Annotated in this window: 50 protein-coding genes and 1 pseudogene (1 of these 51 cut by a window edge); 35 read left to right on the forward strand and 16 right to left on the reverse strand. The window is 69.1% G+C overall.

Annotated features, from left to right (window positions below; all coding sequences use genetic code 11):
- Positions 1–571 precede the first annotated feature (571 nt).
- The 5 genes from proB to rplU all read right to left on the reverse strand — a co-directional run bounded on the left by proB (position 572) and on the right by rplU (position 4,527).
- Positions 572–1,753: a glutamate 5-kinase gene (proB, locus tag MWN33_RS01040; protein WP_247198220.1), complete on the reverse strand. Its 1,182-nt coding sequence runs from the start codon at positions 1,751–1,753 to the stop codon at positions 572–574.
- Positions 1,754–1,974: 221 nt separating this feature from the next.
- On the reverse strand, positions 1,975–3,009 hold the full coding sequence (gene obgE, locus MWN33_RS01045; protein WP_247198221.1) for a GTPase ObgE: 1,035 nt from the start codon (positions 3,007–3,009) through the stop codon (positions 1,975–1,977).
- A 69-nt stretch (positions 3,010–3,078) separates the two neighbouring features.
- On the reverse strand, positions 3,079–3,771 hold the full coding sequence (locus MWN33_RS01050; RefSeq protein WP_247198222.1) for a GNAT family N-acetyltransferase: 693 nt from the start codon (positions 3,769–3,771) through the stop codon (positions 3,079–3,081).
- Between the two features lie 145 nt (positions 3,772–3,916).
- A complete protein-coding gene (gene rpmA / locus MWN33_RS01055; RefSeq protein ID WP_247198223.1) occupies positions 3,917–4,186 on the reverse strand; it encodes a 50S ribosomal protein L27 in 270 nt (89 codons plus the stop codon).
- Between the two features lie 32 nt (positions 4,187–4,218).
- Positions 4,219–4,527: a 50S ribosomal protein L21 gene (rplU, locus tag MWN33_RS01060; protein ID WP_247198224.1), complete on the reverse strand. Its 309-nt coding sequence runs from the start codon at positions 4,525–4,527 to the stop codon at positions 4,219–4,221.
- A 251-nt stretch (positions 4,528–4,778) separates the two neighbouring features.
- Here rplU and MWN33_RS01065 point away from each other — a divergent pair, with 251 nt between their 5' ends.
- The gene (locus tag MWN33_RS01065; RefSeq protein WP_247198225.1) at positions 4,779–5,117 is read left to right on the forward strand and encodes a hypothetical protein; all 339 of its coding nucleotides are present in this window, start codon (positions 4,779–4,781) and stop codon (positions 5,115–5,117) included.
- 18 nt (positions 5,118–5,135) lie between these two features.
- Here the strand turns inward: MWN33_RS01065 and nikR are convergent, their stop codons facing one another.
- A complete protein-coding gene (nikR, locus tag MWN33_RS01070) occupies positions 5,136–5,609 on the reverse strand; it encodes a nickel-responsive transcriptional regulator NikR (protein ID WP_247198226.1) in 474 nt (157 codons plus the stop codon).
- A gap of 228 nt (positions 5,610–5,837) precedes the next feature.
- Here nikR and MWN33_RS01075 point away from each other — a divergent pair, with 228 nt between their 5' ends.
- From MWN33_RS01075 to MWN33_RS01095, 5 genes are read left to right on the forward strand one after another with little or no spacing between them, the layout of a single operon-like run.
- The gene (locus tag MWN33_RS01075) at positions 5,838–6,608 is read left to right on the forward strand and encodes a DUF4198 domain-containing protein (RefSeq protein ID WP_247199750.1); all 771 of its coding nucleotides are present in this window, start codon (positions 5,838–5,840) and stop codon (positions 6,606–6,608) included.
- Positions 6,609–6,626: 18 nt separating this feature from the next.
- A complete protein-coding gene (cbiM, locus tag MWN33_RS01080; RefSeq protein WP_247198227.1) occupies positions 6,627–7,241 on the forward strand; it encodes a cobalt transporter CbiM in 615 nt (204 codons plus the stop codon).
- On the forward strand, positions 7,238–7,789 hold the full coding sequence (locus tag MWN33_RS01085) for a cobalamin biosynthesis protein CbiL (protein ID WP_247198228.1): 552 nt from the start codon (positions 7,238–7,240) through the stop codon (positions 7,787–7,789). Before cbiM ends, MWN33_RS01085 begins: the two co-directional genes overlap by 4 nt.
- Positions 7,790–7,800: 11 nt before the next feature.
- On the forward strand, positions 7,801–8,514 hold the full coding sequence (gene cbiQ / locus MWN33_RS01090; RefSeq protein ID WP_247198229.1) for a cobalt ECF transporter T component CbiQ: 714 nt from the start codon (positions 7,801–7,803) through the stop codon (positions 8,512–8,514).
- Between the two features lie 24 nt (positions 8,515–8,538).
- A complete protein-coding gene (locus tag MWN33_RS01095; RefSeq protein ID WP_247198230.1) occupies positions 8,539–9,246 on the forward strand; it encodes an energy-coupling factor ABC transporter ATP-binding protein in 708 nt (235 codons plus the stop codon).
- Positions 9,247–9,255: 9 nt separating this feature from the next.
- Here MWN33_RS01095 and MWN33_RS01100 read toward each other — a convergent pair whose 3' ends face one another.
- The 3 genes from MWN33_RS01100 to bcoG all read right to left on the reverse strand — a co-directional run bounded on the left by MWN33_RS01100 (position 9,256) and on the right by bcoG (position 12,857).
- On the reverse strand, positions 9,256–10,350 hold the full coding sequence (locus MWN33_RS01100; protein WP_247198231.1) for an aldose epimerase family protein: 1,095 nt from the start codon (positions 10,348–10,350) through the stop codon (positions 9,256–9,258).
- A gap of 77 nt (positions 10,351–10,427) precedes the next feature.
- A complete protein-coding gene (locus MWN33_RS01105) occupies positions 10,428–11,942 on the reverse strand; it encodes a carnitine 3-dehydrogenase (RefSeq protein ID WP_247198232.1) in 1,515 nt (504 codons plus the stop codon).
- Between the two features lie 12 nt (positions 11,943–11,954).
- On the reverse strand, positions 11,955–12,857 hold the full coding sequence (gene bcoG, locus MWN33_RS01110) for a 3-dehydrocarnitine:acetyl-CoA trimethylamine transferase BcoG (protein ID WP_247198233.1): 903 nt from the start codon (positions 12,855–12,857) through the stop codon (positions 11,955–11,957).
- 90 nt (positions 12,858–12,947) lie between these two features.
- Between bcoG and MWN33_RS01115 the strand changes: the two genes are divergently transcribed.
- Positions 12,948–13,913: a GlxA family transcriptional regulator gene (locus MWN33_RS01115; protein WP_247198234.1), complete on the forward strand. Its 966-nt coding sequence runs from the start codon at positions 12,948–12,950 to the stop codon at positions 13,911–13,913.
- Positions 13,914–13,952: 39 nt separating this feature from the next.
- Here MWN33_RS01115 and choX read toward each other — a convergent pair whose 3' ends face one another.
- Both choX and MWN33_RS01125 read right to left on the reverse strand, forming a co-directional pair.
- Positions 13,953–14,900, reverse strand: a complete 948-nt coding sequence (choX, locus tag MWN33_RS01120) for a choline ABC transporter substrate-binding protein (RefSeq protein WP_247198235.1) — start codon at positions 14,898–14,900, stop codon at positions 13,953–13,955.
- 188 nt (positions 14,901–15,088) lie between these two features.
- Positions 15,089–16,711, reverse strand: coding sequence for an ABC-F family ATP-binding cassette domain-containing protein (locus tag MWN33_RS01125; protein WP_247198236.1), 1,623 nt, complete (start codon positions 16,709–16,711; stop codon positions 15,089–15,091).
- 244 nt (positions 16,712–16,955) lie between these two features.
- On the opposite strand from MWN33_RS01125, the gene MWN33_RS01130 reads away from it, so the two are divergent.
- The 6 genes from MWN33_RS01130 (at position 16,956) to pdxR (ending at position 23,703) form a co-directional block, all read left to right on the forward strand.
- A complete protein-coding gene (locus tag MWN33_RS01130) occupies positions 16,956–17,897 on the forward strand; it encodes an aminotransferase class IV (RefSeq protein WP_247198237.1) in 942 nt (313 codons plus the stop codon).
- Positions 17,898–18,020: 123 nt separating this feature from the next.
- Positions 18,021–19,226, forward strand: coding sequence for an ABC transporter substrate-binding protein (locus tag MWN33_RS01135; protein ID WP_247198238.1), 1,206 nt, complete (start codon positions 18,021–18,023; stop codon positions 19,224–19,226).
- A 78-nt stretch (positions 19,227–19,304) separates the two neighbouring features.
- Positions 19,305–20,375 carry an ABC transporter ATP-binding protein gene (locus tag MWN33_RS01140; protein ID WP_247198239.1) on the forward strand — a complete coding sequence of 357 codons (1,071 nt, stop codon included), beginning with the start codon at positions 19,305–19,307 and terminating at the stop codon, positions 20,373–20,375.
- Positions 20,372–21,232, forward strand: a complete 861-nt coding sequence (locus MWN33_RS01145) for an ABC transporter permease (protein WP_247198240.1) — start codon at positions 20,372–20,374, stop codon at positions 21,230–21,232. The genes MWN33_RS01140 and MWN33_RS01145 overlap by 4 nt, the downstream gene beginning before the upstream one ends.
- A complete protein-coding gene (locus MWN33_RS01150) occupies positions 21,232–22,062 on the forward strand; it encodes an ABC transporter permease (protein ID WP_247198241.1) in 831 nt (276 codons plus the stop codon). Before MWN33_RS01145 ends, MWN33_RS01150 begins: the two co-directional genes overlap by 1 nt.
- 81 nt (positions 22,063–22,143) lie before the next feature.
- Positions 22,144–23,703: a MocR-like pyridoxine biosynthesis transcription factor PdxR gene (gene pdxR, locus MWN33_RS01155; protein ID WP_247198242.1), complete on the forward strand. Its 1,560-nt coding sequence runs from the start codon at positions 22,144–22,146 to the stop codon at positions 23,701–23,703.
- On the opposite strand, the gene MWN33_RS01160 is transcribed toward pdxR, so the two are convergent.
- Positions 23,700–26,057 (reverse strand): Tex family protein, encoded by a 2,358-nt coding sequence (locus tag MWN33_RS01160; protein ID WP_247198243.1) that lies wholly within the window; start codon positions 26,055–26,057, stop codon positions 23,700–23,702. The two genes, pdxR and MWN33_RS01160, sit on opposite strands and share 4 nt — an antisense overlap.
- A 215-nt stretch (positions 26,058–26,272) precedes the next feature.
- Between MWN33_RS01160 and MWN33_RS01165 the strand changes: the two genes are divergently transcribed.
- The 18 genes from MWN33_RS01165 (at position 26,273) to MWN33_RS01250 (ending at position 46,567) form a co-directional block, all read left to right on the forward strand.
- On the forward strand, positions 26,273–26,989 hold the full coding sequence (locus tag MWN33_RS01165; RefSeq protein WP_247198244.1) for an FCD domain-containing protein: 717 nt from the start codon (positions 26,273–26,275) through the stop codon (positions 26,987–26,989).
- A gap of 108 nt (positions 26,990–27,097) precedes the next feature.
- A complete protein-coding gene (locus tag MWN33_RS01170; RefSeq protein WP_247198245.1) occupies positions 27,098–28,057 on the forward strand; it encodes a Bug family tripartite tricarboxylate transporter substrate binding protein in 960 nt (319 codons plus the stop codon).
- Between the two features lie 111 nt (positions 28,058–28,168).
- Entirely contained in the window at positions 28,169–28,663 is a 495-nt protein-coding gene (locus MWN33_RS01175) for a tripartite tricarboxylate transporter TctB family protein (protein WP_247198246.1), read from the forward strand.
- Positions 28,660–30,156, forward strand: coding sequence for a tripartite tricarboxylate transporter permease (locus MWN33_RS01180; RefSeq protein ID WP_247198247.1), 1,497 nt, complete (start codon positions 28,660–28,662; stop codon positions 30,154–30,156). Before MWN33_RS01175 ends, MWN33_RS01180 begins: the two co-directional genes overlap by 4 nt.
- The gene (locus MWN33_RS01185) at positions 30,153–31,520 is read left to right on the forward strand and encodes an MmgE/PrpD family protein (protein WP_247198248.1); all 1,368 of its coding nucleotides are present in this window, start codon (positions 30,153–30,155) and stop codon (positions 31,518–31,520) included. The genes MWN33_RS01180 and MWN33_RS01185 overlap by 4 nt, the downstream gene beginning before the upstream one ends.
- Before the next feature lie 2 nt (positions 31,521–31,522).
- The gene (locus MWN33_RS01190) at positions 31,523–32,278 is read left to right on the forward strand and encodes an SDR family oxidoreductase (protein ID WP_247198249.1); all 756 of its coding nucleotides are present in this window, start codon (positions 31,523–31,525) and stop codon (positions 32,276–32,278) included.
- Between the two features lie 33 nt (positions 32,279–32,311).
- A complete protein-coding gene (locus MWN33_RS01195; protein ID WP_247198250.1) occupies positions 32,312–33,064 on the forward strand; it encodes a sulfite exporter TauE/SafE family protein in 753 nt (250 codons plus the stop codon).
- 242 nt (positions 33,065–33,306) lie between these two features.
- A complete protein-coding gene (locus MWN33_RS01200; RefSeq protein ID WP_343312666.1) occupies positions 33,307–34,407 on the forward strand; it encodes a transporter substrate-binding domain-containing protein in 1,101 nt (366 codons plus the stop codon).
- Between the two features lie 42 nt (positions 34,408–34,449).
- On the forward strand, positions 34,450–35,061 hold the full coding sequence (locus tag MWN33_RS01205) for an ANTAR domain-containing response regulator (RefSeq protein WP_247198251.1): 612 nt from the start codon (positions 34,450–34,452) through the stop codon (positions 35,059–35,061).
- Positions 35,062–35,344: 283 nt separating this feature from the next.
- Complete coding sequence (locus MWN33_RS01210; protein ID WP_247199752.1) at positions 35,345–36,175, forward strand: nitrilase family protein; 831 nt, start codon at positions 35,345–35,347, stop codon at positions 36,173–36,175.
- Between the two features lie 60 nt (positions 36,176–36,235).
- Positions 36,236–37,396 (forward strand): substrate-binding protein, encoded by a 1,161-nt coding sequence (locus MWN33_RS01215; protein WP_425531962.1) that lies wholly within the window; start codon positions 36,236–36,238, stop codon positions 37,394–37,396.
- Positions 37,397–37,498: 102 nt separating this feature from the next.
- On the forward strand, positions 37,499–38,335 hold the full coding sequence (locus MWN33_RS01220) for a branched-chain amino acid ABC transporter permease (protein WP_247198253.1): 837 nt from the start codon (positions 37,499–37,501) through the stop codon (positions 38,333–38,335).
- Positions 38,328–40,160 (forward strand): branched-chain amino acid ABC transporter ATP-binding protein/permease, encoded by a 1,833-nt coding sequence (locus tag MWN33_RS01225; protein WP_247198254.1) that lies wholly within the window; start codon positions 38,328–38,330, stop codon positions 40,158–40,160. Before MWN33_RS01220 ends, MWN33_RS01225 begins: the two co-directional genes overlap by 8 nt.
- A complete protein-coding gene (locus MWN33_RS01230; protein WP_247198255.1) occupies positions 40,157–40,855 on the forward strand; it encodes an ABC transporter ATP-binding protein in 699 nt (232 codons plus the stop codon). Before MWN33_RS01225 ends, MWN33_RS01230 begins: the two co-directional genes overlap by 4 nt.
- 10 nt (positions 40,856–40,865) lie before the next feature.
- Positions 40,866–41,597 (forward strand): DUF1028 domain-containing protein, encoded by a 732-nt coding sequence (locus MWN33_RS01235; RefSeq protein WP_247198256.1) that lies wholly within the window; start codon positions 40,866–40,868, stop codon positions 41,595–41,597.
- A 62-nt stretch (positions 41,598–41,659) separates the two neighbouring features.
- On the forward strand, positions 41,660–42,112 hold the full coding sequence (locus MWN33_RS01240; protein ID WP_247198257.1) for a MarR family winged helix-turn-helix transcriptional regulator: 453 nt from the start codon (positions 41,660–41,662) through the stop codon (positions 42,110–42,112).
- Between the two features lie 217 nt (positions 42,113–42,329).
- Positions 42,330–43,460 carry an efflux RND transporter periplasmic adaptor subunit gene (locus tag MWN33_RS01245; protein ID WP_247198258.1) on the forward strand — a complete coding sequence of 377 codons (1,131 nt, stop codon included), beginning with the start codon at positions 42,330–42,332 and terminating at the stop codon, positions 43,458–43,460.
- Positions 43,457–46,567: an efflux RND transporter permease subunit gene (locus tag MWN33_RS01250; protein ID WP_247198259.1), complete on the forward strand. Its 3,111-nt coding sequence runs from the start codon at positions 43,457–43,459 to the stop codon at positions 46,565–46,567. The genes MWN33_RS01245 and MWN33_RS01250 overlap by 4 nt, the downstream gene beginning before the upstream one ends.
- Before the next feature lie 12 nt (positions 46,568–46,579).
- On the opposite strand, the gene MWN33_RS01255 is transcribed toward MWN33_RS01250, so the two are convergent.
- Positions 46,580–47,476: a LysR family transcriptional regulator ArgP gene (locus MWN33_RS01255; RefSeq protein WP_247198260.1), complete on the reverse strand. Its 897-nt coding sequence runs from the start codon at positions 47,474–47,476 to the stop codon at positions 46,580–46,582.
- Between the two features lie 73 nt (positions 47,477–47,549).
- On the opposite strand from MWN33_RS01255, the gene MWN33_RS01260 reads away from it, so the two are divergent.
- Complete coding sequence (locus MWN33_RS01260; protein WP_247198261.1) at positions 47,550–48,182, forward strand: LysE/ArgO family amino acid transporter; 633 nt, start codon at positions 47,550–47,552, stop codon at positions 48,180–48,182.
- Between the two features lie 213 nt (positions 48,183–48,395).
- On the opposite strand, the gene MWN33_RS01265 is transcribed toward MWN33_RS01260, so the two are convergent.
- Positions 48,396–50,603, reverse strand: coding sequence for an autotransporter outer membrane beta-barrel domain-containing protein (locus MWN33_RS01265; protein WP_247198262.1), 2,208 nt, complete (start codon positions 50,601–50,603; stop codon positions 48,396–48,398).
- A 383-nt stretch (positions 50,604–50,986) separates the two neighbouring features.
- Positions 50,987–52,102 carry a DUF4097 family beta strand repeat-containing protein gene (locus MWN33_RS01270; protein WP_247198263.1) on the reverse strand — a complete coding sequence of 372 codons (1,116 nt, stop codon included), beginning with the start codon at positions 52,100–52,102 and terminating at the stop codon, positions 50,987–50,989.
- A gap of 127 nt (positions 52,103–52,229) precedes the next feature.
- On the opposite strand from MWN33_RS01270, the gene MWN33_RS01275 reads away from it, so the two are divergent.
- Complete coding sequence (locus MWN33_RS01275; RefSeq protein WP_247198264.1) at positions 52,230–53,771, forward strand: class I SAM-dependent methyltransferase; 1,542 nt, start codon at positions 52,230–52,232, stop codon at positions 53,769–53,771.
- Between the two features lie 355 nt (positions 53,772–54,126).
- On the opposite strand, the pseudogene MWN33_RS01280 reads toward MWN33_RS01275, so the two are convergent.
- Positions 54,127–54,516, reverse strand: a pseudogene (locus MWN33_RS01280) (integrase core domain-containing protein); the annotation flags it as partial.
- Positions 54,517–54,623: 107 nt separating this feature from the next.
- Here MWN33_RS01280 and MWN33_RS01285 point away from each other — a divergent pair.
- Positions 54,624–55,391, forward strand: coding sequence for a helix-turn-helix transcriptional regulator (locus MWN33_RS01285; RefSeq protein ID WP_247198265.1), 768 nt, complete (start codon positions 54,624–54,626; stop codon positions 55,389–55,391).
- A 182-nt stretch (positions 55,392–55,573) separates the two neighbouring features.
- A protein-coding gene (locus tag MWN33_RS01290) for an autotransporter domain-containing protein (RefSeq protein WP_247198266.1) crosses the window boundary here: on the forward strand, positions 55,574–56,901 show its 5' end (the start). The gene runs 3,565 nt beyond the window's last position; only the first 1,328 of its 4,893 coding nucleotides appear in the window; it begins with the start codon at positions 55,574–55,576; its stop codon lies off the right edge, out of view.

Raw genomic sequence — 56,901 nt, forward strand, 5'->3', positions numbered from 1 at the left:
CGGTTTGCTAGTCCAAAATTAGTGAAGGAATCTCCGGCTGAACCCAAACTTGAATCATCTACTAAGCTGGGACCTCAACGGCCAAGTGGCATCCCAACGAATTTTGAGATGGCGCAGATAACAATTCGTGACGCAGTAATGCGCGGGAAGCCTGGTTTAACAGCCAGTGAAATTGTTGACGAGATTGCGAAGCGCTGGTGGCCAGGTCTTCAAGGCCCCCAAATACTTCCAATTATCTATCAACTCGCAAAGCGCGGTCGACTGAATAAAGGGGAGGATGGACACTTTCGTCTCCCCAACATGAATGAGGCCCCTGCTTCCGCAGGAGCCCCACACAGTCCCTCTCCACGAGGCGATCAGACTGGCACTGGGTAGTCGTTGCCAGAGAAAGGAGAAGAATGATGTTAGAGTACCCGAGCTTCGGCGTTATCCGCACCGGCGATCCCGCGCCGGGAACGGTTCCGAAGCTCTTGCAACCTTAGCATCAAGCTGGGGCGGCTCACCGCCCCAGCTTTGTTCTGTTTAACCAGAAGCCAGAGGACATTCAAGATTCCTAGGGCCAAATGGTTACTCACCCACCCCCAAGCACCAGATCGTCCCGGTGCACCATCGCCGCGCGGCCCTCGAACCCCGTGATGGTGGCGATCTCGTCGGATGACTTGCCGCGGATGCGCTCGGCGTAGTCGGCGTCGTAGGCCACCAGGCCACGGCCGATCTCGGCGCCGTCGGGGCCGCGCAGCACCACCGCCTCGCCGCGCGTGAAATCGCCTTCCACGCGCTTCACCCCCGCCGGCAGCAGCGAGGAGCCGCGGCGCAGCGCCGCCACCGCGCCGGCATCCAGATGCAGCACGCCGCGCGGCTCCAGCGAGCCGGCGATCCAGCGTTTTCGCGAAGCGACCGGGTTGGCGGGGGCGAGGAACCAGGTGCAGCGCGCGCCCTCGGCAATGGCGCGCAGCGGGTTCTTCACCTTGCCGGAGGCGATGACCATATGCGCGCCCGCCGTGGTGGCGATCTTGCCGGCCTCGATCTTGGTCTTCATGCCGCCGCGCGAAAGCTCGGTGCCCGCCCCGCCCGCCATCGCCTCGACCTCGGCGGTGATGCGCGGCACCAGCGGCAGGAACTGCGCGTTCGGGTCGTCGTTCGGCGGGGCGGTGTAGAGCCCGTCAATGTCGGAAAGCAGCACGAGAAGGTCGGCGCTGGCCATGCCGGCGACGCGGGCGGCGAGCCGGTCATTGTCGCCGTAGCGGATTTCCGAGGTCGCCACCGTGTCGTTCTCGTTGATGACGGGCACGACCTTCAGCTCGATCAGCTTGGCCAGCGTCGAGCGGGCGTTGAGGTAGCGCCGGCGCTCCTCGGTGTCGCCCAGCGTGATGAGCACCTGCCCGGCGGCGACGCCCTCATGCGCCAGCGCCTCCGACCACGCCCGCGCCAGCGCGATCTGCCCGACGGCGGCGGCGGCCTGGCTTTCCTCCAGCTTCAGCGGGCGCTTGGGCAGCTTCAGCACATTGCGGCCGAGCGCGATGGCGCCGGAGGAGACGACGAGCACCTCCTTGCCCTCGCGGTGGAGATGGGCGACGTCCTCGGCCAGCGCCGCCAGCCACGCATGGCGGAGCGCCCCGCGCGCGGAATCGACCAGCAGCGCCGAGCCGACCTTCACCACGATGCGGCGGAAGGAGGAGAGCTGCGGCACCGGAGTGACGGCGGTCTCGGGGACGGCAGGAGCGTTGTCGGCGGCGTCGGTCGAAAGGGTCATCGCGGCGGGCTTCGATCAGAGGGAAGACGGCGCGCTACATACGCCGTTTTCGCCGCCAAGGCGCGGGATTTGTGGCGTACACTCCGCTCCCGCCGTCATGCCCGGGCTTGACCCGGGCATCCACGTCCTAGGCCGGGAGACGCGGAGAAGTCGTGGATGGCCGGGTCAAGCCCGGCCATGACGGCCGAGGGAGGAACCTCGCGGCCGAGGGAGAGAGCTCCTCACGGTCGCCAGGGTTCGGCCACTTCCTTGGCGACCTCTTCCTCGCGCCCTTCGTCGATCACCGCGATGAGCGCGCGCAGCGCCTCGCGCACGCCCTCGCCGGTGGCGGCGGAGAGCAGCAGCGGCTTGCGCTTGGCGGCCCGCTGGAGCCGGGCGAGCTGGGTCTTCAGCGTCTCCGGGTCGAGCGCGTCGACCTTGGAGAGCGCGACGATCTCCGCCTTGTCCTCCAGCCCCTGACCGTAGGCCTCCAGCTCGGCGCGCACGGTCTTGTAGGTCTTGCCGGCGTGCTCGCTGGTGCCGTCGACGAGGTGCAGCAGCACGCGGCAGCGCTCGATATGGGCGAGGAAGCGGTCGCCGAGCCCGATGCCCTCATGCGCGCCCTCGATCAGGCCGGGAATGTCGGCGAGCACAAATTCGCGGCCGTCCACCTTCACCACGCCGAGCCCAGGATGCAGCGTGGTGAAGGGGTAGTCCGCGACCTTCGGCTTGGCCGCCGTGGTGGCGGCGAGGAAGGTCGACTTGCCGGCATTGGGCAGCCCGACCAGCCCGGCATCGGCGATCAGCTTGAGGCGGAGGATGATCCAGCGTTCCTCGCCCTCCTGCCCCGGATTGACGCGGCGCGGAGCCTGGTTGGTCGAGGTCTGGAAATGGGCGTTGCCGAAGCCGCCATTGCCGCCCTTGATGAGGCGGATGCGCTCGCCGACATGGGTGAAGTCGGCCAGCACGGTCTCGCCGTCCTCGTCGAGCACCTCGGTGCCGGCCGGCACTTTCAGCACCACGTCGTCGCCCTTGGCGCCGGCGCGGTTCTTGCCCATGCCGTAGCCGCCCTTCTTGGCCTTGAAGTGCTGCTGGAAGCGGTAGTCGATGAGCGTGTTCAGCCCGTCGACGCACTCGATCCACACATCGCCGCCGCGCCCGCCGTCGCCGCCGTCCGGCCCGCCGAACTCGATGAATTTCTCGCGCCGGAACGAGAGGCAGCCCGCGCCGCCGTCGCCGGCACGGACATAGATCTTGGCCTGGTCGAGAAACTTCATCGGTTGAGGCTCAGCGTTGCGAGGCCCCCGCACCGGCGGGGACCCGTTCAGGATAGCAGAGACGCCGGCTCAATGCCGGGTCGAGTCGTGCAGCCGCGGCGGCTTGGTGGCGCCCCACGCCCGCAGCGAGGTCCACAGCCGGCGTTCTAGCCGGAAGCGGTCGACCGGAACCGAGGCGCCGATGGCCCGGACGCGGGCGAGCCCGACGCCGGTCCACTGGAAGCCGCACTTCTCGATCACCTGCCGCGAGGCCGGGTTGACGACGCGGGCGGAAGCGATCAGCGCGTCCAGCTTGCGGTCGCCGAAAGCGTGGTCGATCAGCGCGCGCGCGGCCTCGGTGGCAATGCCGTGGCCCCAATAGGGCTCGCCGAGCCAGTAGCCGATCTCCGGCGCATCCTCGTCGCGCCGCACGAAGCCGCACATGCCGACCGGGATGGGCGGGCCGAAGCCGGGCGCGCCGAAGCCGGGCGCGCCGAAGCCGGGCGCGCCTTGCCGCAGCACCGCCTCGTCCTTGAGGAAGATGGCGAAGGTCGCCGCCTCCGGGCCGCCCGGCAGGTTGGCGATGAAGGCCGCCGCATCCGCCATGCCGTAGGGATGGGGGATGTTCGCCGTCATCTCCGCCACCTTGCGGTTGTCGGCGAGCTCGGCGATCCACGTCATGTCCTCGATCCGGGGCACGCGCAGGATCAGGCGGCCGGTTTCGAGGACGGCGATACTGCTCTCGGCAAGGGTCGACCCGGGGGTCGCTTCGACGATGGTCATTGAGGGTCTCCTGGGGGCCTGAACGACGAAGGGGAGGCGGTCTTCTCGCCTCCCCTGTCGGGAACCCCGGAAAGTCCTCAAGGACATCAGGGAAATCCTACCGGTCGGGCGAGACCGGCGGGATTTCCAAGAACCCTCACCGGCTTTATTCGGCGGCCTCGGCGGCCGGAATGACGGATACGTACGTGCGGGAATTCGCTTTGGCTCGGAACTCGACTCGGCCGTCGATAAGCGCAAAGAGGGTATGATCCTTGCCCATGCCGACATTCGCGCCGGGATGCCAGGTCGTACCGCGCTGACGCACGATGATGTTGCCGGCGATGACCTTCTCGCTGCCGAACTTCTTCACGCCGAGACGGCGACCGTCGGAGTCGCGACCGTTGCGGGAGGAACCGCCTGCCTTCTTGTGAGCCATGATGCTCTCCTGTTCTTACCTAGCTGGCGGTCTCAGGCGCCGGTGATCGAGGTCACGCGCACGACGGTGAAGTCCTGCCGGTGACCGATCTTGCGACGCGAATTCTGACGACGACGCTTCTTGAACGCAATGACCTTGTCGCCACGCGTGTGCTTGACGACCTCGATGGTGACGGCGGCGCCGTCCACCAGCGGAGCGCCGACCTTCGGGCTGTCGCCGCCGAGCATGAGCACCGGCAGGGTCACGGAGGTGCCGGCCTCGGCGTCGATCTTGCCGACGGTGACGACTTCGTCGGGGGCGACCCGGTACTGCTTGCCGCCCGTCTTGATGACCGCGAACATGTTCTGTCCTTTCGTTCGAGCCCGATCTCCGGCGTTTCCGCCTGGACCGGCTTCTTTCGGTCGTGGGTTTCAGTGCGCGCGAGGACACGGATTGCCCATCACGCAGCGCCGGGCTCATAGCCGCCGGGGCGCCTCCTGTCAAGGAAAGCGCCGCGCCAAAAGCCGCGCGGGCGATGAACCTTCCCGCCCGCCCGGCGTTCCTCTCCCACAGGCGCGGCGCCCCCGCCGCGCGACAGAACCGGAGTTCGGCAATGGACACTCAGCGTATCACGGGCACTGCCCGTCATGTCGGCGGCAAGCTGCGGCGCGTGGCGGGCGACGCCGGCCGCGACGCCTACGACACCGCCGCCACCCGCGCCGAGGAGGCCTATGAGGAGGCGTTCGACCTCGGCTCGCGGGCGCTGCGCCGTGCGCGCGGCGGCGCCCTGCGGCTCGCCGACGACGCGCTGGAGAACGGGCAGGCGCTCTATGGGCGGGGCGTGGGCGCGCTGTCGCGCCAGGCCGGCAATCATCCGCTGCTGCTGGTCGCCGCCGCCGCCTTCACCGGCGCCGCCATCGCGTGGCTGGCGGTCGGCTCCCAGCGCCGCTGACGCGCGAAGAAGACAGGATCAGAAGCCGCTCTTCACCCGCAGATGGGTGTGCTCATGGGCGGCGCCCTGATTGTGCACGTGCCGGTCGGCCCCCGCGTCGACCGGCACGAGCGCGAGCGAACCGTGCATGACGCCGCGTTCGAGGAACAGCGCCTCGGCATAGGCGGAGACGTCGCCGACATGCCCGCGCATCAGCGTCACCTCCAGCGAGGTGGTGTGGTCGAGCGGCACCGAGAGCGCCGCCACCGTCTGGTCGTGGCGCTCCAGCCGGCCCTGCGGCACCCGTGCCGCCAGATTACGCACCGACTGGTCGATGGTGCAGCTGATCACCCCCAGGCAGTGCGCCGAGGGCGGCCCCTCCGGCCGCGCCGACAGCCCGCGCCGCACCAGGTCGCGGATGACCTCCGAGCGGCTCGTCGCCCCGCTCGCCTCCATATGCGCATCGAGCCGCGCGGCGAAATCATCGTCTATGGCGATGGTGATGCGTTGCATGGCGCCTCGCGTGGTGGCTGGACCCGACTGTAAGGCGCGAGCCTAGCACCCCACCCGCAGCGGTGAAAATCGCCGGTATTGGCGGCACGGCCTGCCGCTTTTCTCGCCTTGCGCGAGGTGTCGGCGGGTGCGTATGATTTTTATCAGATTATTTCATACGCACCGATCGAGGTTTCGCGCGTGCTTGCTTTCCGTTCCCGCTTTTCGCGCACCGATGTCCTGCGCCGCATCCTGCTGAGCCTGCCGTTTGTAACGCTCGCGCTGCCGGCGCCAGCCTCCGCGCATTTCCAGGAGATCGTGCCGTCCGCCGACGTGCTGCCCGACGGGGGCACGGTGACGCTCGATCTCGTCTTCACCCATCCGGTGGAAGGCGGCCCGGTCATGGACATGGCCAGGCCCGCACGCGTGGGCGTGCTGGCCGGCGGCAGGCAGACCGATCTGACCGACGCGCTCGCCGCGCGGCCGGTCGAGGGCAAGGGCGCCTGGACGCTGAGCCACACGCTTGCCGAGCCCGGCGCCGCCATCTTCTTCGTCGAGCCGCAGCCCTATTGGGAGCCGGCCGAGGGTAAGTTCATCGTTCATTACGCCAAGGTGGTGGTGGACGGCTTCGCCTCGGGCGAGGGCTGGGACGCGCGGGTCGGCCTGCCGGTCGAGATCCAGCCGCTCACCCGCCCCACCGGCCTGTGGACCGGCAACCTGTTCACCGGCGTGGTGTTGAAGGACGGCAAGCCGGTGCCCTTCGCCGAGATCGAGATCGAGTTCATCAACGACGGCACGGTGACGCCGCCGAACGACGCCTTCGTCACGCAGGTAATCAAGGCCGATGCAAACGGCACCTTCAGCTACGCCATGCCGCGCGCCGGCTGGTGGGGCTTCGCCGCGCTGGTAGAGGCCGACAAGGAGGTCACCTCGCCGGAAGGCAAGCCGGTGCCGGTGGAACTCGGCGGCCTCATCTGGGTCAAGGCCACCGACATGAGCACGGCGACGAGCGGGAAATAGGCGGGCAGGTAACCATCCATGGCGCATATCCCCGACGGCATCCTTTCCGCCCCGGTGCTGATCGGCGGCGGGCTTCTCGCGGCGGGCGGCGTGGCGCTGGCGGTGCGCGGGCTGGACGACCGGGCCATTCCGCGCACGGCGATCCTCTCCGCCGCCTTCTTCGCCGGCTCGCTGATCGCCGTGCCGATGGGGCCGACCAGCATCCACCTTCTGCTGTCCGGGCTTATGGGCATCATGCTGGGCGCCGGGGCGTTCGCCGCCGTGCTGGTGGCGCTGGCGCTGCAGGTGCTGCTGTTCGGCTTCGGCGGCCTCACCACGCTCGGCGTCAACACGGTGAACATCGCGCTGCCGGGCGTGCTGTTCGGCATGGCGCTCGGCCCGGCCATATGCGAAGCGCGCGCCCCGGCCTTGCGGGCGCTGCTGGCCGGCGCGGTCGGCGCGCTGTCGGTGCTCGGCACGGGCGCGCTGGTGGCGCTGTCGCTGGCGCTCTCCGGTTCGGAATACACGCCGGTCGCCAGCGTGCTCGTCGCCACCTATCTGCCGCTGGCGCTGGGCGAGGCCTTCGTCACCGCCACCATCGTCGCCTTCCTCGCCCGCGTGCAGCCGGACGCGCTGCGTCCTGCCCTGCCATGAGGCGGCGGGCGGCGGCACTGCTGTTCCTGATCTTCGGCCTCGCCGTGCCGGCGCAGGCGCACAAGCTGAAGGTCTTCGCCACGGTCGAGGGTACATCCGTCGCCGGCTACGCCTTCTTCATCGGCGGCGGGCGCCCGCATGGCACGCCCTGGACGGCGAAGGACTCCAGCGGTGAAATCGCCGGCGGGACGACCGACGCGGAGGGCCGCTTCGCCTTCACCCTGCCGCCCGCCGGTGCGGCGGGCGACGTCACCGTCACCGTCGACACCCGCGAGGGCCACATCGCCTCCGCCACCCTGTCCGCCGCCCGGCTTGGGGGAAGCGCGGCGCCGGCCACCGCCATGGCGGTCAGAACCGCCGCGCCGACTCCGGCGACAACAGACATCACAGCCGCCGTCGAGGCGGCGGTGCAGCGTCAGGTCGAGCCGTTGCTGGAGCGCATCGAGGAGCTCGATGCGCGGTTGCGCGTCACAGATATCGTCTCGGGAATCTTCCTCATCCTCGGCCTCGGCGGCATGGCGCTGTGGGCGCGCGGACGGCGGCGATGAGGCGAGTGACGATGATTCTCGCCCCCACCGATCTCCGGCTGCGCCTCGCCGCCACCTCCATCGCGGTCGCCTGCCTTTCGCAGTTGCGCAGCCCCGCCATCGCCGCCGCTGCGCTCGCCGTCGCGCTGGCGCTGTGGCTGGCGAGCCCGGCGCGCCGCCACGGACATCGCCTGCTGCATGTGGAAGGCTTCGTGCTGCTGCTGTTCCTCACCCTGCCCTTCACCGTGAAGGGCGCGCCGGTCTTCACGATCGGCCCGCTCGCCGCCAGCGCGGAAGGCTTCGCCCGCGCGGCGCTGGTGGCGCTGAAAATGTCCGCCGCGCTGCTGCTCGTCGCCGCCCTCCTCGGCGATCTCGAACCCGCACGTCTCGGCGGCGCGCTGCGCGGCCTGCGGGTGCCCGAGCCCGTCGTGCGGCTCTTCGTACTGACCGCCCGCTATGTCGGGCTGATCCGCGATGAGGCGCGCCGCCTGCGCGAGGCGATGCGGGTGCGCGCGTTCCGCCCACGCACCGACCGCCACACATGGCGCAGCTATGGCAACCTCATCGGCATGCTGCTGGTGCGCGCGCTCGACCGCGCCCGCCGCGTCGAGGAGGCGATGGCGTGCCGTGGCTATGACGGACGCTTCCCCTATGCCCCCCTGCCCGCACCGTTGCTCCGCGACTGGGCCGGCTTCGCGCTGCTCGCGGGCGGCGGCATCCTCGCTCTGGCGATGGATATCGCGTGAAGGGCTTCGCATGATGGACGCCGCATGACCGCGTTGCTCTCGCTTCAGGAGGTCGTCGTGTTGCGCGACGGCGCGGCGGTGCTGCGCGGCGCCAGCCTCTCGCTGGCGGCCGGCGAACGCCTCGCCATCGTCGGCCCGAACGGGGCGGGAAAGACCACGCTGCTGCGCACGCTGGTCGGGCTGGAGCGCGCCAGCGCCGGCGAGGTTCGGCTGTTCGGTACGCTCTGCCGCAGCGAGCGCGACTTCCGCCCCCAGCGCCCGCGCATCGGCTATCTCTTCCAGGACAGCGACGACCAGCTCTTCTGCCCGACCGTGATCGAGGACGTCGCCTTCGGCCCGCTCAACACCGGCTGCACGGCCGAGGAGGCGCAGGCCCGCGCGCAGGCGGCGCTGGAGGGGCTGGGCATCGGCGCCCTCGCCGGACGTGTGAGCCACCGGCTGTCCGGCGGCGAAAAGCGGCTCGTCTGCCTCGCCGGCCTGCTCGCCATGCGCCCGGACGTGCTGATGCTCGACGAGCCGACCAATGGCGTCGACGCGGCCAATCGCGAGCGGCTGCGCGACGCCCTGCGGCGCTTCCCCGGCGCCCTGCTGCTGGTCTCGCACGATGACGGCTTCGTCGCCGAGCTGGCCACGCGGGCGATGCTCATGGACCAAGGCCGGCTGGCGCCCGCCGAGATCCACAACCACCCCCACCTGCACAGCCATCCGCATGTGCACGCCGCGCACGACTGACGGACGGCCTCAGGCGACCGGGAAGCGGTAGATCGAGACGTGGCGGTAGGTCTCGCCCGGATCGAGCCGTGCGGGGGGATAGTCCGGCCGGTTCGGCGTGTCGGGCCACGCCTGCGGCTCCAGGCAGAAACCCTCGGACTGGCGATGCAGCCGGCCATATTTGCCCGCCGCGCTCCCGTCGAGAAAATTGCCGGAATAGAATTGCAGGCCCGGCTGGTCGGTCAGCAGTTCCATCACCCGCCCGGAGGCGGGGTGATGCACCCGCGCGGCAAGGCGCGGCCGGGCGGTGAAGCCGCCGTCGAGACAGTAATTGTGGTCATAGCCACGGCCGCGCCGCAGCTGCTCGTCGGCCTGCCGGATACGCGCGCCGATGGGGCGCGGCGTGCAGAAGTCGAAGGGCGTGCCGTCGACGCTCTGCGGCCCGCCGAGCGGGATCGCCTCCTCGTCGATGGGCAGATAGTCGTCGGCATGGATAGTGAGCAGGTGGTCGAGCACGTCGCCACCCTCCTCCACCCCGGCGAGGTTGAAATAGCCGTGATGGGTGAGGTTCACCACGGTGGGACGGTCGGTCGAGGCGGAGAAGGCGATGGTCAGCGCGTCGGCCCCGCTTAGAGTATAGGTGACGCTCACTTCCAGCCGGCCGGGAAAGCCCTGATCGCCATCGGGGCTGACCAGCGAGAGCCGCACCGACGGCGCCGCGCCCTCGCGCGTCTCCTCGATCGTCCACAGCCGGCGGTCGAAGCCCTCCGGGCCGCCATGCAGCGCGTTGGGGCCGTCATTGGCCGGGACGCGGAACGTCTCGCCGTCCAGCGCGAAGCTCCCGTCGGCGATGCGGTTGGCGTAGCGCCCGACCGCGACCCCGAAGAAGCGCGGCGTCGCGAGATAAGGCCCCGGCGCGTCATGGCCGAGCACGATGTCGGCGAGCCGCCCGTAGCGGTCCGGCACGTGAAGCGCCTGCACCGTAGCGCCGAGCGTGAGGATCGCCACCTCGAAGCCATCGTCGCCGATGAGGCGGAGGCGCTCGACGAGGCGCCCGTCCGGCAGCGTGCCGAAGGGTTCGCGCAGCAGGCGCGAGGCGGAGGAGGTCGCGACGGTGGACGTCATGGCGAAGCCCGGAAATGGCGCGCGGTGGTAGCGGCCCTCCTATAGCCGTTTCCCGCGCGCCCGTCTCCGCCCCCGCCTTACACGGCCTCGGCCAGCTTCTTCGCGCCGACCGAGCGGCCGGCACCCTCGGGCACGGCGAGCCGGGCATGCGCCTGTGCGATGGGCGACAGCTTGGCAAGCACCGCCTCCGGCGCCGGCACGGCGCGCCCCGCTTTGGTGTCGACATGCAGCAGCATCTGCTCGGCGGTGGCGATCTCGCGGCCCTCGCCGGCGAACAGGCGGTGGAACAGGTGTAGCCGCTTGCCGTCGACCGCGAGAAGCTGCGTCGTCACCTTGAGCGCCTCGCCGAGCCGCGCCTCGTCGAGATGGCGGATATGGGTCTCCACCGTGTAGTAGCTGCGCCCCGCCTCGACATAGGCGAGGTCGACGCCGATCAGGCGCAGCAGCGCGTCGGTGGCGTCGCCGAACACCTGCAAGTAACGGTGCTCGGTCATGTGGCCGTTATAGTCGATCCAGGCCGGGGAGACGCGCGCCTCGTGCAGCGCGAGCGGCGCGCCGATCTCGGGGGCACTCTCCCTCTCACCGCCCGCCGCCGCCCAGAGCCGCCGCTCGAAATCGCCCAGCAGCGCGCCCGCACCCCAACCCCGCCCGCCTTGGCCGGCCTTGAGCGCCTGCACGATGCCGACGAGGTTCTCGTCGCGGATGCGCTCCAGCTCGCGGATCGAAAGCCCCGCGGCCTGCGCGTCCGACTGCGCGCCGATCTTCTCGACCAGCGCCTCGTCGAGGTCGACGACATCGGTAAGCTTGGTCCACGGCCAGTGCAGGCAGGGGCCGAACTGGGCGAGGAAATGGCGCATGCCGGCCTCGCCGCCGGCGATGCGGTAGGTCTGGAACAGGCCCATCTGCGCCCAGCGCAGGCCGAAGGAATAGCGGATCACATCGTCGAGCGTCTCGACGTCGCAGATGTCGTCCTTGATCAGCCAGAGCGCCTCGCGCCACAGCGCCTCCAGCAGCCGGTCGCCGACAAAGGCCTCGATCTCGCGGGCGATGACGACGCCCTTCATGCCGATGGCGTCCAGCACCTCCCTCGCCCGCGCGACAGTGGCGGGCGTCGTCGCCGTGCCGCCGACGATCTCGACGAGCGGCAACAGGTAGACCGGGTTGTAGGGATGGGCGACGAACAGCCGCTCGGGATGGGACAGCCCTTCCTGCAGCTCGGTCGGCTTCAGGCCGGAGGTCGAGGAGCCGATCAGCGCGTCCGGCGCCGCCGCCGCGTCGATCTCGGCGAGCACGCGGCGCTTGAGGTCCAGCCGCTCGGGCACGCTTTCCTGCACCCATTGCGCGTCCTTGACCGCCTCGGCGACGCTGGCGGCGAAGGTGAGCCGACCGCGCTGGGGCAGCGGCGCGCCGGTGAGCAGCCCATAGGCGCGCTCGGCATTGGCGATCACCTCGGCCACGATGCGCTGTGCCTCGGGGTGCGGGTCGAACACCGCCACGTCGATGCCGGCGAGCAGGAAGCGGGCGATCCAGCCGCCGCCGATGACCCCGCCGCCGATGGCCGCCGCGCGGGAAATGGGGGAAAGGGACGTCATCGCCATCGCTCCTCAGCGCTTCACCAGCTTCAGCTTCTCGCGCACCTCGGCCGGGCCGATGATGCGCGCGCCCATATTCGTCACCACCGTCGCGGCCTTCTCGACCAACTGGGCGTTGGTGGCGAGCTTGCCCTTGCCGGCATAGAGGTTGTCCTCCAGCCCGACGCGCACATTGCCGCCCGCCAGCACGGCGGCGGCGGGATAGGCGAGCGCGTTGCGCCCGATGGAGAAGGCCGAGAAGGTCCAGCCGGCCGGCACATTGTTGACCATCGCCAGATACGTATTGAGGTCGTCCGGCGCGCCCCAGGGAATGCCCATGCAAAGCTGGATCAGCACGGGGGCCTCGATCAGCCCCTCCTCGACAAGCTGTTTCGCGAACCACAGATGCCCGGTGTCGAAGGCCTCGATCTCCGGCCGTACGCCGAGCGCCGTCATCTGCCGCGCCATCTCGCGCAACGTCGCCGGCGTGTTGGTCATCACATAGTCGCCGAGGTTGAAATTCATCGTGCCGCAGTCGAGCGTGCAGATCTCCGGCAGGCAGGCGGCGACATGCGCCACGCGCTCGGTGGCGCCGACGAGGTCGGTGCCCTTCGCGTTGAGGGGAAAAGGCGTCTCCACCCCGCCGAAGACGAGGTCGCCGCCCATGCCGGCGGTCAGGTTCAGCACCACGTCGACCTCGGCCGCGCGGATGCGGTCCGTCACCTCGCGGTAGAGTTCGAGCCGGCGCGCCGCCGTCCCGGTCTCCGGGTCGCGCACATGGCAGTGCACCACCGCCGCGCCGGCCCTGGCCGCGTCGATGGCCGATTCCGCGATCTGCTTCGGCGTCACCGGCACATGCGGCGAGCGGCCCGTGGTGTCGCCCGCGCCGGTGACGGCGCAGGTGATGAAGACGTCGCGGTTCATCGAAAGCGGCATGGAAACCTCCGGTGTGATGCGCCGAGCTTGACGGCAAAGCCGGCGTGTGACGCAACTTGATCCGCAATCCATTTTTCATTTTGCGAAGCGATGATCTTTGCCCATTCCAACGATCCGCTCGACGTCACGCTGGTGCTGTTCTCCGGCCTGTCGCTGCTCTCACTCGCCGCCACGCTGGACCCGATGCGCGGCGCCAACCGCGTGCTGGGGCGCACCGCCTATCGCTGGCGGCTGACCTCGATGGACGGCGCCATGCCGGTGTCGAGCTGCGGCCTGCCGATCCCGGTCGAAGGCGCCTTCGATCCCGCCGCCCGGCAGGACGCGCTGATCGCGGTGGCGGCCTTCGACGTCGCCAGCCATGCGACGCCCCCGGTGCTCAAGGCGCTGCGCGCCGGGGCGAAGCGCTCCTCCATCGTCGGCGGCATCGAATCCGGCTCCTGGCTGCTCGGCTATGCCGGGCTGCTCGACGGGCGCCGCGCCACCACGCACTGGGAGGATCTGGAGGATTTCGCCGCCCGCTTTCCCCACGCCGACGTGCAGCCGGACCGCTGGGTGGTGGACGAGCCGGTGTTCACGACAGGTGGGGCGACACCGGCGCTCGACTGCATGCTGGCGCTGATCCGCGCCCGGCAGGGCTATTCGGCGGCGCTCGATGTCGCGAGCCTCTACATCTACGAGGAAGTGCGCACCGGCTCGGACGTGCAGCCCATCGTCTCGCTCGGGCGCATCCGCCAGCACGAGCCGCGCGTCGCCGAGGCGATCCGCATCATGGAAACCCATATCGACCGCCCGCTCACCATCGCCGCCATCGCGCGCCGGGTGGGCGTGTCGACCCGCAGCCTGGAGACGCTGTTCCTGCGCACGGTCGACGTGGCGCCCGGCGCCTATTACGTGGCGCTCCGCCTCAGCGCGGCGCGGCGGCTCGTGCTCGACACCAACCTGCCCATCGCCGATATCGCCGAGCGCACCGGCTTTTCGGCCATCGCCTCGCTGTCGCGCGCCTTCCGCCGCCAGTTCGGCCAGCCGCCCTCGGCAGCACGAAGGGCCCGGCTGTAGCCGGGCCCTCGTTCCGTCAGTCGCAAGCCTACCGGAAACTCAGGACTTCACGCCGAGGGCGCCCTTCACGGCCGCCGCGCCGGGCTTGCCGTCGAACGTGGTCACCCCGTCGAGCCAGCGGTCGATGGCGGCGGGGTTCTCCTTCAGCCAGGCGCGCACGGCGGCGTCCGGCTGCATGCCCTTGTCGAGGATGTCGCTCATCAGCCGGTCCTCGGTGGCGACGTCGAAGGTCAGGTTGGTCAGCAGCTTGCCGACATTCGGGCACTGCTTGACGTAACCCGGCCGGGACAGCGTCACCACGGTGGCGCCGCCGTCATTGGGGCCGAACACGTCATTGCCGTTGGTGAGATAGGTGATCGGCATGTTGATGTTCATCGGGTGCGGCTGCCAGCCGAAGAACACCACCGGCTCGCCCTGCTTGATGCGGTGGCCGGCCTGCGAGAGCATCGCCTGCTCGCTCGATTCCACCAGCGTGAAGCCGCCGAGCCCGAAGGTGTTGTCGGCGATCATCTTGGAGATGGTGCTGTTGGCGCTGCTGCCGGCCTCGATGCCGTAGATCTTGCCGTCGAGCTTGTCCCTAAACTTGGCGATGTCGGCATAGGTCTTGAGCCCGGCATCATAGGCGGCCTTGGAGGTCGCGAAGCCGACGCGGGCGTCCTTGAGGTTGGTCGCCACGATCTCGATCTTGCCGTCCTTGACGAGCGGCACCTGCGTCGGCTCCTGCAGGGGCATCCAGTTGCCGAGGAAGACGTCGCGGTCACCGTTCTCCAGCGCCTTGAAGGTGATGGCGACGGAGAGGATGGCGACGTCCGGCTTGTAGCCGAGGCCGGTCAGGAGCTGGCGGGCGATCTCGGTGGTGGCGGTGATGTCGGTCCAGCCGACATCGGAGAAGGTCGGCTTGGCGCAGGACGCCGGATCGCCGGCGAAGGCGGGCGGCGCGACCGAGGCGGACAAGGCGACGCAGGCAACGAGAAGGCGCTTGATCATTGCTGTTCCCTCATATTGGCGATCATGCCGCTGTATCGGCACCGCAGGGAAAGCCTATTGCCTGCACGACAGGCTGCTTGACCGTATTCGAAGCTGAGATGACCGAATGCGCAGCCCGCCCGGTGCCGCGCACGCAACGTCAGATCGCGGCCGCGCCTTGGGGCGGCGAACGGGCGGGAGCTGGCGCGTCAGCTCCGCAGCCCCGGCGCCTCCTGCCCGGTGCGCGCGACATATTCGGTATAGCCGCCGCCATACTGGTGCACGCCCTCCGGGGTGAGCTCCAGCACCCGGTTCGACAGCGCGGCGAGGAAGTGCCGGTCGTGGCTGACGAAGACCATGGTGCCCTCGTAATTGGCCAGCGCCGCGATCAGCATCTCCTTGGTGGCGATGTCGAGATGGTTGGTCGGCTCGTCCAGCACAAGGAAGTTCGGCGGGTCGTAGAGCATGCGGGCCATGGCGAGCCGCGCCTTCTCGCCGCCCGAGAGCACGCGGCAGCGCTTCTCCACGTCGTCGCCGGAAAAGCCGAAGCAGCCGGCGAGCGTGCGCAGGCTCCCTTGGCCCGCCTGCGGGAAGGCGTCCTCCAGCGTCTCGAACACGGTGCTCTCGCCCTCCAGCACCTCCATGGCGTGCTGGGCGAAATAGGCCATCTTCACGCTGCCGCCGCGCGCGACGGTGCCGTCGTCGGGCACGGTCTCGCCGGCCACCAGCTTGAGCAGGGTCGACTTGCCGGCGCCGTTCACCCCCATCACCGCCCAGCGCTCGCGCCGGCGCACATGGAAGTCGAGCCCCTCATAGATGATGCGCGGGCCGTAGCTCTTGTGGACGTTCTTCAGGCTCACGACGTCCTCGCCCGAGCGCGGCGGCGCGGGGAAGTCGAAGGCCACGGTCTGGCGGCGGCGCGGCGGCTCCACGCGCTCGATCTTGTCGAGCTTCTTCACCCGGCTCTGCACCTGCGCGGCATGGGAGGCGCGCGCCTTGAAGCGCTCGATGAAGGCGATCTCCTTGGCGAGCATGGCCTGCTGGCGCTCGAACTGCGCCTGCTGCTGCTTCTCGGCCAGCGCGCGCTGCTGGGCGTAGAACTCGTAGTCGCCGGAATAGGTGGTGAGCGCGCCGGCGTCGATCTCCACCACCTTGGTGACGATGCGGTTCATGAAGGCGCGGTCGTGCGAGGTCATCATCAGCGCGCCGTCGAAATTCTTCAGGAACGCCTCCAGCCAGATCAGGCTCTCGATGTCGAGATGGTTGGAGGGCTCGTCGAGCAGCATCACGTCGGGGCGCATGAGCAGGATGCGGGCGAGCGCCACGCGCATCTTCCAGCCGCCCGAGAGCTTGCCGACGTCGCCGTCGATCATCTCCTGGCTGAAGCCGAGGCCGGCGAGCACCTCGGACGCGCGCCCCTCCAGCGAATAGCCGTCCAGTTCCTCGAAGCGGCCCTGCACCTCGCCATAGCGCTCGATGATGGCGTCCATCTCGTCCATGCGCTCGGGATCGACCATGGCGGCCTCCAGCGCGCGCAGCTCGGCGGCGATGGTGCTCACCGGGCCGGCGCCGTCCATCACGGCGGCCAGCACGGACTGGCCGGCCATCTCGCCGACATCCTGGCTGAAATAGCCGATGGTGATGCCGCGATCGACCGACACCTGCCCTTCATCCGGGGCTTCCTCGCCGGTGATCAGCCGGAACAGCGTGGTCTTGCCGGCGCCATTGGGGCCGACGAGGCCGATCTTCTCGCCCTTGAGCAGCGTCGCCGACGCCTCGATGAAGACGATCTGCTTGCCGTTCTGCTTGCCGATGGAATCGAGGCGGATCATGCGCGCGGGGCCCTGCGGGAAAACTGCACGGCGCTTAGGCCATTTGGCGCGCCGGGGGAAGCCGCGACGGCGCAACGCGGCCCTGCGCCGCGGCCGGCACGGGGATTGGCGGCGGGGCGGACCGGTCCGCTTGCCTGCCAAATTGGCACTGTCACTTTTCAGGCAAACGGCACTTTCTGGCAGGGGCCGCTTGCGCCAGTCTCCGCTCCGCAATGGCGCAACCCACCTGCCTGGAGTGCATGCGATGAGCGAGGCGAAACCCGATTTTTCGAAAGGCGCCGCCTACATCAACGGCCAGTATGTCCCGATTTCCGAGGCCAAGATCCCGGTCGGCGACTGGGGCTTCACCCATTCGGACGTGACCTATGACGTCGTCCACGTCACCGATGGCGGCTTCTTCCGCCTGGAAGACCACCTCACCCGTTTCCACCGCTCGCTGGAGGGCTACCGGCTCGATCCCGGTGTGACCCGCGAGGAGATGCGGCAGATTCTCGGCAAAGTCGTCGCCCTCTCCGGGCTGAAGGACGCCTTCGTCGCCATGGTCTCCACCCGCGGCGTGCCGCGCGTCTACGGCTCGCGCGATCCGGCCGACTGCGAGAACACCTTCATTGCCTATGCGGTGCCGTGGGTGGACGTCATCAAGCCGGACGTGCAGGAGCGCGGCGCGCATCTCCTCGTCGCGCAGGTTCCGCGCATCTCGCAGAACTCCCTCGACCCGACGCTGAAGAACTACATGTGGCGCGACTTCACGCGCGGCATGTTCGAAGCCAAGGACAAGGGCTTCGACACCGCCATCCTGCTCGATTCCGAGGGCTATCTGACCGAAGGCGCCGGCTTCAACGTCTTCATCGTCAAGGACAACAAGGTCATCACGCCGGATCGCGGCGCCCTGCGCGGCATCACCCGCCTCGCCGTGCTCGATATCTGCCCCGAGCTCGGCCTCGAGCCGATCGTCGGCCCCATCACCTTCGAGGAGCTGATGGACGCCGACGAGGTGTTCACCACCACCACGGCCGGCGGCGTCATGCCCTGCGCCCGCGTGAACGAACGCATCTACGGCAACGACCGGCCCGGCCCGATCAGCGCGAAGATCAAGGAGACCTATTGGCGCAAGCACAAGGAGGGCTGGCACATGACGCCGGTCAACTATGCCGACGCCGACAACCCGTTCAGCGCCGCCGCCTGAGCGGCCCCGCACGACAGACGCCGGACCCCGGGCCGATGCAGCCCGGGGCCGGTTCGGGAGAGACGACAGGCCGGGCGGTTCCCGCCGATGCACAACGCCACAACTGAATCAGGGGACTGGAAGATGAAACCGCACGAGTCGCATTCCGCCGCCGCGCAGGCCGCCGCTCCGGCCTCCTCGTCGGTTGACCGCCGGCAGGCACTGAAGACGCTGGCCGCCGGTGCGCTGGCCACCGTGACCGCGCCCTATATCCGGCCGGCCTCCGCCGCCCCCACCCAGCTGCGCGCGCTGATGTGGGAAGGCTACCTGCTGCCGGACGTGATCGCCGGCTTCGAGGAGAAGTACAAGGTCAAGTTCGCCCCCACCTTCTTCGACGGCAATTCCGAGGCCTACAACAAGCTGCGCGTCGGCGGCACGAAGGATTTCGACCTCGTGCAGGCGGACGGCTTCTGGCCGAGCCTGTATTTCCGAGAGAAGCTGATCCGCACCGTCGACTACGCCAAGATGCCGAGCACGCAGCATCTGTTCCCGGTGTTCAAGCCGGACCAGTACAAGCTGCTGACCGACGAGAAGACCGGCGTGCAGTTCGGCGTGCCCTTCTGCTGGGGCAGCTACGGCACCACCTACAATGCCGACCAGGTGCCCGCCGAGAAGGCCGCCAGCATCGAAGTGCTGTTCGATCCCGAATTCGGCGGCCGCCTGTCGACCAGCGCCCGCTTCGAGGAGAACATCGCGCTCACCGGCATCCTCGTCGCCAGCCGCATGGGCACCATCGACAAGCCGCGCCCGGACGGCAAGTCGTTCAATCCCTATGTGCTGACCGACGCGGAGCTGGATGGGGTCGAAAAGCTGCTGATCGAGCAGAAGAAGCTCCTCCTCACCCGCTATCAGGACAATGCGACGCTCGAACAGCTCCTGGCGAGCGGCGCCGTGGTCGCGGCACCGGAATTCGCGCAGGTCTACCGCCTCCTCCTCGCCAAGAAGGCGAAGGGCGAGATCGACACCACCTTCGCCCACACGCTGGTGCCGAAGGAAGGCGGCCTCGGCTGGGTCGACACCTGGCTTGTCTCTTCCGGCGTGCCGGACGGGGCGGGGCTCGACGTCTGCCAGAGCTTCATCGACCTCATGACCGCGCCCGAGACCATGAAGAAGATCGCGCTGGCCAGCGGCTGCTCGACCACCATCGACATTCGCTCCCTGTCGACGCCGGAGGAGCAGAAGCTCTATCTGATGGACCGCACCGGCGAACTCTCCAAGATGTACATGTTCGACCAGCCCTCCTCGACGGAGAAGTGGGAACGGGTCTGGTCGCGGATGCAGGCGGCCTGAGCGCGCGGCGGCCGGCGCACCCGCGCGCGTCCGGCCGCCGCGACGACCTTCGAGACCTGAATCCGGGAGCCTGAGAACGTGTACATCACCCTCGACGGGGTTTCGCGCCAGTACGGCGACATCTGGGCCGTGGACCGCGTGAACATGGGGATCGGCCAGAGCGAGTTCGTCTCGCTGCTCGGTCCCAGCGGCTCCGGCAAGACGACGCTGCTGCGCATCATCGCCGGCCTGGAGAAGCCCACCACCGGCCGCGTCCTCATCGACGGCGTGGACGTGACCGACCTGCCGCCGCACAGGCGCGGCGTGGCCATGGTGTTCCAGGAATTCCTGCTGTTCCCCCACCGCACCGTCTACGAGAACCTCGCCTTCCCGCTGCGCATGCTCAAGCTGCCCAAGGCGGAGATCGAGGAGCGGGTGGCCTGGGTGGTCGGCATCCTCTCGCTGGCCGGGCTGGAAAAGCGCTACCCCAACCAGCTTTCCGGCGGCCAGCAGCAGCGCGTGGCGCTGGGGCGCGGCCTCGTCGGCCGGCCGAAGGCGCTGCTGCTCGACGAGCCGCTGGCCAATCTCGACCGCGAGCTGCGCCAGGAGATGGAGGTCGAGATCCGCCGCCACCAGATCGCGCTCGGCATCCCCTTCATCTACGTCACCCATAATCAGGAAGAGGCGCTCTCGATGAGCGACCGCATCGCGGTCGTGCGCCGGGGCCGCATCGAGGACTTCGCGCCCCGCACGCAGATCTACGACACGCCGCGCACCGCCTTCATCGCCCAGTTCGTCGGCCGCTCGAACCGCTTCGAGGGCACGCTGGACGGCGCCGGCATGCTGGCGAGCGATTGCGGCGCGCGCCTCGCGGTACCCGCCGCCGGCCTTGCCGCCGGCAGCCGGGCGATGCTCTTCGTCAAGAACGAGAAGCTGCGCCTCGATCCCGCCGGCGCGACGCCCGCCGGGGCCAACAGCCTCGCCTGCACGGTGAAGGACGTCATCCTGCGCGGCGCCTATGCCGACTACATCCTCGCCTTCGGAAATCGCGAGCTCAACGCCAGCCGCCCACGCTCGGAGCGGGCCTTCCTTGCGGGGGAGGCGGTGACGGCCAGCTTCGACGCCGCCGATATGGACCTGTTCGACGCGGACGGGGAGCGGCCCTCATGAAGGGACGCTGGTCCGGCCCCCTCCTTCTCGGCGTCCCGACGGCGTTCCTGCTGGCGCTGTTCGTGCTGCCGCTGGTCTCGATGGTGGTGCTCAGCTTCTGGCGCACCGAGAACTACCACATCGTCCAGGACTGGAACCTCGGCAACTACCTCACGCTGGCGACCGAGGGCGCCTATGTCACCTTCCTCGTCCGCTCGCTGGTGATGGCGAGCCTCGTCTCGGTGATCTGCGTCGTCATCGCCTGGCCGGTCAGCTACGCCATCATCCTCTATGGCGGGCGCTACCGGCTGCTGTTCACCCTCGCCTTCGCCGTGCCCTTCCTCACCGGCGAGGTGCTGCGCGTCATCGCCTTGCAGGGCCTGCTCGGCCCGCTCGGGCTGATCAACGGCGTGCTGATGGCGCTCGGCGCGGCGCCGCTGCGCTTCATCATGTACACCAACGTCGCCAGCGCCATCGGGCTGGTCTATCTCTACCTGCCGATCGTGGTGACGGTGATCTACCTGTCGCTGCTGAACTTCGATGCCCGGCTGATCGATGCGGCGAAGATCTTCGGCGCCAGCCCGGCGCGTGCCTTCTTCGAAATCACCTGGCCGCTGAACCTGTTCGGCACGCTGATCGGCTTCGCGCTGTGCTTCATCCCGTGCCTGTCGGCGACACTGGCACCGCGCTTCCTCGGCGGGCCGAACGGCACGCTCTACGGCATGGCGATGGCGCAGCAGTTCGGCGAGAGCGGCACCTGGGCGCTCGGCGCCGCCATGGGCGTCGTGCTGTTCCTCACCTCGATCCTCGCCGTGCTGGCGGTCTGCCTCAAGGTCGACCTGCGCCGCACCGGCTTCACCGGCTTCGGGAGGGGATGATGGCCCGCCGCCTGACACGCTTCCTGAGCAAATACGCGCTGCTGGCGACGCTCGCCATCTCCTATCTCTTCCTCTATCTGCCGATCGTGCATATCGGCCTCGGCGCCTTCGCGAAGAACCACGCCTTCCCCTACCCGCCGCGCTGGACGCTCGACACCTTCGGGCGGCTGTTCGCCAATTCGCTGTACCAGAACGCCTTCGCGAACAGCCTCATCCTCGGCGTGGGGGCGGGCGCGCTCTCCACTTTGCTGGCGGCCGCCGCCACGCTCGGGCTGATGCGCCACGCCGGCCGGCGCACGGGGCTCTATCTCGTGCTCTTCGTCGCCCCGCTCTTCGTGGCGGAGGTGCTGCTGGGCATCGCCTCGCTGATCTTCAACGGGCTGTTCCTCGAACTGCAGGGCAACCTCGTCTCGGCGATCCTCGCCAATGCGGTGCACTGCTTCAGCTACGCGCTGCTGATCATGGCGACGCAGCTCTACCGTTACGACTGGCGGCTGGACGACGCGGCCATGGTGTTCGGCGCCTCGCCGACCCGCACCTTCTTCGAGGTGACGCTGCCGCTGATCTGGCCCGGCCTGCTCGGCGCCTTCATCGTCACCTTCATCATGGCGTTCAACAATCTGGAGATTTCCTTCTACCTGCTCGGCGCCACGCCGACCCTGCCCTCGGTGGCCTGGGGCGCGCTGCGCTACGGCGTGAAGCCGGAGCTCTACGCGCTCGCCACCGCCGTCAATCTCGTCGTCGTGGTCGGGCTGGCGGTGATGTTCGTGCTGATGCTGACCGGCAAGGTCGCCTTCGGTCACCGGCCCGAGCGCGAGCGGGCGGTCTGAGCCACGAGGCGACCGGAGGCGCATGATGTGGCATGGTCATTGCGTGCCCCGCACAGGGGGGCCTTGACCGGAGTGCAGGACGTGTTGCTCGACGCGCTGGGGCTGAATCTCGAACGCCGGCCGGACGCACCCCTCTACCGGCAGATCTATCACGGGCTGGCGGCGGAGATCGTCGGCGGCTCCATCAAGCCGGGCCAGCGCCTGCCCTCGACGCGCGACCTCGCGCAGGCGCTGGGCGTCTCGCGCAACACCATCATGCTCGCCTTCGAGCAGCTCGCCGCCGAGGGCTATCTTGAAGGGCTTTCCGGCTCGGGCACCTATGTCTCGCGCGAGCCGCCCGCCGAGGTGGTGGAGCCCGCCGCGCCGCGCATCAACCCGGCGATCAAGGCGGCCGGCAGTCTCGACCGCAGCCTCGACCTTGCGGTCGAACTCGCCGCCGATCCGGGCATCGATTCCGGCGTCGAGCTGGGCGTGGCGCTCGCCCACGCGCCGCAGACGCTGCGCCACATGCGCCGGCCTGTGCCGTTCCGCTCCAATTTCCCCGCGCTCGACGCCTTTCCCGTGCAGCTCTGGGCCAAGCTCGCCGCCGACCTCTACCGCCGGCTCGACGCCGATACCGCCAACCACCTGATGGGCGAGGGCGATCCGCAGGGCTATGCGCCGCTGCGCGAGGCCATTGCCGAACATGTCTCGCTCGGCCGCGGCATCGACTGCACCGCCGAGAACGTCATCATCTTCGCCGGTGCGCAGCAGGCGGTCGACCTCGCTTGCCGGCTGCTGCTGATGCCGGGCGACAAGGTGGTGTGCGAGGATCCCGGCTATGACGGCATCTACGCCTCGGCCATCGCCACCGGCGCGGTGCCGGTGCCCGTCCCGGTCGACGATGACGGGCTCGATCTGGAGGAGGCCCTGCGCCGGGCACCGGACGCGCGCATGGTCTATGTCTCGCCCTCCAAGCAGTTCCCGCTCGGCATGGCGCTGTCGCTGGAGCGCCGCCGGCGCCTCGTCGACTGGGCGAGCCGCTCCGGCGGCTGGATCGTCGAGGACGATTACGACAGCGAGTTCCGCTATTCCGGCCGCCCGCTGCCCTCGCTCTACGGCATGGATGGCGGCGCGCGGGTGATCTATCTCGGCACCTTCAGCAAGACGCTGTTCCCGGCGCTGCGGCTCGGCTTCGCCATCGTGCCGGCGCCGCTGGTGGAGGCCTTCGTCTCCGCCCGGACCGTGGTCGGACGCTATTCGCCCATCCTCGAACAGGTGCTGGTCGCCCGCTTCATGAAGGAGGGGCATTTCGCCAGCCATGTGCGCAAGATGCGCAAGCTCTACGCGCAGCGGCAGGAATATCTGCTCGACGCGCTGGCGCGCCGGCTCGGCGCCTATATGACGGCGCGGCCGACCGACACCGGCATGGAGATCGTCGCGCGGCTGGCGCCGGGCATCAGCGCGCGGGCGCTCGCCAAGGCGGCAGCGCGCGAGGGGCTGGAGATCATGCCGCTCTCGCTGCTCGCCCGCAGCGGGGAGGTCGATGTCGACGACCGCATCACGCTCGGCTTCAGCCCCTTCACCGCCCGGCAGATCGACGAGGCGGTGGAGAAGCTGCGCGGCGTACTCGCCGCCCTTCCCGTCGCACCGCGGAACTAGCGCCGCTTCAGCGCGTCCATCAGCGCCGCGCCGAGAGCGCCCTGCGGCTCGGGGCGGCGAGTCTCGGGGCGCTGGTTCTTAGCCGGCGCATTAACGGGTTTCGCCTCCCCGCGTGGCGCCCGCTCGCCCGCTGCCGGGGGCCTTCCCGCCGCTCCCGCGTCGCGGCGCATGGAGAGGGATATGCGCTTGCGCTTGAGGTCGACCTCCAGCACCCGCACCTTCACCACGTCGCCCACTTTCACCACCTCATGGGCGTCCTTCACGAAGCGGTCGGCGAGCTGGGAGACGTGCACCAGCCCGTCCTGATGCACGCCGATGTCGACGAAGGCGCCGAAGGCCGCGACATTCGTCACCGTGCCTTCCAGCTCCATGCCGGGCTTCAGGTCCTTCATGTCGTCGATGCCGTCGGCGAAGGTGGCGGTCCGGAAGGCGGGGCGCGGGTCGCGGCCGGGCTTGTCCAGCTCGGCGATGATGTCGCGCACGGTCGGCAGGCCGAAGCGCTCGTCGACGAAGGTGCGGGGATCCAGCCCCGACAACGCCGCGCTGTCGCCCATCAGGCTGCGCAGGTCGCGCCCGCACGCCTTCACGATCCGGCGCGCCACGCCATAGGCCTCCGGATGCACCGAGGAGGCGTCGAGCGGCTCATTGCCGTCGCGGATGCGCAGGAAGCCGGCGCATTGCTCGAAGGTGCGTGGCCCGAGCCGCGACACGTCGAGCAACTGCTTGCGGCTGGCGAAGGGGCCGTTGGCGTCGCGATGGGCGACGATGGCCTCGGCCAGTGCGGTGCCGAGCCCCGACACCCGCGCCAGCAGCGAGGCGGAGGCGGTGTTGAGATCGACGCCGACCGCGTTCACCGCGTCCTCCACCACCGCGTCGAGCGCGCGGGCGAGATGGTACTGATCGACATCGTGCTGGTACTGGCCGACGCCGATCGACTTCGGCTCGATCTTCACCAGCTCGGCCAGCGGGTCCTGCAGGCGCCGGGCGATGGAGACCGCCCCGCGCAGCGAGACGTCGAGACCGGGAAACTCGGCCGCCGCCAGCTCGGAAGCGGAATAGACCGAGGCGCCGGCCTCCGAGACCACCACCTTGATCGGCCTCATCCCGTTCTCGAACGGCGGCAGATCGCCCAGCATCTCGGCGACCAGCTTTTCGGTCTCGCGGCTGCCGGTGCCGTTGCCGATAGCGATGAGCTCGACCCTGTGCTGGCGGATGAGGCGGGCGAGCTCGCCCTGCGTGCCGCGCACATCATTCTTCGGCGGGAAGGGATAGACCGTCGAGGTGGCGAGCAGCTTGCCGGTGGCGTCCACCACCGCGACCTTGACGCCGGTGCGGATGCCGGGGTCCAGCCCCATGGTGGCGCGGGTGCCGGCGGGCGCGGCGAGCAGCAAATCCTTGAGGTTGCGGGCGAAGACGTCGATCGCGCCGGTCTCGGCCTTCAGCCGCAGCTCGGTCATCAGGTCGAGCGCCAGATGCATGGCGAGCTTCACCCGCCAGGTCCAGCCCGCGACCTCCATCAGCCACACATCGCCCGGCAGCGTGTCGCCGATGGCGTAAGCGTCGGCGATCATCCGCACCACCGGCTTGACGGGGCGGGGATCGTCCGCGTCCACCTCGATGTCAAGGGTCAGCACATCCTCGTTGCGCCCGCGCAGCATGGCGAGCGCGCGGTGGCTCGGCACGCCGGACCAGCGCTCCACATGGTCGAAATAGTCGGAGAACTTGGCGCCTTCCTCCTGCTTGCCCTCGACCACGCGGGCGCGCAGGAAGGCGTTCTGCTGGAGATAGGTGCGCAGCCGGCCGAGAAGCTCGGCATTCTGCGCGAACTGCTCGGAAAGGATGTCGCGCGCGCCTTCCAGCGCCGCCTTCACATCCGCCACCTCCTCGGTGAGATAGGCCGTCGCGATCTCCGCCGGCACGAGCGCGCGCTCGGTCAGGATCGCCTCGGCCAGCGGGCCGAGGCCGCGTTCGCGGGCGATGTCGGCGCGGTTGCGGCGCTTCGGCTTGAAGGGGAGATAGATGTCCTCCAGCTCCGCCTTGGTCGCCGCCGCCGCGATGCCCGCCTCCAGCTCCGGCGTCAGCTTGTCCTGCTGGCGGATCGACTCGAGGATGGCGCCGCGCCGGGCTTCGAGTTCGCGCAGATAGACGAGGCGCTCGCCGAGCAGGCGAAGCTGGGTGTCGTCGAGCCCGCCGGTCGCCTCCTTGCGGTAGCGCGCGATGAAGGGAACCGTCGCGCCCTCGTCGAGCAGGGCGATGGCGGCGGCGGCCTGCGCCGGCCGGGCGCCGATCTCCTGCGCGATGCGCGCGGCGATCTGCTGGGCGATGGAAGCTGCGGACGAAGCGGTCGAAGACATGCGGCGGCGAATTCCCTGAAAGGCGTCGGGCACGGGCCGGCGACCATAGTCAACCACAACGCCGGGCGCCAATGCCGGGTGCCGGGTCTTCCCCGCAATCCGCTCCCGTTCCCCGCCCGGCGCGAGGGCTCCGGACAACGGCCGGCCTCGCCGCTCACATTCGACACGCGACATTAAATTGTTGACACTCTACAATCCGGCGATAGGCTCAGCGCATGTCGGACAGTTCCTCCACCAGCCGCGACGTCACCTTCCTTCGCCTCAACTCGCTGCCGATGCTGCTGGAGCGCGAGATCGAGAGCATGATCCTCGACGGCCGGCTCTCGGTCGGCGGGCGGGTGAACGAGAACCAGCTCGCCGCCGCCTTCGGCGTCAGCCGGGGGCCGGTGCGCGAGGCGCTGCGCTCGCTGGAGGCGCTCGGCCTCGTGGAGCTGCTGCCCAATCGCGGCGTTTTCATCCGCCGGCTGGAAATCGAGCAGGTCATCGAGGTCTATGGCGTGCGCGCCGCGCTGTTCGGCTATGCCGGCAAGCTTTTGGCGCAGCGGGGCGACCCGGTGGTGCTCGCGCGGCTGCGCGCCATGCTCGACGACATGTCGGCCGCCGCGGCCCGGCATGATTTCGACCGCTACTACCCGCTGAATTTCGAGTTCCACGATTACGTGGTGGCCAGCACCGGCAACAGCGTGCTGGCCGCGCAGTATCGCGGGCTCGTCAAGCAGCTCCGCCTGTACCGCGCCGGCAATCTGATGACCGGCAACACGCTGGAGCTGTCCAACGAGGAGCATGCCCGCATGGTCGAGGCCATCGCCGCCGGCGATGCCGAGGCCGCCTTCCGGGCCTGCTTCGACCATGTCGAAAGCGGCAAGGAGCGCCTTCTCGCGCGCTCCCCCGCCCCCGCCTCCTCGGCCGAGCCGCAGGAGAAATCCGCGTGACCACCGCTACCGCGCCCCGTCCCCGCAAGTCCCGGAGGCGTGCCGCCGCCTGAAGTCTTCACTGGGAGACCGCCCGGCAGAGGCGGCCCCGCTCCATGGGAGGAATCTATGCGCAAGACCCTGACCGGCCTGATCGCGGCGGCCATGACCGCCGCCCTCGGGACATTCGCCCTCCACGCCGAGCCGCTCGCCTATCCGCAGAAGGTCGTCACCCTCGTCACCCATTCGAGCCCGGGCGGCGGCAGTGACGTGTTCCTGCGCGAATTGAGCAAGTATCTCGGCAAGTACATCGCCGCCACCTTCGTGGTGGAGAACGTGCAGGGCGGCAGCGGCGCCAAGGCCGTCGCCCGCGTCGCCGCGGCTCCGGCCGACGGCAGCGTGTTCTACGCCACCACGCCGACCTACATCTATACCTCGCTGCTCTCCAAGCCCTCGGCCACCTATAAGGACCTGGAGCCCTTGGTGAACATGTTCGCCGACAGCGAGGTGATCTACACGCGCGCCGACGGCCCCTACAAGACGCTGAAGGATGTGATCGACAAGGCCAAGTCCGAGCGCGGGCGCTGGGGCGCCTCCAATCCGGCCTCGCTGGAGCGCCAGGCCGCCGAACAGCTCAAGCGCGCCGCCGGCGTCAACGCCGCCATCGTCACCCATGAGGGCGGCGGCGACATGATGCTCAACGTGCTGAACGGCACGCTCGACATCGGCATCGGCGAGATCCAGGAGCTGCGCTCGCAGATCGAGGCCGGCAAGGTGCGCCTGCTCGCCACCTTCAACCCGCAGCGCATCCCCGAGAAGCCCGATGTGCCGACCGTGAAGGAGAGCGGCTACGACGTCAGCCTCGTCAAGTTCCGCGGCCTCGCCGGCCCCAAGGGCCTGCCGGACGACGTGACCAAGGTGTGGGACACGGCGGTGAAGGCGGTGCTGGAGGATCCCGAGTACAAGAAGCGCTACACCGAGGAAGTGCTGGTGGCGAACTTCATTCCGCACGCCGAGTACCCGGCCTTCATCACCAATTTCGCCGACACCACCGAGGCGTTCCTGAAGGAAACCGGCGCGGTCAAGTAGCGGCCCGCCCTCCCGCGTGGCGCCGCCGGACAGGCCGGCGCCACGCCCCTTTCCCCCGAAGACCGTCCCGGGCCCGCAAGGGCCTGCGAGGACCGCTGCGAGGACCGCTCCATGAATCGCGACCTCATCGCCGGCGCCGTGCTGCTCGCCATTGCCGGCGCCTATTACGTCTCCATCGGCACCATCGCCGACAGCACCCTGTCGGACGAGGTCGGCGCCGCCGGCCTGCCGCTGGCGCTTGCCGGCCTGCTCGCGCTGATCGCCCTAGTGATGATGGCCCGCGCGGTCCTCGCGACGCGGGCGGCGCGCCGCGCCGGCGGGCCGGTGGCCGCCGTCGAGGACGACGAAGAGGGCGACGCCTCCGTGCCGCGCGCCCTCGGCCTGCTGCTGATCGGCGCCGCCTATGTCGTATTGCTGCCCTATGCCGGCTATGTGCTCAGCGTCGCGCTGCTCATCGCCGCCGTCGCGTTCTATGAGGGCGCCGCGCGGAGCTGGGTGATCCCGGCCGCCGCCATCGGCGGCGCGGCCCTCTACTGGGCGATCTTCGTCAAGCTGCTGGGCGTCCACCAGCCCGCCGGCATCCTCGTTCAGGGATGGCTCTCGTGACGACTTTCTGGGACATCGTTCATCTGCTCACCGGCACGCCGCTGTTTCTGGTCGCCATTCTCGGCCTGACCTGGGGCATTCTCGGCGGCGCGCTGCCGGGCATCTCGGCGTCCATCACCATGGCGCTGGTGCTGCCCTTCACCTACACCATGGACCCGGCCATGGCGATCGCGCTGCTCGCCTGCGTCTATATCGGCGCGGAATATGGCGGCTCGATCCCGGCCATCCTCATCCGCACGCCGGGCACGAACTCCTCCGCCGCTACGGTGATCGACGGCTATGAGATGAACCGGCAGGGCCGCGCCGGCGAGGCTCTCGGCATCTCGCTGATGTCGGGCGTGATCGGTAGCCTCTTCGGCCTCCTCATGCTGGCGATGCTGACCGAGCCGCTCTCCTGGCTGGCGCTCGCCTTCAAGCCGACTTCCTATTTCGCGCTCGGCATTCTCGGCCTCAGCGTCATCGCCTCGATGGGCGGCGATTCGCTGCTGAAGGGCCTCGCCGCCGCCGTCATCGGGCTGATGATCGCCACGGTGGGCACCGATCCGATCTCCGGCGTCACCCGCTTCACCTTCGGCGTGCCGGACCTGCTGAGCGGCATCGAGCCTGTCGTGGTGATGGTCGGCCTGTTCGCGCTCACCGAGCTGATGAGCCAGTCCGGCTCGACATCGGTCACTCAGCTCGGCAACTCGATCCGCATCCGCCTGCCCGGTTGGGAGATGATGCGCACGCTGCGCCGCTCGCAGATCATCGGCTGCATCCTCGGCCTGTTCGAGGGGCTCACGCCGGGCGGTGGCGGCTCGGTGGCCGCGTTCATGTCGTATAACGAGGCCCGCCGCTGGTCGAAGACGCCGGAAAAGTTCGGCAAGGGATCGGAGGAAGGCATCGCCGCACCCGAGACCGCCAACAATACGGTGGCCTCCACCGCGCTGATCCCGCTGCTGAGCTTCGGCATTCCGAGCTCCAACTCCACCGCCGTGCTGCTCGGCGGCCTGCTGATGCACGGCCTGCTGCCCGGCCCGCGCCTGTTCGAGCAGAACCCGCAGGTCATCGACAGCCTCTATGTCGGCTCGCTGATCGCCATCATCGCCCAGATCGGCGTCGGCGTGATCATCCTGCCGGCCTGCGTGTGGATGGTGAACCGCCCGCGTCCCTATCGCTCGGGCTTCATCTTCGCGCTCATCCTGTCGGGCCTCTACACGCTCAACAACAGCACGTTCGACCTCGGCCTCGCGCTCGCCCTCGGCCTCGTCGGCTACTTCATGCGCCTCGCCCGCTTCCCCGTGCTGCCGATGATCCTCGGCGTCGTGCTCGGCCACATGGTCGAATCGAGCTACCGCCGCTCGCTGGTGCTCTCCGGCGGCGACTTCCACATCTTCGTCGAGGATCCGATCGCGGTCGGGCTGCTCGGCGCCGCCCTCCTCTTCGTCACCTTCTCGCTGGCGCGCGAATATCGCGAAGCGCGCCGGACCAAGCTGCAGGAAGCCCACCAGTGAACCAGCACAGCCCCCTTTCCGGCACGACCGCCGCCGGCCGCCTGGCCGCCTTCGCCGAAAGCGCCGTCCCGCCCCCGGCGGCCGACGCGGTGAGCCGGCGCCTGCTGCTGGACATTTGCGGCCTCGCCTTCTCGGCCCGGCACGAGCCCTATACGCGCGCCGCCCTCGCCAGCGCCGCCGGCCCCGGCCCCTGCACCGCCATCGGCCACGCGCAGGGCTTCGGCCTCTACGACGCCGCGCTGATCAACGGCACGGCGGCGCATGGCGAGGACTATGACGACACCTTCGAGGGCGGGCCGGTGCATGCCGGCGCCGTGCTGGTGCCGGCGACGCTCGCCATCGCCCAGCATCGCGGCCTCGGCGGTGCCTCCGTGATGCGCGGCATCGGAGTCGGCGCGGAGATCATGAGCCGGCTAAGCCTCGTGACGCCGCAGGCCATTCACAAGGCCGGCTTCCATCCCACGGCGGTCATCGGGGCGCTGGCCGCCTCCGCCGCCGTCGGCGTCGCCATCGGGCTCGACCGGGCACGCATCGCCAACGCCATCGGCATCGCCGGCAGCCTGGCCTCGGGCATCATCGAATATCTCTCCGACGGCACCTGGACCAAGCGCCTGCACCCCGGCGCGGCGGCGCAGGCGGGCCTGCGCGCGGCGCTGCTCGCCGAGGCCGGCTTCCTCGGCCCGGCGACGGTGCTGGAAGGCGACCACGGCTTCTTCCGCGCCTTCGCGCCCTCGAAGACGGCGAACTTCGCGCCGCTGCTGGACGGGCTCGGCGAGGAGTGGATCATGCCGACCATCGCCTTCAAGCCCTATGCCTGCGGGACCATGACCCAGCCCTTCATCGACTGCGCCATCGCGCTGGCCCGACAGGGGGTGGCGGCCGAGGAGATCGTTTCCATCGTCTGCAAGGTCGGCGAGGGCACCGTGCACCGGCTGTGGGAACCGCTCGCCGCCAAGCAGACGGTGCCGAACGGCTATGCCGCCAAGTTCTCGACGCCCTATTGCATGGCGGTCGGCTTCCTCGAAGGCGCGGCGGGCCTGCGCCAGTTCGGCGACGACCAGACCCAGCGCGCCGACGTGCGCGCCCTCGCGGCGCGCATTTCCTACGAGATCGACCCGGCCGACGAGTACCCGCACAATTTCACCGGCCATCTGCGGGCGACGCTGAAAGACGGCTCAGTGCGCGAAATCCGCCAGCCGCACATGCGCGGGGGCGCCCGCGAGCCGCTGAGCGATGCCGAGCTCACCGCCAAGTTCACCGCCAACGTGCTGTTCGGCGGTGGCGACACGGCGACCGCCGAGGCGCTGCGCGCCGCCATCGACCGCATCGCCGCCGGTGCGCCGACCGTCTCGCTGGGAGCCTGAGCATGAGCGACATCCATCACCGCCCGGTCGCTATCGTCACCGGCGCCTCGCGCAATATCGGCCGCGCCATCGCGCTGGCGCTCGCCGGCGCCGGAACCTCGGTCGTCATCGTCGCCCGCAGCGACCGCGAGAGCGCCGAGGCGGTCGCCCGCGAAGTCGAGGCGGCCGGCACGGAGGCGAGCGTCGTGCTGGCCGACGTGGCGCGCGAATCCTCCGCCGACATCATCGTCGACCACGCGCTGGAGCGTTTCGGCCGGCTCGACATTCTGGTGAACAACGCCTCGGTGCGGCGCGAGAAGCCGGTGGAGGCGATGAGCTTCGCCGAGTGGCACGAGATCCTCGGCATCTGCCTCGACGGCGCCTTCCTTTTGACCCGCGCCGCCATTCCGCACCTCTCCGCCTCGCCGGCCGGCGCCATCGTCAACATAGGCGGGCTGACCGCCTATACCGGCGCGCCCGGCCGCGCCCATGTGGTGGCCGCCAAGGCGGGACTGGACGGGCTGACCAAGGCGCTGGCGGTGGAGCTGGCGCCGCGCGGCATCACGGTGAACCTCGTCTCGCCCGGCCGCATCGCCACCGATCGCAGCCACGGCACGGCGGAGAAGAACCCGGCCCACCATGCGCGCAACCGCACGCTGACCGGCGCGGAAGGCTCGGCCGAGGACGTCGCGTCCATGGTGGCCTATCTTGCGGGTCCGGCCGCGCGATTCGTGACCGGCCAGACCATCCATGTGAACGGCGGCGCCTACCTCCCCTGAGGCGGCGCGCCGGCGCAGCGCCGGGAGCGGAGCATGTTGGAAGCCGTGACGCCGGCGCAGTACGCGCTTGTGGCGCTGATGGCCTTTCTCGCCGGCACGCTCGGCGGCGTCACCGGCTACGGGCCGGGCCTTCTGCTCCCGCCCATCCTGCTGCCCATCGTCGGGCCCGAGGCGGTGGTGCCGGTGATCGCCGTCTCCTCGCTGATGTCCAACGCCTCGCGCCTCGTCGCCTTCCGCCGCGATTTCGACCTGCGCCGCGCCCTGCTCATCGTCGCCTTCGCGCTGCCGGCCTCCGCGCTCGGCGCGTGGGGCTACACCCGGCTGTCGGGCGGCCTCATCTCGGTGATCATCGGGACGGTGCTGATCGTCGCGATCCCGGCCCGCCACGCGCTCATGCGGATGCGCGGCCGGCTTTCGGGTCGCGGACTGATGGCGGCCGGCGCCGGCTATGGCGTCCTTATGGGCGGCACGGCCGGCACCGGCGTGGTGCTGATCTCCATCCTGCTGGCGACCGGGCTGAACGGCGCGGCGGTGATCGCCACCGATGCCGGCATCTCGCTGGTGCTCAGCGTGATCAAGGTCGGCGTGTTCGTGGCGGCAGGCGCGCTGCCGCTCTCCTCCTGGGTCATGGCGCTCCTCATCGGCGTGTCGGCGACGCCCGGCGTGTTCCTGGCAAAGCGGGTGCTCGGAACGCTCTCCAGCCGCGCGCATATCCGCATACTCGACATCATCGTCGCCATTGGCGGGCTGATCCTGATCGTGCAGGGGCTGCGCGCACCGGCCTGACCCGCATTCCCCGCGCGGCTTGCGTTTTGGACGCCCGCGCGCGAATAAACGCGGACTGTCGGGCGGGCCGCCGCGCAGGCGCGGGCCACCTGCCCGGCGCGATTTCCCCGCCACGAAACATGGCGGCGCAGCAGCGGCGGACGGAAGCGGTGACGGATCGCGACAGGGGCGAAGATCGGCGGCCCGACACAGGCCGGACTGACGTTGGCCGAAATGACGGGGGCCGTACCGATACCTGGCGGATCGGCGTGCTGTTCTCCCGCAAGGGCCACATGCAGATGCCGGAGACGGAGCATTTCCGCGGCACCGCGCTGGCCATCGAGGAGATCAACCTCTCCGGCGGCGTCAACGGGCGCGCCATCGAGCCGGTCTGCTACGATCCCGAATCCAGCCCCGAGCTCTATCGCCGCTATGCCGAGCGCCTGCTCACCGAGGACGGCATCGGCACCATTTTCGGCTGCTGCGCCTCCTCCAGCCGCAAGGCGATCCTCGCCACGGTGGAACGGCGCAACGCGCTGCTCTGGTACCCCTCCCTCTATGAGGGCTTCGAATATTCGCCGAACGTGATCTACACCGGCGCGGCGCCGAACCAGAACAGCCTGCAGCTCGCGCGCTACCTGTTCGCCAATTTCGGCCGGCGCTTCTATCTCGTCGGCTCGGACTACATCTATCCCCGCGAATCCAACCGCATCATGCACGACGTGGTGGGGCGCGAGGGCGGCGAGGTGGTGGGCGAGACCTATGTACCCGTCCTGCCGCACGAGGACCAGATCCGCCGCGTGGTGGAGGACATAAGGCGCAAGGCGCCGGACGTGGTGTTCTCCACCGTGGTCGGCACCGGCGGGCAGGCCTTCTACCGCATCTTCCGCGAAGCCGGGCTCGATCCCCGCACCATGCCGGTGGCGAGCCTCACCTTTGCCGAAGGCGAGGTCGCCGCAATAGGTCCGGAGCTGTGTGCCGGACACATCACCGCCGCGCCCTATTTCTCGACCGTCGACACACCCGCCAACCGACGCTTTGCCGCCGCCTACCGCGCCCGCTTCGGCCATGACGCGCCGGTGACGATGTATGCCGAAGCGGCCTATTTCCAGATCCACGTCTTCGCCGAGGCGTTGCGCCGGGCCGGCTCGCTCGACACGCAGCGCCTTGTCGACGCCGCGCTCGGCACCGAATACGACGCGCCGCAGGGGCGCATCCGCATCGACCCCGACAACAACCACACCTATCTGCACCCGCGCATCGGCGTGGTGAACGCGCACGGCACCTTCGACGTGGCGTGGGAGGCGCGCGCGCCGGTGAAGCCGGACCCCTATCTCGTCGACCACGTGTACGACCATGCATAGGCCCGGCGGGCGAGCCGTGCGGCGGGTCGGGGAGGCGATCGGGTGAGCGCCGCGGTCATCCAGAACCTGCGCAACACGCGCGTCGCCGTCGTGCATCCGCGCGACCAGGACGGCGAGGATCTGGTGCGCCAGCTCCAGCGCATCGGCTGCCAGGTGCAGATGGTCTGGCCACCGCCCGCGCAGCTTCCGCTGCCGCTCGACGCGGTGTTCTTCCTGCTCGACCGCGACACCAGGAGCTCCATGCCCTGGCGCATGGCGGATCTCAGCATCGCCCACATCGCCATCGTCGATTACGAGAATCCGACCGTGCTGAAGGCGTTGCTCGATTCGAGCGCGCATGGCGTGCTGGTGCGCCCGATCCGCGCCTCCGGCGTGCTGTCCAACCTCGTGCTGGCGCTGTCCATGCGCGGCTATGAAAGCCGGCTGCTGTCCAAGATCGCCAAGCTCGAGGACACGCTGCGCACCCGCCGCGACGTCGAGAAGGCGACGCGGCTGCTGATGGGGCTGCGCAACCTGACCGAGGACGAGGCCTACCAGTTCATCCGCAAGCAGGCGACCGCCCGCCGCGTGCCGATCGGCACCGTCGCCGCCTCGATCATCAACGCGCAGGCCATGCTCGCCGAGCTCGGCCGCGACACGGACGGCGAGCGTTGAGCAAGCGGCAGAGGCATATCGCCTAGATTATAGGCATTTGAACAAGTGCCGTACTTGTCGGCACTTCGGGCTTGACTCCGCCTTTCCGCTGCGTTTCGATGACCGTGCTCCATGGGGAGCGTCGGCGGCAGCGTTGCCGCTTCACATTCAGGCTGTGCAGCCCTCGTTGGCGCCGGAAGGCGCTGCCGGGGGCTTTTTGTTTTCGCGACGCGGGCGACCGCGGCGCCCGGAGAGGTGTGCCCAGATGCCGAGTTCGAGCCTTGTTCGCGTCGCCTGCATCCAGATGGAGCCGCGCTTCGGCGACACTGCGGCCAATGTCGCCCACACGCTCGACCTCATCTCGCGCGCCGCCGACGAGGGCGCGAAGCTCGTGGTGCTGCCCGAGCTCGCCAACACCGGCTACGTCTTCGAGACGCGCGCCGAAGCCTTCGCGCTGGCCGAAACCATTCCGGACGGCCCGACCTCGCTGGCCTGGGCGAAGATCGCCGCCGAGCGCGGCCTCTTCATCGTCGCCGGCATCACCGAGCGCGAGGGCGAGGCGCTCTACAACAGCGCCGTGGTGATCGGCCCGCAGGGCCATATCGGCACCTACCGCAAGACGCATCTGTGGGGGAACGAGAACCTGTTCTTCGAGCCGGGCAATAACGGCTTCCCGGTGTTCCAGACCGCCATCGGGCGTATCGGCGTCGCCATCTGCTACGACGGCTGGTTCCCGGAAGTGTACCGGCTGCAGGCGCTGCAGGGCGCGGACATTGTCTGCGTGCCGACCAACTGGGTGCCGATCCCCGGCCAGGCCGAGGGGCGCGAGGCGATGGCCAACATCCTCGCCATGGCCGCCGCCCATTCCAACTCGCTCTACATCGCCTGCGCCGACCGCATCGGCACCGAGCGCGGCCAGCCCTTCGAGGGCCAGAGCCTCATCCTCAGCTACACCGGCTGGCCCGCCGCCGGCCCGGCCAGCCGCGACGGTGAGGAGATCGTCTCCGCCGAGATCGACCTCGGCGCCGCCCGCCGCGCCCGCAACTGGAACGCCTTCAACCAGGTGCTGCGCGACCGCCGCACCGACATCTACGCCGAGATGCTCGGCTCCGACATTTCCCGCGGCTGGTACTGAGCCCGCCGCGCCCGCCTGCGACACAACGATAACCTTCCGGAGAACCAGACCATGTCCCTGATGCGCATTTCACGCCGCCGGCTGCTTCTGGCCGGCACCGTCGCCGCCGGCCTGCTCGCCGGCCCGGCGCTCGCCGCCGACACCATCACCATCGGCATCCCGGTGGGCCTGTCGGGCGCCAACTCGGTGGTCGCCCCCTCGGTCGTGCAGTCCGCCGAGCTCGCCGTCGAGGAGATCAACGCCAAGGGCGGCATCCTCGGCAAGAAGGTGGTGCTCGAAGTCGCCGACGACGCCTCGGGCGCCGCCGGCGCGCAGAAGGCCTTCGATTCGCTGATCTTCCAGAAGAAGGTCGACGCGCTGATCTCCATGGAGACCTCGGCCGCCCGCAATGCCGGCCTGCCGATCGTCAACCGCGGCAAGGTCCCCTACATCTACACCTCGTTTTACGAGGGCCGCTCCTGCTCGCCCTACATGTATGTCAACGCCTGGGTGCCCGACCAGCAGGTCGCCCCCATCGTCGACTACTTCAAGGACAAGGGCGCCAAGACCTATTTCCTGATCGGCTCGGACTACGCCTTCGGCCGCGGCATGCTCGCCTTCACCAAGGAGTACATCGAGAAGACCGGCGGCAAGATCGTCGGCGACGAATACGCCCCGATGGACGCCACCGACTGGACCGCCATCCTCTCCAAGGTGAAGGCCGCCAACCCGGACGCCATCATCACCTCGACCGCCGGCGGCGCGCCGAACGTGACCCTCACCAAGCAGCTGCGCGCGGCGGGCATCAAGTCGCTCTACGGCAACCTCGCCGTGGATGAGGGCACCGCGAAGTCCATGGGCCCGGACGCCGAGGGCATCTACATCGCCGGTTCCTACTTCACCAACATCGACACCCCCGCCAACAAGGCGTTCCTCGCCGCGATGGAGAAGAAGTTCGGCAAGGAGATGAAGACCCCGAACGACCTCTCCGTGCCGGAATACGAGGCAGTCTACGCTTACAAGGCGGCGGTGGAGAAGGCCGGCACGACCGACGCCGCCAAGGTCATCCCGGCGCTCGCCGAGGTGACGGTGGACGGCCCGCGCGGCGCCATCACCATGAACAAGCAGCGCCACGCGCCGCTGACCATGTATCTCGGCCAGGTGAAGGGCGATGGCTCGGTCGACATCATCTCGACCTTCAAGGACGTCGATCCCGGCGAGCAGTGCCCCAAGCTGAAGTGAGCGCCTGACGCTCCAAACCCGCCATCCCCGGCCCCGCCGGGGATGGCACGGCTTTTGAGACGTCGTCCTCTGAGACGTCGCCCGCGACCCGAAGGACCCCACATGATCGCCCAGACGCTGGACATCGTGACGACCGCCGCCATCCTCTATGCGGTGGCGACCGGGCTGCTGCTCGTGTTCGGCGTCATGAAGATCATCAATTTCGCCCATGGGGGGCTGATGACGCTCGGCGGCTATGCCGCGCTCATCGCCACCCAGGCCGGGCTCAACCCGTGGCTCGCCATCCCGCTCGCGGCGCTGTTCGGCGGCGTCGCCGGCATGGCCATCGAGCGCTTCGTGGTGCGCCCGCTCTACGCCCGCCCGCTCGACGCCATCCTCGCCACCTGGGGTCTGTCGATCATCATCGGGCAGGTCATCACCCTCGTCTTCGGGCGCGGCGTGCAGTTCACGCAGGCCCCGCTCGAAGGCACGCTCGACCTGTTCGGCGAGAGCTATTCCGCCTACCGCCTCGCGCTGGTGGGCATCGCCGCCGCGCTCGGCCTCGCGCTCACCGCGCTGCTGCAGGGCACGCGCCTCGGGCTGGAGACCCGCGCGGTCATCATGAACGAGGACCTCGCGCGCGGGCTCGGCATCAACAGCGCGCTGGTGCGCTTCATCACCTTCACACTCGGCTCGGCGCTGGCCGGCGTCGCCGGCGCGCTGATCACGCCGCTGTCGAGCGTCGACCCCAACATGGGCGTGCCCTGGCTGGTGAACGCCTTCATGCTGGTGCTGGTCTCCGGCGCCTCGCTCGCCAGCCTGCTGGCGGCCTGCCTGGTGCTGGGCGGCGCGCAGGTGCTGGTGGCGACCCATCTCAGCCCGGTGCTCGGCGGGCTCACCATCGCCGTGCTCGCCGCCGTCATCCTGCGCATCCGTCCTCAGGGGTTCGCCCGTGACTGAAGCGCGCCGCCTGTCCCTCATCCTCGCCGTCGCGCTGCTCGCGCTCGGCGCAATCTTCGCCGGCCCCTATGTGCTCGACACCTATTCGGTGAACGTGCTCACCCGCTCGCTGCTCTACGCGGCGGTGGCGCTGACCGTCGACCTCCTATGGGGCTATCTGGGCATCCTCACCTTCGGCCAGTCGGTGTTCTTCGCCTGCGGCGCCTATGCCGCCGGCCTCGTCTTCACCCATATGGACTTCAGCGAGGGCAACGCCGTTCTCGCGCTGGCACTCGGCGTCGGCGGCGCGCTGCTGGTGGCCGCCATCGTCGGCTGGCTCGCCTTCTGGCACGGCGCCTCGGCGCTCTATGCCTCGGTCATCACGCTGGTGCTGCCCATCGTGGCGACGCAGCTGCTCTATTCCGGCGGCACCTTCACCGGCTCGTCGAGCGGCCTCTCCGGCTTCATGAGTTTCGACCTCTCCATGGAGGCGTGGTTCTGGCTGGCGGGCAGCTTCCTCGTGGCGGTGACGACGCTCGCCTATATCGTGGTGCAAAGCGATGCCGGACGGCTGCTGGTCGCCGTGCGCGAGAACGAGCAGCGCTGCAAATATCTCGGCCTCGACACCTCGCGGCTGAAGATCCTCGTCTATCTCGCCTGCGCCGTGATCGGCGCGATCGCCGGCTACATCTATGCCGGCTACGCGATGGTGGTGGCGCCCGAGCTCGCCGGCTTCGTCTTCGGCACCGAACTCGTCATCTGGACCGCGCTCGGCGGGCGCGGCACCTTGCTCGGGCCGGTGTTCGGCGCGCTGATCGTCGATTATGAGAGCGCCCAGCTCGCCGGCGACTATCCCTTCGTCTGGCAGCTCATCATCGGCACGCTGTTCGTGCTGGTTATCATCGCCTTCCCGCGCGGCCTGCTGCCGGTGCTGTTCGACATTCCGCGCAAGGCGCTCGGCCTTGTCCGCAAGCGCCCCGCCGCGCCGCCCGCCAGCGTCACCCTCTCGACGCTCGATGCCGCCGAGACGCAGGGCGAGGAGGTCGGCGACGACGGCCCGGCGCTCGCCGTGCACGGTGTCGCCCGGCGCTTCGGCAGCCTCAACGTGCTGGAGGCGATCGACTTCGAGGCCCGCGCGGGCGAACTCGTCAGCCTCGTCGGCCCGAACGGCGCCGGCAAGACCACGCTGATGCGCTGCATTGCCGACGGCGCCGAGCGCTCGGCCGGCACCATCGTCATCAATGGCCACGATATCGGCCGCAAGCCGCCGGAAGCCTGCGTCGCCCTCGGCGTCGGCCGCAAGTTCCAGATGGCCAATGTGTTCGAGACCTTGACCGTCGCGCAGTGCCTGCAGATCGCCCGCGCCCGCCATGCCCGCCCCTCGTTGTGGCGCCGGGCGCGGGAACTGCCGCTGCCGGAAGCCGCGATGCACGTGCTGGCCACGACGGGGCTGGACCGGCAGCTTTCCACCCCCGCCCACCTGCTCTCGCACGGCATGAAGCAGGCGCTGGAGCTTTCCATGGTGCTTGCGCTGGAACCGCGCGTGCTGCTGCTCGACGAGCCCACCGCCGGCCTGACCAAGACCGAGCGCATGCAGATCGGCGCCATCCTCATCGACCTGACGAAGAAGCAGGGCCTGTGCGTGCTGCTGGTCGAGCACGATCTCGATTTCGTGCGGGAGATTTCCTCGCGGGTCATCGTGCTGCATCAGGGCCGCATCGTGCTCGACGGCTCGGTGGAAGAGGTGGTCGCCTCCGAGCTGGTCAAGCAGGTCTATGCCGGTTCCGGCCATGCCGGCATCGCGCATGAGAGCGGGCCCTCCACCGCGCAGGAGATGCCGGCATGAACGCGCTTGAGATCGACGGCCTCTCCAGCGGCTATGCCGGCGCCGTGGTGGTGCGCGAGGTGAGCCTTGCCCTCGCGCAGGGCGAGATCCTCGCCGTGCTCGGCAAGAACGGCATGGGCAAGTCGACGCTGCTGAAGGCAACCATGGGCTTCCTGCCCAAAATGGCCGGCACCGTCGCCATCGCCGGCACCGAGGCGACGCGGCTCGCGCCCCACCGCGTGGCGCGGCTGGGCGTCGGCTATGTCGCGCAGGAGAAGGCGCTGTTCCAGGACCTGACCGTCGAGGAAAATCTCCGCCTCGCCGTGCGTCGGCCGGATTTCGAGGCGGCGTTGGCGGAGGTGGAGGCCTCCTTCCCCTTCCTGCTGCAACGGCTGAAGCAGCGCGCCGGCACGCTGTCGGGCGGCGAGCAGAAGATGCTGCTGATGGCGCGTTCGCTGGCGACCGGGGCGAAGCTGCTCATGGTCGACGAAATCACCGAGGGGCTGCAGCCCTCCGTCATCGACCGGCTCGCCGGCGTCATCCGCGCCTGCCGCGAGCGGCACGGCACGACGATGCTGCTGGTGGAGCAGCATCTGCCCTTCGCCCTCGCCGTCGCCGACCGCTGGGCGGTGCTCGACCGCGGCGAGATCGCCGAGACGGGCGCCTCCTCCGAACCCGACGCCCGCGCCCGCGTGCTGAAGCATCTGAGCGTGTAAGGAGCCGCGCGTGACCTTCTCCATCGTCGCCCGCTGCCCCCTCACCGGCCGCCTCGGCGTCGCGGTGGCCACCGCCGTGCCCGCGGTCGGCTCCATGTGCCCCTTCACCCGGGCGGGCACGGGGGCGGTCTCCACCCAGTCCTGGGTCAACCCCTATCTCGCCCTCGGCGTGCTCGACCTCATCGCCGGCGGCGCGCGGGCACCGGAGGCGCTGGCCGCCGTTCTGGAGAAGGACGCCGCGCGCGAGTTGCGCCAGATCGGCGTCGTCGACGCGGCCGGACGGGCAAGCGCCTTCACCGGCGCGGAATGCACGCCGTGGTGCGGACAGGAGACCGGCGAAGGCTTCGCGGTGCAGGGCAACATGCTGACCGGGCCCGAGGTGATCGCCGTCATGGCGAGCGCCTTCCGCGCCTCGACCGGCGCCCCGCTCGACGAGCGGCTGATGCGCGCCATGGAGGCGGGAGACGCCGCCGGCGGCGACAAACGCGGGCGCCAGTCCGCCAGCCTGCGGATACAGGGCGCCGAGGATTATCCCGCGCTTGACCTGCGGGTCGACGAGCATCCCGCCCCGATCGCCGAGTTGCGCCGGGTGCTGGAGATCGCCCGGCTTCAGCTCGTGCCCTTCGTCGAGGGCATGCCGAAGCGCGACGCGCCTCCCGGCCCGGCGCCGGAGTCGGTCACCGCCATGCTCGCGCTGTCCCCGCCGCAGCGGCCAGGCGGAGGCGGCAGCGCACCTGACTGAGACGGGGCACCTTACGGAAGTGGCCGCTTGACAATAAGTGCATATGCACGTATCTGACCGGCATGAGTACCGATGAAGCCTCCCCGCTTTCGCTGTCCCATGTGGCGGCCAACTGCCTGTGCCGGCGCGTGCAGCACGCCAGCCGCAGCGTGGGCAAGCGCTTCGACGACGCGTTTCGCGGCACGGGGCTGAACAACTGGCAGTTCACCATGCTGATGGCGCTGTCCTCGTCCTCCGCTCCGCGCACCATCGGCCAGGTCGCCGCCGAACTCGGCATGGACCGCACCACCACGACCAAGAACCTGGGTCCGCTGGAACGGCGCGGTCTGGTGGCGGTGCGCGCGGACGAGAAGGACGCCCGCGTGCGCCGCGTTGTGCTGACCCCCGAGGGCGCAAAGGTGCTCGGCGACGCGATGGCGCGCTGGCAGGCGGTGAACGACGAGGTCGCGGCCGGGCTGACGCCCGAGCAGCTCGCCACGCTGCGCGCCGCGCTCGACATCATCGCGCGGCTGTGACGGGGACCGGGGCATGTCGACGGTTCTCCTTTCCCAGTTAGGTGGATATCCACTTAACTCACCTTCGCCGATACGGTGGCCCGCGGACATCGACCAATGTTCGGCCATCGAGGGTCCGGCGGCCGGGAATGCCCCCTTCCGGTCGCCGGCCCGCCCCCTCTCCGCAGCCGCTTCTCAACCCCTTTCCCGCAGCCCTTTCCGCACCCGCGAGCCCGCCATGCGACTGAAGACGCTCCTTCTCATCTCGGCGGCGGTTCTCGCGACGGGCGGCGCCGGCGTCGTCCTGTTCACCCGTGCCTCCGCCATCCCGGTCGCGCAGGCCGATCCGCGCCGCGAGCCGCCGCTGGTGCGCACCGTCGAGGTGCGGCCGGCCGGCGTGTCGGAGCGGGCCTTCACCGGCCTCGTCGCCGCGCGGGTGCAGAGCGATCTCGGCTTCCGCGTCCATGGCAAGGTCGTCCAGCGCCTTGTCGATGCCGGCGAGCGCGTGACTGCCGGACAGGTGCTGATGCGCATCGACCCGAGGGATCTCGACCTCGCCCGTGCCGCCCGCGACAACGCGGTGGCGGCCGCGCAGGCCCAGCTCGTTCAGGCCGAAGCCGACGAGGCGCGCTACAGCCGGCTGGTGGCGGATGGCTGGACGCCGAAGCAGCGCTACGAGCAGGCCCGCGCCGCCGCCGACACGGCGCGGGCGCAGCTGGACTCAGCCCGCGCGCAGGCGGAGGTCGCCCGCAACGAGAGCGCCTATGCCGAGCTTCACGCGGATGCCGACGGCACCGTGGTGGAGACGCTGGCCGAGCCGGGACAGGTGGTCGACGCCGGCCAGGTGGTGGTGCGCCTCGCCCATGCCGGGGCGCGCGAAGCCACCATCGACCTGCCGGAGACGGCGCGCCCGGCCATCGGCTCAGGCGCGCAGGCACGGGTCTACGGCATGGGCGAGGAGCGTTTCCCCGCCCGGCTGCGCCAGCTCTCTGATTCCGCCGACGCCGCCACCCGCACCTATGAGGCGCGTTACGTGCTGGACGGTGCGGCGGGCGAAGCCCCGCTTGGCGCCACCGTCACCGTCTGGGTACCTCAGACCACGGGCAGCGGCGCGGACGAGACAGAGGTGCCGCTCGGCGCCTTGCTCGACGATGGGCGCGCTACCGGAGTCTGGGTGGTCGATCCGGCGGCCTCCACCGTCGCCCGCCGGCCGGTCGCGATCCGTCGCATCGGCCAGGAGAGCGCCATCGTCACCGGGCTGGCACCGGGACTGCGGGTCGTCGCGCTCGGCGCCCATCTCCTGCACGAAGGTGACGTTGTGCGGATGGGCGGAACGCCGGCCGGTACCGAACGGACGGCAGCGCAATGAACGGCTTCAATCTCTCGGCGCTCGCCGTGCGCGAGCGCGCCGTCACCCTTTTCTTCATCCTCGCCATCGCGGTGGCCGGTGCCTACGCCTTCGTGAAGCTCGGCCGCGCCGAGGATCCCACCTTCACCGTGAAGGTGCTCACCGTCACCGTCGCCTGGCCCGGCGCCACCGCGCCGGAGATGCAGGAACTCGTCACCGAGCCGCTGGAGAAGCGGCTTCAGGAGCTGCGCTGGTACGACCGGGTGGAAGCGCTGGTGCGGCCGGGCCTCGCCTTCCTCACCCTCACGCTGCGCGATTCCACGCCGCCCGAGGACGTCGCCGAGCAGTTCTATCAGGCCCGCAAGAAGCTCGGTGACGAGGCGCGCAACCTCCCCGCCGGCGCGCTCGGCCCCTTCATCAACGACGAATATTCCGACGTCACCTTCGCGCTCTACGCGCTGCGCGCGCCCGGCATGGCGCCGCGCCTGCTGGTGCGGCAGGCCGAGACGATCCGCCAGCAATTGCTGCATGTGCCGGGCGTCAACAAGGTCAACATACTGGGCGAGCGGCCCGAGCGCATTTTCGTCGAGTTCTCCTATCCCCGCCTCGTCACGCTCGGCATCAGCGCGCAGGACGTGTTCGCGGCGCTGGCGCGGCAGAACGCCGTCACCCCGGCCGGCTCCATCGACGCCGACGGTCCGCAGGTGATCGTGCGGCTGGAGGGGGCCTATGACGATCTCCAGAAGATCCGCGACACGCCGGTGGTTGCCGGCGGGCGCACGCTTCGCCTCGGCGACATCGCGGAGGTGGAACGCGGCTACGAGGACCCGCCGACCTTCCTGATCCGCAACGAGGGCGAGCCGGCGCTGGCGCTCGGCGTCGTCATGCGCACCGGCTGGAACGGGCTGGAACTCGGCCGGGCGCTGGAAGCGGAGACGGCGAAAGTCGCCGCCACGCTGCCGCTCGGCGTCTCGCTCACCAAGATCACCGACCAGGCGGTGAACATCGCCGAATCGGTCGACGAATTCATGCTGAAGTTCTTCATGGCGCTCGGCGTTGTGCTGCTGGTCAGCCTGCTGAGTCTGGGCTGGCGGGTCGGCATCGTGGTGGCCGCCGCCGTGCCGCTGACGCTGGCCGCCGTCTTCGTCATCATGCTGGCGACCGGGCGCTTCTTCGATCGCATCACGCTGGGCGCGCTGATCCTCGCGCTCGGCCTGCTGGTCGACGACGCCATCATCGCCATCGAGGTGATGGTGGTGAAGATGGAAGAGGGCATGGACCGCATAAAGGCGGCCGCCTATGCCTGGAGCCACACCGCCGCACCCATGCTGTCGGGCACGCTGGTCACGGTCATCGGCTTCATGCCGGTGGGCTTCGCCCGCTCCACCGCCGGCGAATATGCCGGCAACATTTTCTGGATCGTCGCCTTCGCGCTGGTCGTCTCGTGGTTCATAGCGGTCGCTTTCACGCCCTATCTCGGGGTGAAGCTGCTGCCCGACATCAAGCCGGTGGAGGGCGGACACCACGCCATTTACGCGACTTCAGGCTATCGCCGCCTGCGCGCGCTGATCTCCTGGGCGGTGCGCCGCAAATACATCGTCGCCGCCGCCGTGCTGCTGGTCTTCGCGGTCTCGGTCGTCGGCATGGGCGGGGTGCGCCAGCAGTTCTTCCCGGTCTCCGACCGGCCGGAAGTGCTGGTGGAGGTGCGCCTGCCGGAAGGCACCAGCATCGGCGTCACCCGGCAGGCGGTGGAAGAGGTGGAAGCCTGGCTGCGCGGCCAGCCGGAGGCGCAGATCGTCACCTCCTATGTCGGGCAGGGCGCGCCGCGCTTCTTCCTCGCCATGGCGCCGGAGCTGCCCGACCCGGCCTTCGCCAAGATCGTCATCCTGACCCCGGATTCGACGGCGCGCGAGGCGCTCAAGCTGCGCCTGCGCCAGGCCGTTGCCGAGGGGCTGGCCCCCGCCGCCTATGTCAGGGTCACGCAGCTCGTCTTCGGCCCCTACACGCCCTTCCCGGTAGAGTTCCGCCTGCGCGGGCCCGATCCCGACGTGCTGCGCGGCTTCGCCGACGAGGCGCTGGCAATCATGCGCGCCGACCCGAACACCCGGCAGGCCAACGAGGACTGGGGCCGCCGCGCGCCCGCGCTGCGCTTCGTACTCGATCAGGACCGGCTGCGGCTGATCGGCCTGTCGCCGGCGGAAGCCGCCCAGCAGCTGCAGTTCCTGCTCACCGGCATCACCCTCACGCAGGTGCGCGAGGACATCCGCACGGTGAACGTGGTCGGCCGCAGCTCCGGCGGCGAGCGGCTGGACCCGGCGCGGCTGTCCGACTTCACGCTGACCTCGCGCGACGGCAAACGCGTGCCGCTCGACCAGATCGGCCATACCGAAGTGCGCATGGAGGAGCCCATCCTCAAGCGCCGCGACCGGGTGCCGACCGTCACCGTGCGCGCCGACATCGCCGACGGCCTGCAGCCGCCCGAGGTTTCGCGCGCGCTGATGACGGCCTTCCAGCCGCTGATCGCCCGCCTGCCGGAGGGCTACACGCTGGAGATGGCCGGCTCGATCGAAGAGGCCGCAAAGGCGAATGTGGCGCTCGCCGCCGTGTTCCCGCTGATGCTGACGCTGATGCTGGCGGTGATCATGGTGCAGGTGCGCTCCTTCTCCGCCACCGCCATGGTGATGCTCACCGCGCCGCTCGGCCTGGTCGGTGCGGTGCCGACCCTGCTCATCTTCAATCAGCCCTTCGGCTTCAACGCCATACTCGGTCTGATCGGACTGGCGGGCATCTTGATGCGCAACACACTGATCCTGATCGGCCAGATCCACACCAACGAGGCGGAAGGGCTCGATCCCTACCACGCCGTGGTGGAGGCGACGGTGCAGCGGGCGCGGCCGGTCATCCTCACCGCGCTGGCGGCGGTGCTGGCCTTCATCCCGCTGACCCATTCCGTGTTCTGGGGTTCGCTGGCCTATACGCTGATCGGCGGCACCGCGCTGGGCACGGTGCTGATCCTCGTCTTCCTGCCGGCGCTCTACGCCATCTGGTTCCGGGTGAAGGCGCCAGCCCCCGCCGATGCCGCACCGGCGCCCGCCGCTTCGCACGCCGTGCCGGCCGCCCACGGCTAGCGGGGCGGGCGTCTACGCCGGCGGCACCAGCACCCGGGCCGCCGCCGCGCGCACCGCCTTGGTGAGCCGGCTCAGCAGCGAGGCGTGCAGCCGGGCGACGGTCCAGTAGAGCGGCACCTCGACCCGCTGGCCGGGCGGCAGCTCGACAAGGCGGCCGGCGTCGAGATGAGGCTGCGCCATTGCGACGGGGTGCATGCCCCAGGCGAGGCCGGCCAGCGTCATGTCGAGGAAGCCGTGAGTCGAGGGCACCCAATGCACCGCGCCGGCCGGCTCGACACCATGTGCCGTGCCCGCCCAGCGCGACTGGAGGAAATCCCGCCGGTCGAAGCGCAGGAAGGGCGCGCGGCGCAGCGCCTCCGGCGTGACGCCCGTGGGGAAATGGCGCGTGATGAAATCGGATGCGGCGCAGGCGGCGTAGCGCAGCGCGCCGAGCGGCACGGTCCGGCATCCCGGGACCGGCTCACGCTCGGCGGTCACGGCGGCGAGCACCTCCCCCGAGCGCAGCCGCGCGGCGGTATGCGCCTCGTCGTCGAGGGCGAGGTCGAGCGCGGCCTCACCCTCCCGGCCAAAGGCGGCGGCCGCCGCCGGAAACCAGGTGGCGAGGCTGTCAGCGTTCACCGCCACCGGCAGCGTCAGCCGCCCTTCTGCCGGGCCGAGGGCACCGCCGAGAGTGGGCAGGTCGTGCTCCAGCAGCCGCACCCGGTCGAGATGGGCACAGAGTGTGCGGCCGAGATCGGTTGCCGTGCAGGGCTGGCCGCGCACCACCAGCACCGCGCCGACGCGCTCCTCCAGCCCGCGCACGCGCTGGGAGACGGCGGAGGGCGTGATGCCGAGGGCGCTCGCGGCCCGCTCGAACGAGCCCTCCCGCACCACGGCGGCGACGGCGGACAGCGAAGGGTAATCCAGCATGGATGAAGTCTTGCTTCATTGGGATTAGGAGAACAAGTTTTACTTGATCGGGAGGAGGCGCCACCAAGGCGCCATGACATCCGCATCGCTCGCCCCCTTTGTCACCGGCTTCCTGCTTTCGGCTGCCCTCATCGTCGCCATCGGCGCGCAGAACCTGTTCGTGCTGCGGCAGGGGCTGCGGCGCGAGCATGTCGGACCGATCGTGCTGTTCTGCGGCGCCGCCGACGCGCTGCTGATCCTTGCCGGGGTGGCGGGCGTCGGCGCCTTCCTCGCGGCGCTGCCGCAGCTCTCGACGCTGCTCGCGCTCGGCGGCGCCGGCTTCCTCGGCTGGTATGGACTGCGCGCCCTGCGGCGCATGGCGACGCCGGAGGCGATGGCGGTGAACGCGGCGGGGGGTGTGACGCTTGCCCGCGCGCTGCTGGCGACGGCCGGCTTCACCCTGCTCAACCCGCATGTCTATCTCGACACCGTGCTGCTGATGGGCGCCGCCGGCTCGGCACAGCCGGAAGCCGCGCGCCCGCTCTTCGTGGCGGGGGCGGCGGCGGCGAGCTTCGTCTGGTTCGCCGGGCTCGGCTATGGCGCACGGCTGCTGCGCCCGCTCTTCGCCCGGCCGGGGGCGTGGCGTGTGCTGGATGCGCTGGTGGGCGTCGTCATGCTGGGGCTTGCCGCCTCGCTCGCCGCCCGCGCGCTGGCGGCCGCAAGCTGACGGGGACGCGGGGCCGCCGGGCTGCAGCGTGGACAGGATGCTCGACGCGGTGCGGAGGTTCGGACGCCGGGTTCGCGATCGTGAGCGCGTTGCGCCCGCGCGTGCCGCGCGGTTGCGAAGCCGGCCAGGATCGGGAAAGGCGCACCCTCAGCATGGCCCGCCGAAAACGGGGCCGGCCACGCGCCGCACGGGCGTCGGGGCCGGCCTTCGCTATCAGAACTTCTTCTCGACGCCGATCTTGGCGGTCAGCTGGCTGGCCTCGGAATTGAATTCCGCACCGGCCGAGACGACGAAGGAGAAGCTGCGGTCCACATTGTAGAACTGCGCCGAACCGGCGACTTCGCCGAACATCCCGTCGAGCCCGTCGACGAAGCTGGTCGTGGCGAAGGTGGCGGGGTCGAAGAACACCACCGAGTTGTTGCCCTCGAACTCGTTCCAGAGCTTGCCCAGCACATAGACCTCGCCCGAGCCGAAGCTGGTCACGAAGTTGGCGCCGACGCGCGCACCGATACCGCCGCGAACGCTGGTGTTGTCGTCGTAGCTGACCGAGGCCCCGCCATAGTAACCGTCGTCGAAGGACGAGGTGACATAGGCGAAGGACACCACCGGCTCCAGGTAGAAGACGTCCTGGGTGAAGCGGTAGCCGACATTGGCCCGCACGCCGACATTGGTCACGTCGCTGTTGAGGCCGGTCATCGACGGCGAGTTGTAGTCGAGGTCGAGGAAGTCGGCCTTCACCTCGGCATCGGCGTAGAAGGGGCCGGCCTTGTAGGAGAGATAGCCGCCGACCGAGCCGCCGCTGTATTCGGCGGACATGCCGTAGGAATTGAAGTTCACGTCCGAGGTGATGTAGCCGCCGAACACGCCGAACCGCCAGGTGTCGGTGGCGAGATAGTCCGCGCCGCCGAAGAAGCTGTAGGTGTTCTGGTCGTACCCGGTGTCATACGCCACCGGCGTGCCGAGGATGTAGGACGTCTCGTAATTGTCCCGCGTCGCCCAGCTGCCGCCGGCCCGCGCCCAGATAAGGATCCGGCGGTTCCCCTCGGATTCGACCGCGCCCGGCATCGCGCCGCGGAAATAGGCGTCGTAGATGTGGTCCTGAACGACGCCGTTCGACTGGTACCAGATGTTCTGCGCGGCGGTGATCAGGCTCGGCAGGGCGTGCGCGGCCGTGCCCCAGTCGGTGACCAGCTCGAATTCCGAGCTGACCTCGTCCTGGCGCAGGAAGGTCGCGTAGAACCCGCTCTGCACCGCGCCGTAGCCGCCGATGTTCACATAGCCCTGCGACAGCGGCGAGATGTAGAAAGTCTCGCCGTACTTGCACAGCGTGCTGCCGCAGCTGTTATCGGGCGGGAGCGCGCTGAAGGGCGCGAAGTCGGCGCCGACGCCGCCGGTCGCGCCGCTGTAATCCACCACGACGAGGCCGTTCGAGCTCATGCCCGGAGCACCCTTCACCGTGTTGAGGATGATGCCGGTCGAGCCCGAGACGCTCGCAGCGACGAAGTCCTTGTCCTTGCCGTGGTCGGTGATGACGAGAACGTCGGCGGTGTTGTCGGTGTAGTCGATGTCGACGGCCAGATTGCCGTAGCCGGTATAGCTCGCCTCCAGCAGGAAGCGGTCGCCGACGCCACCGTCCATCATCGACAGCACGCCGTTATTGATCAGCGTGAAGTCGTGGAACTTGGTCTGCTCGGCCGTATCGGCGAGGAAGGCGGACTGGATCAGGCCGGTGTTCTCGAGATAGGCGTCCGTGCCCTTGATCTTGCTCTCGCCGGAAGTGAACCAGGTGCCGGTGTTGAGGAAAGCCGCCGTGCCCGAATCCTTGCTGTCGACATCGACGGCACCGATAAGCAAGCCGTCATTGACCACCAGGCTGCTGCCGCCCTTGATCTTCAGCTCCGCGTCGTCCGCCGCATCGGCGAAGTCGGCGAGCCAGCCGGAGGCCAGCACGTTGTCTACGGCCAGCCAGTTCGCGCCGAAGCCGAAGGAGAGCACGTCGATGGCGCTGCTGTTCCAGCCATAGGGCGTGTTGATGCTGCCGATGACGCCAGTGTCGCCGTTGTAGACGAGCACGCCGGACGCCGTCTTGTCGGCATCCACCTTGACGACGGAGGTGTCTTTGCCGCCCTCGCCGATCAGCGTGCCGAAATTCAGCACCGCGACGGACGACTCACCCTTGTACTTGATGTCGACGGCCGAGCCGACAGGCGCGAACACGCCGCCGGTCGTCACCGCCTCGGTGCCCGGCGTCACCGTGGCACCGTTCGCGAAGCCCGGCGTCAGGTAGTCGTCCTGCCCGCTGAAATCCCAGACGCCCGAATTCGCCACCACCACGCCGAAGGCGGTGGGCTCCGACTCGTAGCCGTAAATGATGTCCGAAACGTCGATCTCCAGATCGCTTGTCGGAGGTCGGGAGCGCATAGGTGCCGTCGCCATAATTGCTATAGACGTTGATGCGGGCGTTCGGGCTCGACACGGCGTCGATATCACCCAGGCCGTTCGCCACGATGATCGAGCCGCCGATCCCGTCCTTGCTGTTCTCGGCATAGATGCCGGCATTGACCTTGCTGCCATCCATTTCGAGCAGGCCGGCATTGACGACCACGACGGTGCCGTTGCTGCCGTCCCCGTCCTTGCTGTCCGTGCTGGCGTAGATGCCGTACTCGCCGGCGGCGGAGATCTCCGAGCCGATCCAGTTGGCGACGAAGATGTCCCCCCCTTCTTGTTGTTCACCTCGATGCCGATCTTGTCGGCGTCGATGACGCCGGACGCGCCGAGCGAGGGGAAGCCGTTATAGACCGAGACTATGGACCCGTTGCCGTCGACGGAAATGCCGTCCTCGCCGCGATGATCGTCTCGGAAGAGGCGTTGTAGATGTCGACGGAACCCGAACCCTCGGCCTTGACCGCGATACCGGTCTTGTCGGCTTCGATATGCCCGAAATTATAGATATCGGTGTGGCCCGTGCTGTCCTTGCCGGTCTCGACGGAAATGCCGTTCTTGTCGGCATAGATGTCACCGGCATTGAAGATGTCGATGACGCCGGCACCGCTCTCGTTCTTGGCCGAGATACCGTCTTCCTTCGCGTAGATCGCGCCGGTCTCGACGATCTTGCTCGTCATCTCGTCCAGCACGCCGTTCCAGATGGTGATGTCGCCGCTCTTGGACGTCGCCTTGATGCCGGTGCCTTTGACCTGACCGATGGTGAAGGCTTCACCCACCTCGAGGTCGACGGGGGTGGTGTCTACATAGAACTGGTTGTCCTTGAGCGACAGTTTGTCGGCGAAGATCACACCGACGATGCCGGTGTTGACGATGACGATATCGCCATCCTTGGACTCGGCCGTGATGCCGTCGCCCTTGCTGGCCTCGATATAGGCGCCGCTCTCGATGGAAATGTTGCCGAGATTGGCGTCCTTGGTACCGGTCTTCACCGCGATGCCGGTCTTCGTGCTCTCGATGGCGCTGGTGTCGCCGATCTCGACCTCGATGTCGTAGCCCTTGTCGTCCTCGATCGAGACGCCTTCACCGTTGAAGTAGTTGTAAACCGTGTTGTCGCTGCCATCCACTTCCGGCGCGGTGAGGTGGAAGTCGTTGTCGAAGGTCTTGTCGGAGCCCGTCGTCGGCGCCTTACCGGACTTGTACTGCGCGTCCTTGCCGGAAATCTCGCCCTGGCAGACGGCGTTCCAGTAATCGAGCGGAGCCATGCCCGGGGCGTTGGTGATCGTGCAGCCGGAGAGCGGGACGGCCCGAGCCGGGGTCGGCTGGACGACGACCACGCAGGTCATCAGGGCCGTGCCGGCGAGAAGAGCGCCACGTGCTAGGCCGGCCGGCGTCAAGGCACGGAAACGGAACTTGCCGGACACAGCAGCACGCTTGAGGCCGGAGCGCTGGGCGCTCGCCTTCCGCTTCATACGCATTCTAAAAGCCCCCCCGGCAAACGGCCGGTGAGGACTTGCCAAACGGCTTGAAAACCTCCCCGGCATCGCTTGCCCGGAGGTATTCGCCGGGCCTAAGAAGAAAAACCTTAGCAATGCGGGGGCATGAATGTCGGCATCGTGGATGGCGGGCTATGTGAGCGATGTGACCTACACGCTCGGCTTTTACCGCGAGCTCGCTCCCTCGTTCCTTCAGTTCGTCTGCGAGAGCAACGGCGTGCAGGGAGCGCCGCGCGATCGCCGCCTGCGCTATTGCGAGCTGGGCTGCGGGCGCGGCTACGGCACCGCCCTGCTCGCCGCCGCCAACAGCGACATCGACTTTGTCGGCATCGACTTCAACCCCACCCACATCGCCGAAGCGCGGGCTCTGGCCACACGGGCGGGCCTCGACAATCTCCGCTTCATCGAGACGAGTTTCGGCGAGGCGCTGGCCTCCTCCGACCCGGCGCTGGCGGAATTCGACATCATCGCCCTGCACGGCGTCTATACTTGGGTGGCGCCCGAAGTGCGGCGCGACATTGTGAGCTTCCTGCGCGCCAAGCTGCGCTCGGGCGGCATCGCCTATGTCAGCTACAACACCTTCCCCGGCTGGGCGGCGGCAGCGCCGCTTCAGCACCTCATCGGCCAGATCGCCGCGCGCACGACGGGCGACAGCATCGCGCGTTTCAAGCGCGCCTACGACACGCTCGTCCAGCTCTCCCAGCCGGGCTGCGCCTATATCGGTCGCAACCCGGCGGTGAAGTCGCGGCTGGACGCGATGGCCAACCAGAACCCAAGCTACCTCGCGCACGAGTTCCTGAACGAGTTCTGGGAACCCATCTATGTGAGCGACGCCTTCGCCGACTTCGCCGAGGCCAAACTCACCTTCGTCGGATCGGCCACCATCGGCGAGAACCGCCTGTCCTTCTGCGTGCCGAAGGACATGTTCGAGCTGGTGAGCCAGGCTCCCGACCAGACGATGCGCGAGCAGATCAAGGATTTCATCGGCAACAAGCAGTTCCGCCGCGACGTCTATGTGAAGGGGCCCATCGCGCTCACCCCGGCCGAACAGCGCAGCCGTTTCCAGGACACGCTGTTCGCGCTGACCGGACCGGTCGCCACCCTTCCCGAAAGCTGGCCCATACCGGCGGGTACCGCCCGGCCGGCGCCGGGCCTCGTCGAAGGGGCCGTCGCCCGGCTCAGGCAGGGGCCGGCCACCGGCGGCGAGCTCATGACGCTGCTGGCGCACATCGCCCAGACCGAGGTCGATGTGCGCATCGTCTGCGAGATACTCATCGAGAACCATCTGCTGGTCCCCGCCCGCCCGGCCGGCTCCGCCAGCGACCCGGCCGCCGCCGCACGGCTCAACGAGGTGGTCGGCAACCTCTCGCTGAAGGCGGATACCCACCGCTTCTTCGCCTCTCCGGTGCTGGGCTCGGCTGTCGGCGTCTCACAGTTCGACCGGCTGGCGCTGCCGCTTCTCGAGCGCAATGCCGGCGCCGGAGCGGAGGAGCTTGCGGGCCTCGCGCTGGCGCGCGTGACGGAGAGCGGTCTCAACATCCGCCGCCGGGGCAAGACCGGGGACGCGACCGCCGGCGACCTCATCGACCTGGCGGAGAATCTGCGCGGCCAAACCGCCCCCATGCTGCGAAATCTCGGCATCGGCAGCTGAAGCGCGAACGGCGCGGCCGGCCAGGCCGCCCGAACCGGCTGAACGCCTTGGGAATCGGCACAGGGGGGCGCTGATCGTCAGATTGCGCCTTCCCCTTCGGAACGGTCCGCCTCGGTCGTCGGAATGCCGGTGAGCCGCTGAGATACGGCGCGGGGCCGAAAAACGCCCCTGAATCGGCGATTTATGGCGGGCCGCGAGCGACCAAGAAGAGAACTATATGTTCGCTATAGCCCTATGACGTGTGTTGGCTCATACCTGCCCCTCGCCGCCTTTCAGCGACGTCCGCTTTGCGCCGCCACTTCAGCCGTTCGGTCTGGCTCAGCGCTACGCGGAAACCGCCATTCGTTCACCTCGCTTATGGCAGCGATTGGGAACGATCAAGATGGGGATTTTGAACAGCCCCGGCTTCACCGGAGGCCATTGGTTTGAGCCACGCCGCCATTTTCTGCTCATCGAGCAGAGCATAATAGCGTTTCTCGGCTTCGGCCGGCGGGATGTTGCCGATAGGCGCCAGAAGCCGGCGATGGTTGAACCCGTCAACCCAGGTCAGCGTGGCGAACTCGACGCCCTCAAAGGATCGCCAAGGCCCCCGACGATGGATGACCTCGGCCCGGTAGAGGCCGTTGATCGTCTTGGCGAGTGCGTTGTCATAGCTGTCACCGACGCTGCTGACGGAAGGCCCGATGCCGACCTCAGCCAGCCGTTCGGTGTAGCGAATGCTCACATATTGCGATCCGCGATCGGTGGCCCTCTAGCCTCCGGCTTGTTTGCGTGCGGTTTGCGAGACGCTAGTGTACACACACTGGAACACCGGCGCCTCCAAGCTGAAGCCGTTTCCGCCGAAGGATTTCCATGGACACCGAAGGCGTTCACCAGCTTTGGGACGAGCTTTCCGATTTCGAGGCTGGCCAATCCTCTGCTGCGGCGGCGCACCTCATGTCATGGCTGTGCAAGGCCTCACAGGCGTGGAACGCCACATGGGCCGGCGCCCTGCGACTGCCCGACCCGACGGAGGGCGACGCGCTGCAAGGCTGGCGTGTTGCCGGTGTACAGGCCCTGCACCCCGTTGCCCCGCATCTGGACGAACAGCATTTCAAGATCATTCTCGAAGCCTGGGACCGCCGCGAGATCGACCCTTCCTTCCTGCTGCCGATGCGAGGCGTCGGCACCTTCCGCAGCTACTCCTTCCGGCGCGAACTGCCGGCGGAGTGGTTCTCGTCGCCGTTCTACGAACAGCACTACGGGCGGGTGGGCACCTTCGACGCCGTGTTCGTCGCCTTCCCGCTGAACGGCGACTGCGAATCGCATTTCGGTTTCTATTCCGCGCGGACCTTTACCGATGAGGAGATCCAGCTGCTGATGCTGGGCCTGCGTGGCATCAAATGGTTTCACCGCCAGCTCATGCTGGGACACGGCCTGCTGCTGGCCTCCGCACCCTTGACCGCGACAGAGCGGCGTGTGCTGCATCTGCTGCTCACCAAGGCCTCGGAAAAGGAGATCGGCGGACGCCTCGACATGGCGACCTCCACCGCGCACCAGCATGTCACCCGCATCTACCGCAAGTTCGGCGTGCGCAGCCGGGCGGAGCTGATGGGCATCTGGCTCAACAGCGCCGGCTAAAGGTCGGTGCCGGCCCGCGCCTATCCTCTATTTAGAGGACATGAACCTCGAAAATCCGTCGCCTATTATACCACCACGGCGTCGGAACTCCGGCTGCGCGCAGAAGTCGATCGGGGCGGTCGCGGGGGGGGGGCGGGGCGATGGTGTGCGACGCTGAGATGCGGGCGGGAAAGCGACGCGACATGCAGGGTCGTCACCCCGTCGTGGGAGCCCGCGCCCGTGCCGCGGCGCTGGGAGGCGTGTCGCCTCTCGTCCTGTGCGCGCTCGCCGGAACCCTTGTCGTGTCTCCGACCATGTTGCCACTGCCGGCTTTCGCCGAGGGCGGTAATGGCGGCTCGGTTACCGACTACTCGGGCGGCGGCGCTGGCGGTGCCGATTCGGCAACGGCAACCGGCGGTGCCGGTGGTAATGGCGGCTTTGTCAACTCGGCCGGCGGGGGCGGTGGCGCCGGCGTGGCCGGTGGCGCCGGCGGAAATGGCGGCGGCGATCCGGGCGCGGGTGGTGCCGGCGCTAGCGCGGTCGGCGGCGCGGGCACTGACGGCGGCCAGGGCGGTGATGGCAGAAACAACGGCGGCGGCGGCGGCGGCGGCGGCGCGCATGGCGCGGTGCTCACGACGACGACCACCGATGCCGGTGCCACGGGTGGAGGTGGCGGCAATGGCGGCAATGGAACGCCTGTCTTTACCAACGTCGCAGGCGGCGGCGGCGGTGGCGGCGGCGCGGCCGGTTGGGGCGTCGTCGTCGACGGCACCGGTCTCACCTACACCCTGACCGGAACCGCTGCAGGCGGCACGGGCGGCGCGGGGGGGAATGGCACCGGCACCGCAGGCAATGGCGGCGCGGGCGGAACCGGCGGGACGGGTGTCACTTTCACCGGCAGCGGCACGCTCGTCAATTCGGGCTCCATCCTCGGCGGCACGGGCGGGGCGGGGGGAACGTCCGCCTACCGGGCCGGGGCCGCCGGCGCGGGCGGCAGCGGTGTCGTCGGCGCCGATCTGACGATCGTCAATGCCGGCGCCATTTCCGGCGGCCTTGCCGGCGATGGCGTGACGCGCGCCAATGCCATCTCCTTCACCGGCGGCTCAAATAGTCTGACGCTTCAGGAGGGCTGGAGCCTCACCGGCGATCTGGGCGTGAACGCCGCCGGCAGCTCGCTCACCTTCAAGCTCGACGGCATAGACGCCGATGTGTCGAACAACATCACCGGCCAGGGCGGCGTCATCGTCGATGTCGGGCCGCAGGTTCTGACGCTGTCGGGCGTCAACAGCTATTCCGGCGGCACGACCATAACCTCCGGCACGCTGAGCGTGGCGAGCGCGGAGGCGCTGGGCGACGGTGTCAGCCTCACCTTCGATGCGCCGGTGAGCGGCGTGACCGGGCTTTCCGACGCAGCGTCCACGCTCTCGTCTGCCATCTCCGCCTATGCGAGCGCGCCGACCGCAGAGAACGCGGCGGCGCTGGCGGCGGCGCAGGCCGGCTACCGGCAGACGATCGACGAGGGACAGTCGAG

It is taken from the genome of Ancylobacter koreensis, from assembly GCF_023016525.1.
Taxonomy (GTDB): Bacteria; Pseudomonadota; Alphaproteobacteria; order Rhizobiales; family Xanthobacteraceae; genus Ancylobacter; species Ancylobacter koreensis.

What these genes read in the sequence shown, in the direction of transcription:
- MWN33_RS01260 (WP_247198261.1), top strand. Translation starts at nt 47,550, where the DNA reads ATGACATCCGCATCGCTCGCCCCCTTTGTCACCGGCTTCCTGCTTTCG.
- nikR (WP_247198226.1), bottom strand. Translation starts at nt 5,609, where the DNA reads ATGCAACGCATCACCATCGCCATAGACGATGATTTCGCCGCGCGGCTC.
- MWN33_RS01065 (WP_247198225.1), top strand. Translation starts at nt 4,779, where the DNA reads ATGGACACTCAGCGTATCACGGGCACTGCCCGTCATGTCGGCGGCAAG.
- MWN33_RS01170 (WP_247198245.1), top strand. Translation starts at nt 27,098, where the DNA reads ATGCGCAAGACCCTGACCGGCCTGATCGCGGCGGCCATGACCGCCGCC.
- MWN33_RS01265 (WP_247198262.1), bottom strand. Translation starts at nt 50,603, where the DNA reads ATGCGCTCCCGACCTCCGACAAGCGATCTGGAGATCGACGTTTCGGAC.
- bcoG (WP_247198233.1), bottom strand. Translation starts at nt 12,857, where the DNA reads ATGCCGCTTTCGATGAACCGCGACGTCTTCATCACCTGCGCCGTCACC.
- MWN33_RS01210 (WP_247199752.1), top strand. Translation starts at nt 35,345, where the DNA reads ATGGAGCCGCGCTTCGGCGACACTGCGGCCAATGTCGCCCACACGCTC.
- MWN33_RS01135 (WP_247198238.1), top strand. Translation starts at nt 18,021, where the DNA reads ATGAAACCGCACGAGTCGCATTCCGCCGCCGCGCAGGCCGCCGCTCCG.
- MWN33_RS01270 (WP_247198263.1), bottom strand. Translation starts at nt 52,102, where the DNA reads ATGCGTATGAAGCGGAAGGCGAGCGCCCAGCGCTCCGGCCTCAAGCGT.
- MWN33_RS01240 (WP_247198257.1), top strand. Translation starts at nt 41,660, where the DNA reads ATGAGTACCGATGAAGCCTCCCCGCTTTCGCTGTCCCATGTGGCGGCC.
- choX (WP_247198235.1), bottom strand. Translation starts at nt 14,900, where the DNA reads ATGATCAAGCGCCTTCTCGTTGCCTGCGTCGCCTTGTCCGCCTCGGTC.
- MWN33_RS01150 (WP_247198241.1), top strand. Translation starts at nt 21,232, where the DNA reads ATGGCCCGCCGCCTGACACGCTTCCTGAGCAAATACGCGCTGCTGGCG.
- MWN33_RS01250 (WP_247198259.1), top strand. Translation starts at nt 43,457, where the DNA reads ATGAACGGCTTCAATCTCTCGGCGCTCGCCGTGCGCGAGCGCGCCGTC.
- MWN33_RS01105 (WP_247198232.1), bottom strand. Translation starts at nt 11,942, where the DNA reads ATGACGTCCCTTTCCCCCATTTCCCGCGCGGCGGCCATCGGCGGCGGG.
- MWN33_RS01085 (WP_247198228.1), top strand. Translation starts at nt 7,238, where the DNA reads ATGAGGCGGCGGGCGGCGGCACTGCTGTTCCTGATCTTCGGCCTCGCC.
- MWN33_RS01230 (WP_247198255.1), top strand. Translation starts at nt 40,157, where the DNA reads ATGAACGCGCTTGAGATCGACGGCCTCTCCAGCGGCTATGCCGGCGCC.
- MWN33_RS01050 (WP_247198222.1), bottom strand. Translation starts at nt 3,771, where the DNA reads ATGACCATCGTCGAAGCGACCCCCGGGTCGACCCTTGCCGAGAGCAGT.
- MWN33_RS01115 (WP_247198234.1), top strand. Translation starts at nt 12,948, where the DNA reads ATGATCTTTGCCCATTCCAACGATCCGCTCGACGTCACGCTGGTGCTG.
- MWN33_RS01215 (WP_425531962.1), top strand. Translation starts at nt 36,236, where the DNA reads ATGCGCATTTCACGCCGCCGGCTGCTTCTGGCCGGCACCGTCGCCGCC.
- MWN33_RS01275 (WP_247198264.1), top strand. Translation starts at nt 52,230, where the DNA reads ATGTCGGCATCGTGGATGGCGGGCTATGTGAGCGATGTGACCTACACG.
- MWN33_RS01130 (WP_247198237.1), top strand. Translation starts at nt 16,956, where the DNA reads ATGAGCGAGGCGAAACCCGATTTTTCGAAAGGCGCCGCCTACATCAAC.
- MWN33_RS01285 (WP_247198265.1), top strand. Translation starts at nt 54,624, where the DNA reads ATGGACACCGAAGGCGTTCACCAGCTTTGGGACGAGCTTTCCGATTTC.
- MWN33_RS01255 (WP_247198260.1), bottom strand. Translation starts at nt 47,476, where the DNA reads ATGCTGGATTACCCTTCGCTGTCCGCCGTCGCCGCCGTGGTGCGGGAG.
- MWN33_RS01100 (WP_247198231.1), bottom strand. Translation starts at nt 10,350, where the DNA reads ATGACGTCCACCGTCGCGACCTCCTCCGCCTCGCGCCTGCTGCGCGAA.
- MWN33_RS01160 (WP_247198243.1), bottom strand. Translation starts at nt 26,057, where the DNA reads ATGTCTTCGACCGCTTCGTCCGCAGCTTCCATCGCCCAGCAGATCGCC.
- cbiM (WP_247198227.1), top strand. Translation starts at nt 6,627, where the DNA reads ATGGCGCATATCCCCGACGGCATCCTTTCCGCCCCGGTGCTGATCGGC.
- MWN33_RS01245 (WP_247198258.1), top strand. Translation starts at nt 42,330, where the DNA reads ATGCGACTGAAGACGCTCCTTCTCATCTCGGCGGCGGTTCTCGCGACG.
- obgE (WP_247198221.1), bottom strand. Translation starts at nt 3,009, where the DNA reads ATGAAGTTTCTCGACCAGGCCAAGATCTATGTCCGTGCCGGCGACGGC.
- MWN33_RS01095 (WP_247198230.1), top strand. Translation starts at nt 8,539, where the DNA reads ATGACCGCGTTGCTCTCGCTTCAGGAGGTCGTCGTGTTGCGCGACGGC.
- cbiQ (WP_247198229.1), top strand. Translation starts at nt 7,801, where the DNA reads ATGATTCTCGCCCCCACCGATCTCCGGCTGCGCCTCGCCGCCACCTCC.
- MWN33_RS01195 (WP_247198250.1), top strand. Translation starts at nt 32,312, where the DNA reads ATGTTGGAAGCCGTGACGCCGGCGCAGTACGCGCTTGTGGCGCTGATG.
- rplU (WP_247198224.1), bottom strand. Translation starts at nt 4,527, where the DNA reads ATGTTCGCGGTCATCAAGACGGGCGGCAAGCAGTACCGGGTCGCCCCC.
- MWN33_RS01125 (WP_247198236.1), bottom strand. Translation starts at nt 16,711, where the DNA reads ATGATCCGCCTCGATTCCATCGGCAAGCAGAACGGCAAGCAGATCGTC.
- rpmA (WP_247198223.1), bottom strand. Translation starts at nt 4,186, where the DNA reads ATGGCTCACAAGAAGGCAGGCGGTTCCTCCCGCAACGGTCGCGACTCC.
- MWN33_RS01165 (WP_247198244.1), top strand. Translation starts at nt 26,273, where the DNA reads ATGTCGGACAGTTCCTCCACCAGCCGCGACGTCACCTTCCTTCGCCTC.
- proB (WP_247198220.1), bottom strand. Translation starts at nt 1,753, where the DNA reads ATGACCCTTTCGACCGACGCCGCCGACAACGCTCCTGCCGTCCCCGAG.
- MWN33_RS01220 (WP_247198253.1), top strand. Translation starts at nt 37,499, where the DNA reads ATGATCGCCCAGACGCTGGACATCGTGACGACCGCCGCCATCCTCTAT.
- MWN33_RS01145 (WP_247198240.1), top strand. Translation starts at nt 20,372, where the DNA reads ATGAAGGGACGCTGGTCCGGCCCCCTCCTTCTCGGCGTCCCGACGGCG.
- MWN33_RS01175 (WP_247198246.1), top strand. Translation starts at nt 28,169, where the DNA reads ATGAATCGCGACCTCATCGCCGGCGCCGTGCTGCTCGCCATTGCCGGC.
- MWN33_RS01190 (WP_247198249.1), top strand. Translation starts at nt 31,523, where the DNA reads ATGAGCGACATCCATCACCGCCCGGTCGCTATCGTCACCGGCGCCTCG.